Genomic DNA, 41,446 nt, shown 5'->3' with positions numbered 1-41,446 from the left:
GACCACCGGATTTTGTAGGCCGGGTAAGGCGAAGCCGCCACCCGGCAAGTCATTAGATAGCACTCCACCCCACAATAAACTCCGCAATCACATCCACATCATTTAAATCCAGCACCGGAACTTCAAGTGGCAATACAACATCACTGGCCACCGCAATCACATGCTCATCCAGCGTTAACTCGCTGAAATCATGCCCGGCATCGCTTCTGAACAGCAGGATCTTAGGTATGGCTTCGTGCTTAAACCCCTCGACCAGAACCATATCCAGCCTGGATACATCCATCCTGCTGACCAGGTATGCTAAATCCAGTTCAGGTTCTTCAGGCGTCTCAGTCATCAATGCCCAACGTTGCTGGCTGGCGACCAGGGTTTGCGCCGCCCCCGCTTTGCGGAGTTCGTAGCTGTCTTTACCTGGCTTATCCACATCCATATCATGATGTGTATGCTTGATAAGCCCCGGGCGGATCCCGGCGGCGCACAGCGCCGGGATGAGCTTCCTGAGCAGCGTCGTTTTTCCTGTTCCGCTCCACGCGGCGACAGCCAACAGAGGGATCATAGTTTTTCCTGCCATTTATCAAGCTCCTCAAGGGTATTCACATTCACAAACGCTTCCTTGCAGTCGCTGAAGTCAACGGCATGCCCACCTGCCTGACGCATAAAAACCATTACTCGCCGCTCTCCGGACTGCAAATACGCCTGTAAAAATGGCTGGACCGAGCGGTGAACCAGTGCAATTGTTGGATGATCGCGTTCACCGTCGTGCACCCAGACTACTGGAGCCTGATCGCGCTGAGCACGTAACCGTTCGGTAAGCGTGTACGGTATAAACGGCGTATCGCAGGGGCAAAAAAGGAACCAGTCACCGCGCTCTTGTTGGAAAACAGAAAGCATACCCGCCAACGGACCGGGAAAATCCGCCATCACATCTGAAATGACTTTCAGGCCGCCTGAGCGATAAATCTCCTGATGGCGATTGGCATTCACAATCACCGTCTCCAGTTGCGATAACAGCGTATCGGCGACATGTTTCCACAGGGGTTTTCCTTTTAGCTCAAGCAGGCCTTTATCAATGCCGCCCATCCGCCTGGCCTTTCCGCCCGCCAGTACAACCCCTGTTATTGCACTATCCTGATTCACTGATATCGCCTCTTTTATTGTGGGATTGACCCTGCTAACGTGTCTGTCTCAAGAGTAAGGAGCACGACCATGAAATGTAAACGCCTGAATGAAGTTATTGAACTCCTCCAGCCAGCCTGGCAAAAAGAGCCCGACCTGAACCTGATGCAATTTTTGCAGAAACTGGCGAAAGAGTCAGGTTTTGACGGTGAACTGGCGGATTTAACCGACGACATTCTGATCTATCACCTGAAAATGCGCGACTCGGCAAAAGACGCGGTTATTCCCGGTATTCAGAAAGATTACGAGGAAGACTTCAAAACGGCGCTGTTGCGCGCCCGTGGCGTAATTAAAGAGTAAAAGCTTGTAAGCGGGGCCACCGAAGCTGTTATGAAATGATATCCTGAATCATTCGACGTATTTTCCGGATGATGGGATGAACAACAACGCTTTCAATTTCCAGACATTACACCCGGATACCATCATGGATGCGCTGTTTGAGCAGGGGATCCGGGTGGATTCTGGTCTTACCCCGCTTAACAGCTATGAAAACCGCGTCTATCAGTTTCAGGATGAAGACCGTCAGCGTTTTGTCGTTAAATTTTATCGCCCTGAGCGCTGGTCGGTTGATCAGATTTTGGAAGAGCATCAGTTTGCGGTTGAGCTTCTCGAGGATGAAGTCCCGGTTGCTGCGCCGCTGGCATTTAATGGTCAGACGCTATTATCGCATCAGGGGTTCCACTACGCGATTTTTCCAAGCGTAGGCGGTCGGCAGTTCGAAGCGGACAATATCGATCAAATGGAAGCGGTGGGCCGTTATCTGGGGCGTCTGCATCAGACCGGTCGTAAGCAGCCATTTACCTGTCGACCGACCATCGGGCTGGACGAATATCTCGTCGAGCCGCGTCAACTCTTCGAATATGCTCGACTCATTCCGTCCGCGCAAAAGGCCGCCTTCCTGAAGGCGACGGATACGCTGATTGCGGCCGTCACTGAGCGGTGGCCTACGAATTTTGACAGCCTTCGTCTACACGGCGACTGTCACGCCGGAAATATCCTCTGGCGCGAGGGGCCGCTGTTTGTCGATTTAGATGATTCCCGCAACGGTCCTGCCATTCAGGATCTGTGGATGCTTCTGAATGGTGATAAAGCTGAGCAACGTATGCAGCTTGAGACGATTATTGAAGCTTATGAAGAAGTTAGTGAGTTCGAAACATCTGAAATTGAACTGATTGAACCTTTACGTGCTATGCGTTTAGTTTATTATCTTGCCTGGCTGATGCGTCGTTGGGACGATCCTGCGTTTCCAAAAAACTTCCCATGGTTGACCGGGGAAGATTACTGGCAACGACAGACCGCGACATTTATCGAGCAGGCAAAAGTCCTGCAAGAACCCCCATTACAATTAACACCCATGTATTAATCGGAGACGTAATCATGAAAAAGATTTGGCTGGCGCTGGCTGGTATGGTTTTAGCTTTTAGCGCATCGGCAGCGCAATTCGAGGATGGTAAGCAGTATACCACCCTGGAAAAGCCCGTTGCCGGTGAACCGCAGGTGCTGGAGTTCTTCTCTTTCTATTGCCCACACTGCTACCAGTTTGAAGAAGTCCTTCATGTTTCTGATAACGTGAAGAAAAAACTTCCTGAAGGCGTCAAAATGACCAAATACCACGTTGAGTTCCTGGGCCCGCTGGGTAAGGATCTGACGCAAGCGTGGGCCGTCGCGATGGCACTGGGTGTAGAAGATAAAGTGACTGTGCCGATGTTTGAAGGGGTGCAGAAAACCCAGACCGTGCAAAGCGTTGCAGATATCCGTAAAGTGTTCGTGGATGCTGGCATTAAAGGCGAAGATTACGATGCAGCGTGGAACAGCTTTGTCGTGAAATCACTGGTTGCGCAACAGGAAAAAGCCGCTGCCGATCTGCAACTGCAGGGCGTTCCGGCGATGTTTGTTAACGGCAAATATCAGGTGAATCCGCAGGGCATGGATACCAGCAGTATGGATATCTTTGTTCAGCAATATGCTGACACGGTGAAATACCTGGTCGGTAAGAAATAAAAGCAGCGCCGGTCAGTGACCGGCGTTTTTGTTTGTAACTTTAATCTCTTCTATTAGCGCGTCTTTTTCGCTCCACAGCGTATTCAGCCACAGCTGGAAGCGTCGCTTAAATCCTTTATCGTTTACGTAGTCGCCGTGCAGTTCTTCCTGAATGGGCTGCATATCCACGCAAACCACAATGCGTGTCAGTTTCCCGCTCAGCATATCGAAGAAGGGGGTACTGTCGTTTTCTGGGTAACACAGCGTAACGTTAAGTAATTTATCGAACTGCGAACCTAACACGTTCAGCGCCATTGCGATGCCTGCGGCTTTTGGCGGTAACAGATGTTTATAGGGGGAGCGAGTCTGCAGATGTTTGTCTTCGGTAAAGCGAGAGCCTTCAACAAAATTGACGATTGTGGTGGGATGCGCACGAAATTTCTCACAGGACCGGCGGGTAGTCTCAACATCCTGACCACGACGTTCCGGATGGCGCAGGAGATAAGCACGTGAATAGCGCTTCATAAATGGCATATCCAGCGCCCAGCAGGCGAGGCCGATAAAAGGCACCCAGGCCAACTGCTGCTTAAGGAAATACTTGTTCATGGGAATGTGTTTACGAAAAAGCACGCACAGCACCACAATGTCTGCCCAGCTGTGATGATTACACACCAGCAAGTACCAGTTTTTCTTACTCAACCCTTCCAGACCTTTCACATCCCATTTCAGCCGCGGGTTGAGATGCAGCAGCAGGGCGAGCCCTTCACACCAGCAGTACATCATGAAATTACAAAACAGGGATACCTTGCGCCAGACGAACGGAACGGGCAGCAGGAGCTTTACCACTCCGGCAAGAATGATCGGCACAGAGCACAAAACCGTGACCACGATGGTCAGGGTGATGCTCAGCAACAGGGTGACTGCAGAAAGCAATCCTGGCATGATTAAATTATTCAAAGGAGTAGCCATAACAGTACGCTAAAGTCGCGCAAGGGGGCTGATTTTATCAGAAAATGATCCAAATGGAGGTTCTTCGCGTCAGAGAAAAACACGCCATATCTATCCACATTCCGTAATTCAATGAAAACACAGAGGGTTTATTTTATTGTTTTTGTAAGCTACTGAAATTAAAGCATATAATAAATGATGCTTAACGTATTGATTTGAAATTAATGCGATGAAAATTAATTATACACAAAGTTATCCACAGGTGGCTTTGCGAGCGATCCAGAAGATCTGCAAAAGAATTACGACAAATGTGGTGAAAAACTCATGTTTTCATCCTGTCTGTGGCATCCTTTATCCATAATCTGATAAACAGGCACGGACATTATGGTTCAGATCCCACAAAACCCACTTATCCTTGTAGATGGCTCCTCTTATCTCTATCGCGCATACCATGCGTTTCCGCCGCTGACGAATAGTGCGGGCGAACCGACAGGCGCGATGTACGGTGTCCTCAATATGTTGCGCAGCCTGATCCTGCAGTATCAGCCAACGCATGCCGCAGTGGTATTTGATGCCAAGGGTAAAACCTTCCGTGACGAATTATTCGAGCATTACAAATCGCATCGCCCTCCAATGCCGGACGATCTGCGGGCGCAGATCGAACCGTTGCATGCCATGGTTAAAGCAATGGGGCTACCGCTGCTGGCTGTATCCGGTGTGGAAGCGGACGACGTCATCGGTACCCTGGCGCGTGAAGCAGAAAAAGTGGGGCGCCCGGTGCTGATCAGTACCGGTGATAAAGATATGGCCCAACTGGTCACGCCAAATATCACCCTCATCAATACCATGACCAACACCATTCTTGGTCCGGATGAGGTGGTGACGAAATATGGCGTGCCGCCGGAGCTGATCATCGATTTCCTGGCGCTGATGGGCGATTCCTCCGATAACATTCCGGGGGTGCCGGGCGTGGGAGAAAAAACGGCTCAGGCGCTGTTACAGGGGCTGGGCGGTCTGGATACCCTTTATGCTGAGTCTGATAAAATTGCCGGGTTGACGTTCCGTGGTGCGAAGACCATGGCCGGTAAACTTGAGCAGAATAAAGAGGTGGCCTACCTCTCCTATAAACTGGCAACGATTAAAACCGACGTTGAGCTGGAACTGACTTGCGAACAGCTGGAAGTCCAGCAGCCACAGGCTGACGAACTGGTTGGGCTGTTTAAAAAGTACGAGTTCAAACGCTGGACTGCCGATGTCGAAGCGGGCAAGTGGTTACAAGCAAAAGGGGCAAAACCGGCGGCAAAACCGCAGGAAACGATTGTCATTGATGAAGCCCCGGCAGAAGCCGCTGCCGTACTCTCTTATGATAACTACGTGACCATTCTCGATGAAGCGACGCTGGAAACGTGGATTGCGAAGCTGAAAAAAGCGCCAGTGTTTGCCTTCGATACCGAAACCGATAGTCTGGATAACATCTCTGCCAACCTGGTAGGGCTCTCATTCGCTATTGAGCCGGGGGTGGCGGCTTATGTGCCTGTGGCGCATGACTATCTGGATGCGCCGGATCAAATCTCCCGCGACCGTGCGCTGGCGATGCTCAAGCCGCTACTGGAAGATGAAAACGCGCGTAAGGTCGGACAAAACCTGAAGTACGATCGCGGCATTCTGGCGAATTATGGTATCGAACTGCGCGGCATCGCGTTTGATACCATGCTCGAGTCATACATTCTGAACAGCGTTGCCGGCCGTCACGATATGGACAGCCTGTCCGATCGCTGGCTGAAGCATAAAACCATCACTTTTGAAGAGATTGCGGGTAAAGGGAAGAACCAACTGACCTTTAATCAGATCGCGCTGGAAGAAGCCGGGCGTTACGCGGCAGAAGATGCCGATGTCACTTTACAGCTGCATCTGAAAATGTGGCCAGAGCTGCAGCAGCACAAAGGGCCGCTGAACGTCTTTGAAAACATCGAAATGCCACTGGTACCGGTGTTATCTCGTGTAGAGCGTAACGGTGTGAAGATTGACCCAGCGGTGCTGCACAAGCACTCCGAGGAGATCACTCTGCGTCTGGCGGAGCTGGAACAAAAAGCCCATGACATTGCTGGCGAAGCATTTAACCTGTCATCGACGAAACAGCTCCAGACCATCCTGTTCGAAAAACAGGGCATTAAGCCGCTGAAGAAGACGCCTGGCGGCGCGCCATCAACGTCAGAAGAGGTACTGGAAGAACTGGCGTTGGATTACCCGTTACCGAAAGTCATTCTTGAGTATCGTGGCCTGGCGAAACTGAAATCCACGTATACCGACAAACTGCCGCTAATGATCAACCCGAAAACCGGGCGTGTGCACACCTCGTATCATCAGGCAGTGACCGCGACTGGCCGCTTGTCTTCGACCGATCCGAACCTGCAAAACATTCCGGTACGTAACGAGGAAGGGCGTCGTATCCGCCAGGCATTTATCCCGCCGAAGGATTACCTGATTGTTTCTGCGGACTATTCACAGATTGAGTTGCGTATTATGGCGCATCTGTCACGCGATAAAGGTTTGCTGACGGCGTTTGCCGAAGGGAAGGATATTCACCGCGCGACCGCCGCAGAAGTATTTGGTCTGCCGCTGGAGACCGTAACCAGCGAGCAGCGTCGCAGCGCGAAGGCGATCAACTTTGGTCTGATCTACGGTATGAGCGCGTTCGGTCTGGCACGTCAGTTGAACATTCCGCGTAAAGAAGCGCAGAAGTATATGGATCTCTATTTCGAACGTTACCCTGGCGTGCTGGAGTATATGGAACGCACCCGCGCTCAGGCGAAAGAGCAAGGCTACGTTGAAACGCTGGAAGGCCGTCGCCTTTATCTGCCGGATATCAAATCCAGCAACGGCGCGCGTCGCGCTGGCGCTGAACGTGCGGCGATTAACGCCCCAATGCAGGGAACCGCTGCCGATATCATCAAACGGGCAATGATTGCCGTCGACGGCTGGCTGGAAACGGAGAAACCGCGCGTGCGGATGATCATGCAGGTACATGATGAACTGGTGTTTGAAGTACACAAAGACGACCTGGACGCGGTAGCGAAAAAGATCCATCAACTGATGGAAAACTGTACGCGTATTGATGTGCCGTTACTGGTGGAAGTCGGGAGCGGTGAAAACTGGGATCAGGCGCACTAAGTGGTCGCAGAATAACGCGCTTTTTTCGTAAGTAAGCAACATAAGTGTGCGATTTTTGTGATGAGTATTGGAATTCCCTATGTAAAGAATGAAAAAAAATTACAAAAAGTGCTTTCTGAGCTGCTCAAAAAAGAGTAAAGTTATTCGCGTAGGGTACAGAGGTAAGATGTTCTATCTTTCAGACCTTTTACTTCACGTAATCGGATTTGGCTGAATATTTTAGCCGCCCCAGTCAGTTTCTGACTGGGGCGTTTTTTATGGGCGAAGGAAAGATATTGCAGGCGCGTCAGACCGGATAAGACGCAGCGCGTCGTTATCCGGCGTCATGAATGATTTACTCCCCGCCCTGACCCTCTTCAACCGGCGCCAGTTCGCTAAACCAACTGTCCAGTTTCTGGCGTAATTTGTCCACGCCCTGCTTTTTCAGCGATGAGAAGGTCTCAACCTGCACATCGCCGTTAAAAGCCAACACCGCTTCACGGACCATATTCAGTTGGGCCTTACGCGCCCCACTCGCCAGTTTGTCCGCTTTCGTCAGCAGTACCAGCACCTGGATGTTGCTCTCGACGGCCCACTGGACCATCTGCTGGTCGAGATCTTTTAGCGGATGGCGAATATCCATCAGCACCACCAGTCCCTGCAGGCTCTGGCGTTTTTCCAGATACTCACCCAGCGCGCGTTGCCACTTGCGCTTCATCTCTTCCGGCACTTCGGCGTAACCGTAGCCGGGCAGGTCAACAAGGCGTTTGCCGTCGACCACTTCAAACAGGTTGATGAGCTGAGTACGGCCAGGCGTTTTTGAAGTACGCGCCAGGCTCTTCTGATTGGTCAGCGTGTTTAGCGCGCTGGATTTGCCTGCGTTAGAACGGCCAGCAAAAGCCACTTCAATTCCGGTATCGGAAGGTAAATGGCGAATATCAGGCGCGCTCATCACAAAGTGCGTCTGTTGATAATTCAGGTTAATCAAAGCGGTCGTCTCCGTCAGTCAAAGCTTTGCCGCGATTATACCTGAACAGGAGCAAAAGACTGATTTTTCGACACAGGGCTGTTGTGAGTAAAAACCTTGCTTATTGTGAGACATTGTCGATTGTTCTTATACGAAATGTCAGAGTAATTGCAGAGAAAATAATTAAATAAATCAACTAAATCATAATATTAAAAGTTATGTAATATTCTGAAAATGGCTGAACTGTGCGGCCAACGACTTGTTACTTTACGCCAAAAGAGTAGAGTGACTTCCATAGCGAGGATAGCTGTACAGGAAGACGACTCAGGATGAGGGTCAGGAGCGCCAGGAGGCGAAGACACAGGATTGTCAGGACGACAGGCGTTCGGAGACGTTGGAATACGGAAACGGAAAAGACACGGAGCGTTCCAGGCTGAAGGAAAAACAGGGTGTGTTGATAGCCGACAGGGAATGTAGGACCCGTTCAGGGTTGTGAGTAAGGTGAAAAGGCGACAGAGCAATCTGTCGCCTTTTTTCTTTATTTCTGCTAGATTCCGGCGCAATTATATACTGAATAAAACAGCCAAAGACGAATCACTATGAAACCCACTTCTACACCACGCGGCAAAAGCCCTGCAAAGGCACGCCGTAAAACCCGTGAAGAGCTGAATCAGGAAGCTCGTGACCGCAAGCGTCAGAAAAAACACCGTGGACACGCGGCGGGTAGCCGTGCGACCGGTGGTGACGCGTCGTCAGGCGGTAAAAACAAGAGCCAACAGAAAGATCCACGCATCGGCAGTAAAACCCCTATTCCATTAGGCGTGACCGAAAAAGTCACCAAACAGCACAAACCGAAGAGCGAGAAACCTATGCTTTCACCGCAGGCTGAGTTGGATTTACTGGAAACGGATGAGCGCCTGGATGCGCTGTTAGAACGTCTGGAAGCAGGCGAAACCCTGAGCGCGGAAGATCAGTCCTGGGTGGATGCCAAACTGGATCGCATCGATGAACTGATGCAGAAGCTGGGCCTCTCCTACGATGATGACGAAGAAGAAGAGGAAGATGACGAGAAGCAGGAAGACATGATGCGCCTGCTGCGTGGCGGTAACTAACGGTTTACACCGTGGGCCTGCCCATCCTGCTTATAACCCTTCCGGTTATATGTTATCTGGTGTGGTTATTCGTTAAACTACAGCGGTTGTCGCGGCGACAGAAGTGGCTGCGCAGCCGGCTTAGTACTCGAAATGGAGTGCGGCCGGTACGCCGTACCCGCCAGAGACGCCATCGGAAGGAGTGAGCATGTCAGAACAACAAATAGACTGGGATCTGGCCCTGATCCAGAAATATAACTATTCCGGGCCGCGCTATACTTCGTACCCGACCGCGCTGGAGTTTTCTGACGCGTTTGGCGAACCGGCGTTTTTGCAGGCCGTTGCGCGCTATCCTGAGCGTCCACTCTCGCTCTACGTCCATATCCCGTTTTGCCATAAACTGTGCTATTTCTGCGGCTGCAATAAGATTGTCACTCGCCAGCAGCATAAGGCCGATCAGTATCTGGATGCGCTGGAACAGGAAATTTTGCACCGTGCGCCGCTGTTTGCAGGGCGTCACGTCAGCCAGCTTCACTGGGGTGGTGGTACACCAACCTATCTGAATAAAGCGCAAATCAGCCGTCTGATGACGCTCCTGCGTGATAATTTCCACTTCAACGCGGAGGCGGAAATCTCGATCGAAGTCGATCCCCGTGAGATTGAGCTGGATGTGCTCGATCATTTACGCGCTGAAGGTTTTAACCGTCTTAGCATGGGCGTGCAGGACTTCAACAAAGAGGTCCAGCGACTGGTTAACCGTGAGCAGGATGAGGCGTTTATCTTTGCGCTGCTTAATCATGCGCGTGACATCGGCTTTACCTCGACCAATATCGATCTGATCTACGGTTTGCCCAAACAGACGCCGGAGAGTTTTGCGTTTACCCTCAAGCGGGTGGCGGAACTCAGTCCGGACCGTTTGAGCGTCTTTAACTATGCGCATTTGCCGACGCTATTTGCCGCACAGCGCAAAATTAAAGATGCCGATCTGCCCAGCGCGCAGCAGAAGCTGGATATTTTGCAGGAAACCATCTCCTCGCTGACTGAGACCGGCTATCAGTTTATTGGCATGGATCATTTTGCCCGCCCGGATGACGAGCTGGCGATTGCCCAGCGCGAAGGTGTTCTCCATCGTAATTTCCAGGGCTACACCACTCAGGGCGATACCGATCTGCTGGGAATGGGCGTTTCGGCCATCAGCATGATTGGCGATTGTTACGCGCAGAACCAGAAAGAGCTGAAACTCTACTATCAGCAGGTGGATGAGCAGGGGAATGCTCTGTGGCGCGGCATCGCGCTGACGCGCGATGACTGTATCCGCCGTGACGTCATTAAATCGCTGATCTGCAATTTCCGTCTCGATTATGCTGCTGTTGAGCAGCAGTGGGATCTGAACTTCGCGGATTACTTTGCCGAAGACCTGAAATTGTTGGCGCCGCTGGCGAAAGATGGGCTGGTGGAAGTGACAGAGAAGGGAATTCAGGTTACGGCAAAAGGCCGTCTGCTGATTCGCAACATTTGCATGTGTTTTGATGCGTATCTGCGTCAAAAAGCGCGGATGCAGCAGTTCTCACGGGTGATATAAAAAACGTTGCCCGGTGGCGCTAACGCTTACCGGGCCGACGATTGATGTTGCCTGTAGGCCAGATAAGCGTAGCGCCATCCGGCACAGCGTTAGCTGAACAGCCCAACCAGCGCGGCGCACAGCACTGCGGCGACCGCAGTCTGTGGCGTGTGGCTGTCGACCGCTCCGCTTGATAGCAGATTTATAATCGATTCCAGCATAATGAGTCCCCCGTTTGCCGGGCACGATCATACTGAACTCATCGGAACAGTAAAGCGCAAAATAACGGCAATTTGCGCTCAATTATTAATCTTTACACAAGCGTGTGACGTTACTCCATTCCCAGTTCTTTTAACTTACGCGTCAGCGTATTACGCCCCCATCCGAGCAAGCGTGCCGCTTCCTGTTTATGGCCCTGTGTATGGCGTAGCGCTGTGGTCAGCAACGTGCGCTCCATTTCAGGCTGCGCTTCCGAGAGCAGATTTTGATGACCGGAACGCAGCGCCCGATCCGCCCACTGTGCCAGGAGCGTAGCCCAACTGTCCGGCTGCAGATGCGACGGGCTTTCCGGTGCGGTGGCTTCGAACAGTTCAGCGGGGAGATCCTGAATCAATAGCTCTTGTCCGGACGCCATCACGGTTAACCAGCGACAGGTGTTTTCCAGTTGGCGAACGTTGCCAGGCCACGCCAGTCGCGTCAACGCAGCTTCGGTTTCCGGGTGTAATAATTTGGCTTCAACACCCAGTTCACGTGCCGCGACCTGCAGGAAATGGCGTGCCAGCCGCGGAATATCTTCGCGACGCTCGCGCAGCGGTGGCAGGTGTACGCGAATGACGTTCAGACGGTGGAACAAATCTTCACGAAACTTGCCTTCCTGGACGCGTAACTCCAGATTCTGGTGCGTCGCGGCGATAATTCGCACGTCCACTTTTACTGGCGCATAGCCGCCCACGCGGTAAAACTGACCGTCGGCTAACACGCGCAACAGGCGTGTTTGCACATCCAGCGGCATATCGCCGATCTCATCAAGAAACAGCGTGCCGCCATCGGCCTGTTCGAAGCGTCCCTGACGAATCGTATTCGCCCCGGTAAATGCCCCTTTTTCATGACCAAATAACTCGGATTCGATCAAATCTTTCGGTATTGCTGCCATGTTCAGCGCGATGAACGGCGCTTTCGCGCGTGGACTATGGCGGTGCAGGGCATGTGCGACCAGCTCTTTACCCGTCCCGGATTCGCCGTTAATCAGCACGCTAATGGAAGAGCGAGAGAGTCGCCCGATGATGCGAAACACATCCTGCATGGCTGGCGCTTCGCCGATAATGTCCGTTGTCGGTCCATTGAGCTGAATATTGCGTGGCTGCTGCTGTTCCTGATAATGGCTGATAGCGCGTTCAACCAGCGCCACCGCCTCGTCGATATCAAAGGGTTTCGGCAGATAATCAAACGCCCCTTGTTGATAGGCGCTAACGGCGGCATCCAGATCGGAATGCGCGGTCATTATGATGACCGGTAGCATCGGATGGCGCTGTTTAATCTGTTTTAACAGCGCCAGCCCGTCCATCCCCGGCATGCGAATATCAGATAACAGCACGTCCGGCGTTTTGCTTGCCAGCGCGCCCAGCACGTCGTTACCGTTTTCAAAGGTGGTACAACTCAGACCCGCACCGGCGAGAGCACGTTCAAGCACCCAACGGATGGAACTATCGTCATCGACTACCCAGACTATCCCTCGTTGCATAAGCACCTCTATTTCCGAATCGGCAGGTAAACCGAAAACTCGGTATGACCTGGCCAACTGGTAAATTCAATTTTGCCGGAATGCTGATCGATCAAATTACGGGCGATGGATAAGCCCAGCCCGGTGCCGCCTTCGCGGCCGCTGACCATCGGGTAAAACAGCGTATCCTGTAAGTGGGAGGGAATACCCGGTCCGTTATCTTCGACGTCGATACGCGCCGCCAGGCGATAGCGCTCGCCATGGAGCGTGAGCTGGAAAGCGGTGCGGGTACGCAACACGATCTCTCCGCCTTCTGCTCCCAGCGCCTGCAGCGCATTACGGACAATATTCAACAACACCTGTTCGATCTGTTCCGGGTCATGCGGTAGTTCCGGCAGGCTCGGATCATAATCACGAACCAGCGTGACGTTTTCCGGTAACTCCATAGAGACCAGTGCGACCACACGCTCAGCGACCTTATGAATGCTTTCCGTGACATGCGTTCCCGGCATCTGTGGGCCCAGCAGCCTGTCGACCAGATTACGCAGACGATCAGCTTGTTCAATAATGACTTTGGTGTATTCCAGCAGTCCCGGATCGGGCAATGCTTTGCTCAATAGCTGTGCTGCGCCACGTAAGCCACCGAGCGGGTTTTTAATCTCGTGGGCCAGTCCACGTACCAGATCGCGTGCCGCGACCTGCTGAGCGTGCTGTAGCTGCTCCTGGCTCAGGCGACGCTGATTATCCATCGGCGCCATTTCAAGTAGAATCTGACCGTCAGGCAAACGCTGGGCGGTGAGCGACAAAATATGCGAACGCCCGTCAATCACCAGCGTAACCTCATTGTCGGTGAACCCCTGTCCCGCCTCTAAGCTCTCGCGCATCAGCTCGATATTTAAGGAAAAATAGCTCAGGAGTTCAGGAAGCGGCGTACCAAACAGTTTTCGGGAGCTCTGGGCGAGTAACTGCTGTGCTGCCGGGTTGGCGTAATGCACCGCCAGCTCATCGTCGACCAGTAAGATGCTGTTGATTAAAGAATTGAGGATCTGCCCAGCATCGGGCAGCGTGCCTGTTGCCATACAGCAGTCTCCTGAATAGTATGCACCAATGTAGTGCATTATAGCTTTTTACATCGAAAAAGCGCGAAGGATCAGTTTGTTGGCGGTGAAAAAAGCCCATCGTATGATGGGCTACAGATTGCTGACAAACGTCGTGCCGGATGGCGACTTCGCCTTATCCTGCCTACAAGGGGTTGCCCTGTAGGCCCGAAAAGCGTGCGCCATCGGGCATCTTAATGTTTGCCATCAACCTCAAACCTGTCAGAAACAGGCTAAAAGTTTCCACGGCAACTTAAAACAATTAAACGCTGTAGTACAACTCAAACTCTACCGGGTGCGGCGTCATGCGCACGCGGTCATTTTCTTCAATGCGCAGCGCGATGTAAGCGTCAATGGCCTCATCAGTGAACACGCCGCCCGCTTTCAGGAACTCGCGATCCAGGTTCAGCTCGTTCAGTGCTTCTTCCAGAGAACCAGCAACCTGTGGGATCTCTTTCGCTTCTTCCGGCGGCAGGTCGTACAGGTTTTTGTCCATGGCTTCGCCCGGGTGGATCTTATTCTTAATGCCGTCAAGACCGGCCATCAGCAGGGCGGCAAAGCACAGGTACGGGTTCGCCGCTGGATCCGGGAAGCGGACTTCGATACGACGTGCTTTCGGAGAGGCCACAACCGGAATACGGATAGAGGCGGAACGGTTACGGGCAGAGTAGGCCAGCATTACCGGCGCTTCGTAACCCGGGACCAGACGCTTGTAAGAGTTAGTGGTTGGGTTTGCCAGGGCGTTGATGGCTTTCGCGTGTTTGATCACGCCGCCAATGTAGTACAGCGCCTGCTCAGACAGACCCGCATATTTGTCGCCAGAGAACAGGTTGGTACCGTTCTTGGACAGGGACATGTGGCAGTGCATACCGGAACCGTTATCGCCGAACATCGGTTTTGGCATAAAGGTCGCCGTTTTGCCGAAGCGGTGAGCGACGTTGTGTACCACATATTTGTAGATCTGAATTTCGTCCGCTTTTTTGGTCATGGTGTTGAAGCGGGTTGCCACTTCGTTCTGACCTGCGGTTGCCACTTCGTGGTGATGTGCTTCAACCACCAGACCCATCTGTTCCATCACCAGACACATTTCAGAACGGATGTCCTGAGCGGAGTCTACCGGTGGAACCGGGAAGTAGCCGCCTTTCACGGCAGGACGGTGGCCTTTGTTTCCACCTTCGTACTGGGTGGAGGAGTTCCATGCGCCTTCGATGTCATCGATAGCTACGTGAGATCCGGAGATTGACGTGCCGAAACGGATGTCGTCAAACAGGAAAAATTCAGGTTCTGGCCCAAACAGCACGGTATCGGCGATACCGGTGGAGCGCAGGTATTCTTCAGCACGCTTGGCGATAGAGCGCGGGTCGCGGTCATAGCCTTGCAGGGTACCAGGTTCCAGGATGTCACAACGGATAATCAGGGTGGAATCCGCGAAGAACGGGTCGATAACCGCAGTAGAGGCATCCGGCATCAGCACCATGTCGGATTCGTTGATGCCTTTCCAGCCACCAATCGAAGAGCCGTCAAACATTTTGCCTTCTTCGAAGAATTCGGCATTTACCTGATGAGCAGGAATCGTGACGTGCTGTTCTTTACCTTTGGTATCAGTGAAGCGCAAATCAACAAACTTCACTTCGTGCTCATTCAGCATCGTCAAAACGTGTTCAGCGGACATACTTAACTCTCCAGATTGGTCATAGTCGTCGTGGTAACGAGGTGTTCAATTCTTTAATCATTGGCCGTGTCGCCGTAAAAAAGATAAAGCGAAATCTGTGCCAACTTTTAAATTGCCCCTAAAAGGCGTTATCATGCGCACCATCGTGCAAAAGGGTTGCACCATGTTGTGTATGTTGCACCAGTATAGTGCTTTAATGTGAACATTAAGCACCATATTGGTGCAATGGACTGTGCATAACCCTTTTAACGCTCCGTGAAAGCGATCACAAAGAAACTCTGCAATACTTGTTTGCGGAGGATGTTTGTGATCCTGTTTTGTAGTGCGATTAATCCGTGTACAATAACGCGCTATTTCTAATGCCTGAGGCAAAGTTGTGATCGAAAATTTGCGTAATATCGCCATCATCGCGCACGTTGACCATGGTAAAACTACCCTGGTTGATAAGCTGCTGCAGCAATCCGGTACGTTCGACTCTCGTGCCGAAACTCAAGAGCGTGTGATGGACTCCAACGATTTGGAGAAAGAGCGTGGGATTACCATCCTCGCAAAAAACACCGCTATCAAATGGAATGATTACCGTATCAACATCGTTGATACCCCTGGGCACGCAGACTTCGGTGGTGAAGTTGAGCGTGTCATGTCCATGGTTGACTCTGTGCTGCTGGTGGTTGACGCATTTGACGGCCCGATGCCGCAGACGCGCTTCGTGACCAAAAAAGCCTTTGCACATGGCCTGAAGCCTATTGTGGTCATCAACAAAGTTGACCGTCCTGGCGCGCGTCCGGACTGGGTTGTCGATCAGGTATTCGACCTGTTCGTAAACCTCGACGCGACTGACGAACAGCTGGACTTCCCGATCATCTACGCTTCTGCGCTGAACGGTATTGCCGGTCTGGATCACGAAGATATGGCGGAAGACATGACCCCGCTGTATCAGGCGATTGTCGACCACGTTCCTGCGCCGGACGTTGACCTTGATGGTCCGTTCCAGATGCAGATCTCTCAGCTGGACTACAACAACTACGTTGGCGTCATCGGTATCGGCCGCATCAAACGCGGTAAAGTGAAGCCGAACCAGCAGATCACTATTGTGGACAGCGAAGGCAAAACCCGTAACGGAAAAGTTGGTAAAGTGCTGACTCACCTGGGCCTGGAGCGTATCGATAGCGATCTGGCTGAAGCGGGCGACATCATCGCGATCACCGGTCTGGGCGAGCTGAACATCTCTGACACCATCTGCGATCCGCAGAATGTGGAAGCGCTGCCGGCACTGTCTGTTGATGAACCGACGGTAACGATGTTCTTCAACGTCAACACCTCTCCGTTCTGTGGCAAAGAAGGTAAATACGTTACCTCTCGTCAGATCCTTGACCGCCTGAACAAAGAGCTGGTGCACAACGTTGCGCTGCGCGTTGAAGAAACTGAAGATGCGGACGCGTTCCGCGTTTCTGGTCGTGGTGAGCTGCACCTGTCAGTTCTGATCGAAAACATGCGTCGTGAAGGTTTCGAGATGGCGGTTTCCCGTCCGAAAGTTATCTTCCGCGAAATCGATGGCCGTAAACAAGAGCCGTTCGAGAACGTGACGCTGGACGTCGAAGAGCAGCACCAGGGTTCTGTGATGCAGGCACTGGGCGAGCGTAAAGGCGACCTGAAAAACATGAATCCAGATGGCAAAGGCCGCGTACGTCTCGACTACGTGATCCCAAGCCGTGGGCTTATCGGTTTCCGTTCAGAATTCATGACCATGACCTCTGGTACCGGTCTGCTGTACTCCACCTTCAGCCACTACGACGACGTACGTCCGGGTGAAGTGGGTCAGCGCCAGAACGGCGTACTGATCTCTAACGGTCAGGGTAAAGCGGTTGCGTTTGCACTGTTCAGCCTGCAGGACCGCGGTAAGCTGTTCCTCGGTCACGGTGCGGAAGTGTACGAAGGCCAGATCATCGGTATTCACAGCCGTTCTAACGACCTGACCGTAAACTGCCTGACCGGTAAAAAACTGACCAACATGCGTGCTTCCGGTACCGACGAAGCCACGGTTCTGGTTCCGCCGGTTAAGATGACTCTGGAACAAGCACTGGAGTTCATCGATGACGACGAACTGGTAGAAGTGACGCCGCAGTCTATCCGTATTCGTAAACGTCACCTGACGGAAAACGATCGCCGCCGCGCGAACCGTGGTCCGAAAGAAGATTAATTCATCATCTTGTGACGAAAAAGCCGCTGATTTCAGCGGCTTTTCTTTTTCTACACGGTTAAAAGAAATATTTTACCCCAACGCGAATCTGGTTTTGCTCGCGGTGATAGGGTTCAACGTTACGATCCAGCCAGCGCAGTTCAAAGTAGGGCAGCCAGTTCTGGTTGATCCGATAACGGAAGGTATTCGTAATTTCCCAGTGATGATCCTTGCCATTGCTGCTATTAAAATCATTCACCCGCATAAAATAGTGGGGTTCAAAGGTATACGAGAATTTATCGGTAATAATAAAGTTCCAGTAGTTGCCGATCTCATAGGTATCGTTATTATCCCGATCGCCGTTTAAATCGACAGAGCTGTAATTATTATGGTTGTAGCGGTTACGCACTGTCAGGTTAAACCACGGTGTAAACTTGTAATTCACGTCCAGATACACCGCGCCGCTGGAGCCAATACTCTTGTCGGTAATCAACCCGCCAGGTTGGATCGTTAATTTATCCGTGGGTTTGAAGAGCGGATACCAGCCCTCGATCTCGTTATAGCCGTGTTTTAACTCGTCTTCACGCTGGAGCGTATAGGTGTTGGTGAGCATGATGCCCGCACCCATATCGAAGTTATAGCCAACGCGCAGCATGATCTCTTGTTGATCGGATGCCAGATTATAGGCCTCCCGATTTTCGACATAAGCGCCAGCAAACACAGAGGTGGATATCACTGAAGATAACAGAATGAGAGTGTGTAATGTTTTCATCATAAATCCATTTTTTAAGCGTAGGGAAGCCGCCATCCATCAGGATGGAAATAGCGGCAAGATTTGTTTAAAGATTTACAGTAGCGATGTTTTTATTGTTATTGTTTACGTCAGAACGAATGGTGCTCTTTTTTCGTTGATTTATTTCCTCGATAATAAAAGCGAAACGCGCTTCGTTGAGCTTATAAAAGAAACCCATGGTCAGTGCAGCAATAATCGCCAGACCACAGGGCCAAAGAAAAATTAACTGGCGTAATCCCAGTAAGGTTGCGTCGCTTTGCTCGATGTTTGGGATATAACCAATCTGGGTCAACATCATTCCGGGCAGGAATCCCGCCAGCGCAGCGGAAATCTTGCGGGAAAAGGTATATCCGGTATAGACGGAACCTTCTGCGCGAATCCCCGTTTTCCATTCGCCGTAATCCACGGTATCCGGCACCAGCGCCCAGTTCAGGCTGTTCACGAAAGCTGTACCGAAAAAGGCTACACAGGAGAAGGTGACGAATAAAAAGGAGGTTCCGCCCCAAAAGAAATTCAGGATATCCCCGACTGCCCAGAGCGTTAGCCCTCCGAGATAAACCTGTTTTTTACCGAAACGCTTTACGGTCATGGGAACTAGCAGTACACCTACCAGAATGCACCCCATGCTGAAAAAACCCATCCATGAGAGTAAATGGATATCGTTCAGAACGTACTGTGTGTAATAGACCTGGATCGCCAGTTTGATGTTGAACGCTGCCAGCGTACATAGATTGGCAATACACAGCACTAACAGAGGAGGGTTGCGGAAAATCGCGCAGAACGACTTTAGAATGCTGGGCTTATGGTGATCTGGCACGATTTCGATGTAACGTTCCTTAACGCCACGGAAACACCACCACATACTGAATAGCCCGCACACGGAGAAAATCAGCGCGGCAATCAAATAGCCCAGCGACGGCGAACGGGTAAACAACGCCTGAATCGGCATAAAGCCTACGGTACACAGCAGCAGTCCAATGGTTGCGCCGCCCTGACGCCAGGCGGCAAGCTGGGCGCGTTCGTGCGGGTTTTTGGTGATAGCAGGCACCATGGCGCCATAAGAGCAGTTCATAAGGCTATAAAACAAACCAAACAGCATAAACAGGAGGGTGGCCAGCGTCGTCTTCACCGTTAAGGTAAAGTCCGTGGCAAAGAACTGCGCGCTGGCAACCAGCGCAACGGGAAAAGAGGCATAAAGTATGAAGGGGCGGAATTTACCTATTACACCAATATTACGGCGTGAATCCAGCAATACACCGGTTAATATATCGGTAAAGGCAGTAAAGAACTTCGCCACCAGGAAGATTATACCGCCGTAATACGCAGGCATCCCCAGTACATCGGTATAAAACTTAAGCAGATACAGCGTCCCGATACACAGCATCAGGTTTGAGCCAAAATCACCTATGCCGTAGGCGCACTTCTCACGCAGGCTCAGTTTCAGCGTTAGCGGATCATGGTCAGACATAATCGCCTCCCATAACGCCCCGTAGGGCGTTGGATATTATTGTTTTAAGTCGTTTGCTTACGGGCTTCGATTTCGCCAACGATACGGATATACATTTTTTCGTTGAGATTGTAGAAACAGCCCATTGCAATGATGGTGACGACCGCCAGCGCACAGGGATAGATAAAGATCAGCTGCCGCAACCCCTCGACCGTTCCCGCCGATTGCACCACGTTAGGCACATAGCCGATTTGGGTCAGCATCCATCCCGGGAAGAAGCCGGCCAGCGCTTGTGAAACCTTACGGAAGAACGTAAAACCGGTGTAGACCGTCCCTTCAGAACGCACGCCGGTTCGCCATTCGCCATATTCCACCGTGTCGGAAACCAGCGCCCAGTTCAGGCTGTTTACAAACGCGGAACCGAAGAATGCCAGACAGGAGAATGCGACAAAACTGACCGAACCTCCGCCGAAGAGGTAGTTGAGCAGATCGCCTGCAACCCAGATCAGCAGGCCACCGATATAGACCTTTTTCTTGCCAAATCGACGCACCATCCCCGGCATTAAAAAGACGCCGATGAAGATGCAGCCCATGCTGAAAAAGCCCATCCATGACAGCAAAATCGGATCGTTCAGCACGTACTGGGTGTAATAAACCTGGATCGCCAGCTTGACGTTAAATGCGCCGAGCGTGCAGAGATTGGCTATACACAGAATGAATAGCGGACGGTTACCAGCGATGGCGCGAAAGGACTGCAATAATCCCGGCTTTTGCGCCGCGTCGACAGGTTTCACTTCGACATAGCGCTCTTTTACCCCGGCATAGCAGCACCACATAAAGAACAGCCCAAACAGCGAGAATAGCGTCGCGGCGAAGATATACCCCAGTTGCGAATTGCCTTCGATCAGGTTCATGACCGGCACAAAACCGACAGTGCACAGCAGCAGGCCAAGCGTCGCGCCGCCCTGTCGCCAGGCGGCGAGCGAGGCGCGTTCGTCCGGGTTTTTGGTGATGGCGGGCACCATTGCGCCATAGGAACAGTTCATCATGCTGAAGAACAATCCGTAAAGCATGAACAGGACGGTCGCCATGACCGTTTTTCCGGTGATTTCAAAGGGCGTACCAACAAAGTTAGCGATAGCCAGCAGAGTTACCGGAAACGCCGCGTACATCACAAAAGGCCGAAATTTACCTTTTGGACCAATTTTACGCCGCGAATCGAGCATAATACCGGTTCCCATATCGGTAAACGCGGTAAAAAACTTGGCAATAAGGAAAATGATACCGCCATAGGTGCCCGGTAAACCGAGAACATCGGTATAAAACTTCAATAAATAGAGCGTACCGATATCCAGAAGAATATTGGAGCCTAAATCACCTATGCCGTAAGCGATTTTTTCCTTAAAAGGCAAGCGTAACGTTGCCGGGTTGGTTATGTTTTGACTCATGATTATCCCTCATTTGCCCATGAGTTTCCCCATGGGCGAGCCTTATTAGATGTGGCGTAAAGACGCAAACAGCGACGCCCATTCACTTTTCGCACGATAAAAGACCGGCGGTTTGCCCAGCGGCGCATCCAGGGTGATTTCGCCGCCGTTGTGCGTTTCACCTGTCCAGAGGTTCACCCAATGATCCTCCGGCAGATACAGTGTCCAGTCGCTACGGCCTTGCTCATATACCGGGGCGACCAACAGGTCTTGCCCCAGCAGGTACTGGTACTTCAGGGTGTAAGTGCGCGCATCGTTTTCGTAATGCAGGAATAGCGGACGCATGACTGGCAAGCCGGTTGCGGCATTTTGCGCGACGGCTTGCTTGAGGTACGGCTTCAACGTCGTAAACACGGTCGTCATTCTGGCGAAATGGGCAATGGTTTCCGCATCGCTGTCAAACTGCCAGTTATCACCGGGACGGTTGCCTTCGTGGGTACGCATCATGGGCGTGAAGGCATTGAAATCACACCAGCGCAGCAGCAGCTCTTTGCTGCGCTTCATCTCAAACAGGGTGGTATAACCGCCAATATCACTGTGGTGCAGGCCGTGACCGCTCATGGCCAGCGACAGGGCAGCAGGAATAACCGAGGCGAGCCCATCGTCCAGACTCCAGTCTACGTTCTGATCGCCTGCCCACATCATGGTCGAGTATTTCTGACTGCCGGTATAACCCGCACGCATAAAGAACAGGATCTCGCCGAGTTTGCCGGTTTCCTGTAATGCCTCGTAGTTACATTTTGCCCACAGCGCAGGCCAGGCGTTATGCATGATCTCTGCGCTGACGCCGTTATGCAGAACCGTGTCGGTCGGCAGGTATTCGCCAAAGTCCGCCATCCAGCCGCCGCAGCCGAGTGCGATCATGTTTTTCTTGATGACGTCTTTGAACCAGTCGTAGGCCGCCGGGTTGGTCAAATCAACCACGCCGCCGTAAAACTCACCAAATTCAACCAGATAATCATTACCGGACGCATCTTTTGCCAGATAACCGTGCTTTGCTGCTTCGGCGCACAGGTCTTTATCGCTGGCGACATACGGGTTGATATAGGAAAGGAATTTCACGCCTTCGGCGTTCCACTGTTTGATACGGCTGTCCAGTTGGGGATAGTTGTCGCTGTTCCACTTCCAGTTCCACATCACGCGCTTACCGAATGACGTCATGCGGATCCCGGACCAGTCCTGCGCCCAGATGCCGTTTACCTTCACGCCAGCACGGCGCATCGTATCCAGTTTCTTCTGGCACACCTCGGTGCCGCCCTGGATACCCAGCGTGACGCCATCATAAATCCAGTCAGGTAATTCTGGCTGGCGGCCCAGCAGCGCGGTCAGTTTTTCCAGCAAAGTGATATAGGTGTCGGCGCATTCAAAACGCAGGGTGGTTTTTTCCTCCCACAGTGCCAGCTCATGATAATCCGGTGCGCTGAAGTCAAAATTCATGTAGCAACTGTTATCAACATGGCAGTAATACTTCTGCGTACTGACAAAGGTGGGTTGTGGGAAGAAAGTCCAGTAATAGTCGCCTCCCGCGTTTTCTTTGCAGTCGGCCTGCCAGGTGACGTAGCTGCTCTTATTGCGGCCCACACCCTGTTCGCTGGTCCACAGTGGAAACGGTTTGCCGCGTAAGTCGAAGTAGGAGAACTGCTCGCCGCAACCGTAGATATGGTCATCCGGGTTAGCCGCCAGCCGCAGCCAGATACGGTTATGGTCGGGATCATCATTGTGCAGATCCAGTTGCAAACGACCCGCTTCATCGGTGGAGATGCGTAGCGTCGCATTGACGGCATCACCACGACTAAAGCGAATACGCCAGCCGTCGGCTGACTCACTGACCGTGGCATCGGTCAGGGCAATTTTCTCGTTAAGTTTGTCTTTAATGCTGAAGTTGCCACGAAACATGTCGATATCGGCGATGCCCGCACCAACCCACAGACAGGGAGCTTCTTCGCTGTGACGTAAAATTAATCGCTGGTGGTACGTTAGCGTAAATCCATTCTGTAACGTCGTCAGCTCTAATGGGGTTGTCCGTTGTTGTAACGAATTCATCATCGTCTCCGTAATAAATAGGGTAATTCGGTAATTTGTCGGAAATCTTTTATTCGCTGCCGATGAGAAAATGCATCTGATGTGTTTCTCCAGGTGCGAGATAAATCAGGCCTGTTCCGGAGTTAAAGGCATCGGGTGGGCAGGTCATCGGTTCTACTGCAAGACCGCGCCTTGCTAATTTCTCGCCGGTATATACCTGCAGCCAGGGTTGATGGCTGCGTAAAAACGTCGTGATGTTTTGCGATGTACAGGTCAACCTGACTTCCCACTCAGCCTCAGGTGTCAAGGCCCTGAATGTATGATCGATAGAGGTTCCTGCAATGCGTCGCGACGTTGTGAAATCCCGTTCACTACATGTTTCTTCACTCGCAGGAAGCGTCAATTCACAACCATCAATGGGGTGCAGATTGCAGGTCAAATAAGGATGGGCTCCGGCACCATACGGTGCGATTTCGTCACTCAGATTCTGCGTACGAATAAAGACATGCAGCCCGTGTGTTTCCTCCAGTCGATAAATCACCTCTGAAACCAGCGCAAAGGGATAACCATAAGAAGGCGGCAGAAAAATCGTCAGTGACACTTCCGTTTTAGACTGCTGATTAATCTGCCAGTCCCGCCAGGCCAGTAATCCATGAATAGCGCTATGCGTAACCGGGTCGTTAATGGCAAGCTGGAAGCGCTTGCCGTTATGTTGATAGCAGCCTTTTGCCACGCGATTTGGCCAGGGTATTAGCACTTTTCCCAAATGCGCCAACGGTATCTCTTCCGGCTTATGGGGAATAACAATGTGACGCCCACGGTGCGTCAGTTCTGCTAATCCGGCGCCAACTGTGACAATTTTCGCGCAGTAGTGCCCGGCCTGAAGATGAAGCGTTTTTCCACCGCTATGCATGGCTGCTATCCTCGTTGCTTATCTGGCGTTGATATCCAGAAGACCGGCAGCAACCGCAGGAGCAAGGCCCGGTGCCAGCGGTAAACGTGGGATAACCAGGCAGTGCAGCAGATGGTAAATATCCTGCTTACCGTCCCAGACTTTGGTGGTCACCTTGTTTTCGGTGTCCAGCTCCTGCCACCATGAACCATTTTCGTAATCCATCAGGTACTTAATGCAGTATTCCCACCAGGTCTGATACCAGGTTTCGTACTGGCGATCGCCCGTGACCGTATACAGCGCATAGGCGGTACCCATCGCTTCCACAATCGGCCAGCGTACCCGTTCCCGAACAATGGGTTTGCCATCCCAGTCAACGGTGTACACGATGCCGTCAGCGCCATCGGGCGCCCAGGCATCACGAATGGTGGCGTGGAAAAGTCCTTTTGCGTCTTCCAGTAGCCAGTCGGGTGGCTGTTCACATCTCGCTTCTAACGCGGCGTGGATATGCAGCATCAGGCGGCCCCACTCAATCCAGTGGCCAGGCGTGCCGCCATAGGCGCGGAAACGGTGGGCGGGGTTGTCTTTGTTGTAGTCGCGCACCGGGTTCCAGTGCACGTCGAAGTGCTCATTGACCCGGTATTCCCCTTTACGGGCGACATCGTGAATGATGACCGAAGCGATACGGATCGCGCGATCGAGCCATTTTTTGTCATGGGTGACGTCGTAAACAATCAGGAAGGCTTCAACGGCGTGCATATTGGCATTGCCGCCGCGATAGTCTTCGGTTTGGCTAAACGCTTCATCCCAGGATTCCAGACACATTTGCTCTTCTTCACTCCAGAAGTATTTCTCAATGACTTCAATGGTGTAATCGAGCAGTTTCCTGGCCTCAGGGTGTCCGGTGGTGACCGCGCTGGCAGCGCCCAACAGCGCAAAAAAGTGTTGGTATCCCTGTTTGGAGGCATCCACCACGCCTTCGTCATTCACGCAGGCGTACCAGCCACCGTATTTTTTATCCCGCAGCGCGCCGTTCATGGCCTTAATACCGTGATCGACCAGGCTGTAAGCGCCCGGTCTGCCCATCGCTGCGGCGACGGAATAGACGTGCAGCATGCGGGCGGTGATCCACAGGTGCGTGCCCATCTCTTCTTTGATCTGTCCTTTATTACCCAGCCAGCCGAATCCGGTCGGCACCACCGCGTTCTTACCAAAATTGAAGATGCGATCGGTTTCTTGTTCCAGCCAGCGGTTGTGGCTCAACGTGTTAAACCATTTCATGCTTTGATCCTCGTATTAACGGCGGCGAGCCATCATTTCGTCGACAATTTCACCTAAGCGTTGCAATTTCGGTGCAGACACATCACGCAGCATCATCTCGCTGTCCGGCAGGCCAATCACCGACGACCAGACGGCACGACCGGCCAGGAAGCCGGAAGCGCCTGCGCTCATTGCGACGCTAACCGCGCGTGGAAACAGCTTTTCGTCAACGCCGGAAGAGAGAATGACCCACGGCATATTGATGTGTTCGTTCAGGTGTTGAGAGGCGCTGAGCAGGGCTTGCTGCGTGCCTTTACCATGCAGCGGCATTTCGACCTTGTAGAGATCGGCGCCGCTGTCGCCCAGCTCTTTGGCGGCGTCGATAATCGCCTGCTCGCGATCGAATTGATCGCCGCGCCGCGGCGGACGGACCACCGGTTCGATGATGCTCAACAGACCATGGCTATGGCACAACGCATTGAACTCTTTCACCATTTCAAGGCGTTGCTGCGCGTCTTCATCACTGCGCCAGAGCACCAGTAGCTTTAAGGCTTTCGCGCCATCCTGCTTTACGGCCTGCGGATTGATGCTTTTATCAATCACCACGCTGTCGACGGGGATGCCATTACCCGGGATGAAGGCGTCGGCGGCGACAATCATGGCGCAGCTTTTGGCAATTGCGTTCTGCTCTACCGCCTGGCGGTAGCAAAACTGCTGGTCAAGCAGGATCGCGGAGGCATACGGCGAGAGGATCTTTGCAGCATTGACTTTAAAATCCGTAAGATGCTGATCGGTGACCGGTGTTGGCGTGCCTGCGGCGGCAAACATCAGGCGCATTGCTTCACGCTGGTCAACGGCCAGCATGGCGAAACCGCCGGAAGGTCGGGTGATATCTTTCAGGGTGTACGTGGTCATTCTTCAGTCCTTTTTACCTGTCAATGGTGGTTTTTCAGTCCGGCAATCGTGCGAAGCTGTTCGAGAATGGCGGTCCAGTCCTCCCGCCCACGGCCAGCGGCTCGCGCCTGGTTATAAACTTCCCTGGACGCCGCGCCGAGCGGCAGAGGAACGTGTAGTTGGTTGGCGACATCCAGCGCGATGCCAAGATCTTTGTGGGCCAGGTCGATCATGAAGGCCGGGGAAAGATCGCCTTTCAGCACTTTGTTCGGCCACGAGGTGGTGAAGTGACCTTTTCCCGCAGGCGTCCCGCTCATAACCTGTAATGCGACATCGAAAGAAAGGCCCAGCGCTTCACACAGCACGGCGGCTTCGGCCGACAGGGCGTTTAGCGCGATGCTCATGTAGTTGTTAATTAACTTCACGCGGATCCCCATACCCGGACCGCCGGCATTAATCAGCTCATTGCCCATCGCCATCAGCACCGGTGTGGCGCGCTCGACCTGGTCTGGCGTGCCGCCCGCCAGCAGCAGCAATGTACCGGCAACGGCGTGATCGGAGGTCCGCCCGACCGGGACATCCATCATGGCGAAGCCTTTAGCGCGCATATCCGCGATCAGCTTGTCAGTCTGTAAGGGATGAATGGTCGACATATCGATCACCAGCGCCTGTGGGGAGAGGCTTTCGCAAACGCCGTTTTCGCCCAATAACACGCTGCGCACCAGATCGCCGTTGGGCAGCATAGTGATGACAAACTCAGCGCCTTCTGCGGCCTGTGCCGGAGAGCGGGCGGGGTGTGCCCCTTTATCAACCAGCCGTTGTACGGCATCGGGGTTAACGTCAAAAACGCTGAGTTGGTGACCCTGCCTGAGTAAATTGCTCGCCATTGGGGCGCCCATCTGTCCTAATCCGATAAATGCGATTACTGCCATATCGTTCTCCTGAGACGGTGGTGTCATTTTTTGTCATTTACGACCGGTTGTTCTGTCTGTTTTTGATCGTATTTGTAATTTATGGTCAAAAAATTGACAGTCGTCACTTTTTAAACATTTTGTGAAATTAAAATAATCCCATCCCAAAATGCTTAAGGAACGACCATGATTCGTATTGCTTGTGTAGGTATTATCGTGCTGGATCGCATCTATTACGTAGAAACGTTACCGACTGTAGGCGGTAAATATGTGGCGAGTCGTTATACCGAAGTGGGGGGCGGGCCTGCTGCGACAGCCGCAGTGGCGGCGGCGAGGTTGGGCGCTCAGGTGGACTTTATTGGCCGCGTGGGTGATGACGACACTGGTAAACACCTGCTGGCGGAGCTGGAATCCATGGGGGTCAATACCCGTTACACCCGGCGCTACGCGGGGGCACAGTCGTCACAGTCGGCTATTATGGTTGACGAACACGGGGAGCGGATTATCGTCAATTACCCAAGTCCCGACCTGCTGGCGGAGGCTGACTGGCTCAGTGGCATCGACTTTTCCCAGTGGGACATTGTGCTGGCGGATGTTCGCTGGCATGAAGGCGCAAAGCTGGCGTTCACGCTGGCGCGCCAGGCGGGCGTGAAGACGCTGCTGGATGGCGATGTGACGCCTCAGGACATCAGCGAGCTGGTGGCCTTAAGCGATCATGCCGCGTTTTCGGCTCCGGGTCTGGCGCGCCTGACCGGTATCAGTGACGCCGCCAGCGCGTTAAAACAATCACAAACGCTCACAAATGGACATGTCTACGTCACGCAGGGTAGCGAAGGGTGCTATTGGATAGAAAATGGCATGCTGCAACACCAGGCCGGTTTTGCGGTGGATGTGGTGGATACGACCGGGGCTGGCGATGTTTTTCACGGTGCGCTGGCATTCAGCCTCGCGTCAGGAAACAAACTGAAAGACGCGGTCAGGTTCGCCAGTGGGGTGGCGGCGCTGAAATGTACCCGACCAGGTGGACGTGCTGGAATTCCTGACTGTGATCAAACCCGATCTTTTCTGTCACTTTTTGTATAAAATGCAGAGCAATGGTTTTTCGAGGAATTTTCATGAGTTTTACCGAACTGACCGGTAACCCGCGGCACGATCAGTTGCTGTCGCTCGTTGGCGAGCGTGGGTATATGAACATAGATGAACTGGCGGGCTTACTGGATGTTTCTACACAGACGGTGCGTCGTGATATCCGTAAATTAAGCGAACAGGGGCTGATCACCCGTCATCATGGTGGCGCAGGTCGTGCGTCCAGCGTCGTGAATACCGCCTTTGAGCAACGTGAAGTCTCGTGGACGCAAGAGAAGAAAGCCATCGCGGAAGCGGTGGCGGATTACATTCCGGATGGTTCAACGGTGTTCATCACCATTGGCACTACCGTAGAGCAGGTGGCGCGGGCCTTGCTGAACCACAATCATCTGCGCATTATCACTAACAGCCTTCGGGTTGCCCATATTCTCTATAACAATCCGCGATTCGAAGTGATGGTTCCCGGTGGAACGCTACGGCCACATAACAGCGGGATTATTGGTCCTTCTGCGACCGCGTTTGTCGCTGATTTCCGGGCGGACTATCTTGTGACCAGCGTAGGGGCGATTGAAAGTGATGGCGCGCTGCTGGAATTTGACGTCAATGAAGCCAGCGTAGTGAAAACCATGATGGCCCACTCCCGGCATATTCTGCTTGCTGCCGACCATACGAAATACCACGCCTCGGCGGCGGTAGAAATTGGCAATGTTTCTGCGGTAACCGCGTTGTTTACCGATGAACTCCCAGGACCGGCTCTCCATACGCTTCTTCAGTCTCATCAGGTCGAAATCGTTCAGGCGAGCCCGGATCAGGATGATATCGTTTCTGCATGATTTTCCTCACGCTCAAAGACCGTCACTAAAGGCGGTCTTGTTCACATTTTTTACTGTTCGAGATTCATCCTGGTCTGTATTGTAAAATTCCTAATATTCTTCCGTTATTTTTCACGACCTGCAAAAATTTCTTTGTTTTATCAGTGTTCACTTCTCTGGAAAACCATTCTTTAATTAATTCCGATTCATCCTATAAGAATTCTATCAATATAATAATTGTGTTCTTAATTTTGTCTTTTTAGCGCTGCAGGCTATTAGTTGACAGGCGATATAATTAAATGTATTCAGTCTATAAAAGGTGCTAATTCCCTCCATTTTATGTAATTCCGTTTATTTTGCTAATGGATGGCGGGGGAGGCTTATATTAATTTTTTTCTTCAACTACATATTACGGCGTTCTGATTCCTCAATGGTTAGCAGAGCAGTAGGAACCTTTAAGGAAGAGGTGAAAATGAAAATTACGAAGAAACATCAGGGCAATAGGATCTTATTTAAAAGAACGGCTTTAAGTACTGCCATCGTGCTTTTTGCAGTCAGCGGTTATGTACCTATGGGTAATGCTGAGTTAACACTCGACTATGATAATGTTCTTTATTATTACGTAGGCGCAACGCCGCTGAGTGATTATGATAAGATTACGGTAACCACTACAGCAGTGGGTGGGACATCGCCCTTAGGTGGGTTTGGTGCCTATATGCAAACCAATGGCATGAATACGACGAATTTAAAGGATATAACTATTAAAACGTCGGGTTCTGCTGCGGATGCGATACGAGGTAACAGCGAAGCTATCTTTTTTAGAGCTAAAAATTTAACTGTTGAAACCACGGGTTCTTCCGCCGACGGTATTAACGTTGCATCTGATTTTAATAACAACTACGACTCACTGGTCTATGTTAGCGAATCGGCTAACATCTCAGTGAAAGATGGTGTCGCTGTCCGTGCTAACAACTTCCAAAACGCAGGTGCCAACAGCATTATCGTTTTGGCCGGTAAAAACATCCTGAAAGTGACGGGGACTGCGGCTGCGGCGAATGCGTCTGATAGTAAAGGCTACGCAGTTTATGCCGGGAACCGGGATAGAGATACCAACGGTCTCGGTATAATGGATCTCCTCCAAGGAAAAAACCATAACACTAAGGGTAACGCTTACGTCTTTGTCGGTGATGATTCTGAGATCTCGACCACCACGAAAGCAGGCCACGCCGTCTACGCCAACAAAGGCGGTATTGTCCAGCTAGGTGATGGTGCTGATATTTCGACGACGGGTGAAAACGCGTTTGCGATTTATGCAGCAACTGAGCAGCAAGGGACTTACACCGATAACGTGCGTCCCGGTCATGTCTATCTGGCTGGTGGAGCTAAACTCCGGGCCGCTAACAGCGCGGATGTGATTCAGGCCAAAGGCGTGGATTCTATTATCTCCAGCCAGGCGCTGGCTGTTCCGACGATCGCCGATACTCACCTGAGAACCGACAGACTCAATATTGACAGCACGGCGCTGACGGATACTGAAGGCGTCTTTGATATTGAAGGCAATATCAACGCCATTGAGGGCGGTAAAATTGCGCTGAACATGGCGAATGGCTCCAGCTTTGTGGGTTCGTCCAGCCTCGACAATGTGTCAACGGTCAATCTGGACATCAAAGGGGAAAGCAGTCAGTGGATGATGACCAAATCCTCCGTGTTAACGAGTTTGGATCTTGATCAGGCGACGCTGCGTTACAGTCCTGACAGCGTATCTCGCGATGATGCGGGAACCTTCAAAACGTTGACTGTGGTAGGAAACTACATCGGGACCAATGCGTTGTTAGTGCTGAACACGGTACTGGAAGGGGATTTATCTCTGACCGATAAACTGATTGTTCAGGGCGATACCTCCGGTAATACCAAAGTGGGCATCAATAACATTGGCGGCGTCGGTGAGCAGACCGTCGATGGGATTAAAATCGTTGAAGTCGCCGGGAACTCTGACGGTACCTTTACGAAATCAGGGCGTATCGTCGCTGGCGCGTACGACTATGACGTGGTGAAAAAAGCGAATGACTGGTATCTGACCAGCGAACTGTCACCGGTGGATCCGCCTCCGCCACCACCGACTGAGCCGGAACCCGATCCCGCGCAGCCAGACCCGGTTGATCCTCCTGGACCGCCAGTATACCCGGGTCCCGTTGAGCACCAGTATCGCCCTGAATTCGGGAGCTATCTGGCGAACAACTATGCGGCTAATACGATGTTTATCACCCGTCTGCACGACCGTCTGGGTGAAACTCAGTATACCGACATGCTGACCGGCGAAGAAAAAGTCACCAGTATGTGGATGCGTAACGAAGGTGGCCACACTCGCTTTACCGACGGTAGCGGGCAGTTGAAAACCAACGCTAACCGTTATGTTCTGCAATTGGGCGGTGATCTGGCGCAATGGAGCAGCGACGGTCTCGACCGTTGGCATCTGGGTGCCATGGCGGGCTACGCTAACCAGAAAAGTAAAACCCGCAATAACAATACGGGCTATGCGTCTCGTGGCCAGGTAGACGGGTACAGCGTTGGTTTGTATGCCACCTGGTATGCAAACGAAGCGGATAAGGCCGGTACGTATCTGGACAGTTGGGTGCTGTACAACTGGTTCGATAACACCGTTCGCGGCGATGATCTGGCCAGCGAAAGCTACAAATCTGACGGTATCACCGCGTCTGTAGAGGGCGGTTATAGCTTCCTGGTCGGGGAAAGTGAGAATAAAACCTACTGGATCCAACCGAAAGCGCAGGTTATCTGGATGGACGTGCAGGCCGATTCTCACCGTGAGCACAACGGGACGGTGGTTAAAGACAAAACTGACGGCAACCTGATGACTCGCCTCGGCGTCCGTGCTTACCTGAAAGGTCACGCGGAGAAAGATGCCGATAAAGGCCGTGAATTCCAGCCGTTTATTGAAGCGAACTGGATCCACAATACTAACAACCAGACCGTACAGATGGGCTCCATCAAAGATGAAATCAGCGGGACACGTAATATTGGCGAGCTGAAAGTGGGTATTGAAGGGCAAATCAACCCGCGTCTGCAGGTGTGGGGTAACGTGGCGCAGCAAATGGGCGACAACAGCTACAGCGATACCTCTGCGATGCTCGGGGTGAAATACAGCTTCTAAGAAACCGATAAATATCACATCAGAACAAGGCGATGCTGTAAGGGCATCGCCTTTTTTTTCCTTCATCTTTCCCTGACGGGCACATAGTCAAAACGCCCCTTTCCCGCTACAGTTATTCATCCACGGCAAGTAAGGAGAGGGAGATGCTCTATATCTTTGATTTAGGTAATGTGATTGTCGATATCGACTTCAACCGCGTATTAGGTACCTGGAGCGATCTGAGCCGTGTGCCGCTGGCATCGCTAAAGCAGAGCTTTACGATGGGTGAAGCCTTCCATCAGCATGAACGGGGGGAGATTACCGACGAAGCGTTTGCCGAGGCCCTTTGCCATGAGATGGATCTGTCGCTGAGCTACGAACAGTTTTCTCACGGCTGGCAGGCGGTTTTTGTCGCGCTGCGGCCCGAGGTGATTGCCATCATGCATAAACTGCGTGCGCAGGGACACCGCGTGGTAGTGCTGTCGAATACCAACCGTCTGCACACAACGTTCTGGCCAGAGGAATATCCGGAGATTCGCGAAGCGGCAGACCATATCTATTTGTCGCAGGATTTGGGCATGCGGAAACCGGAAGCGCGGATTTACCAGCATGTCTTACAACAGGAAGGATTTTCGCCTTCCGATACCGTCTTTTTTGACGACAATGCCGATAATATAGAAGGGGCCAACCAGTTGGGGATTACCAGCATTCTGGTGACCGATAAAACCGTTATCCCTGATTATTTCGCGAAGTTGTTATGCTAAAAAACGTGCATCAAAAAGCCAGGCATCATACCCGGCCGCTTCGGGCCTGGCTTAAGCTCCTCTGGAAGCGCATTGATGAGGACAACATGACGACCCTGGCAGGGAATCTTGCCTACGTCTCGTTGCTCTCATTAGTGCCGCTGATCGCCGTTGTATTTGCGCTTTTCGCCGCTTTTCCGATGTTTTCTGACGTCAGCATCCAGTTACGGCACTTTATTTTTGCCAACTTCATGCCAGCGACAGGCGATGTGATCCAGCGATACATAGAACAGTTTGTCGCCAACTCCAACAAAATGACGGCGGTGGGGGCCTGCGGGCTCATTGTCACCGCGCTATTGCTGATGTATGCCATTGATAGTGCACTGAATACAATCTGGCGCAGTACGCGCACGCGGCCAAAAGTGTACTCCTTTGCCGTGTACTGGATGATTTTAACTCTGGGACCCTTGCTGGCCGGGGCCAGCCTCGCCATCAGTTCGTATCTTCTCTCTTTGCGCTGGGCCAGCGATCTCAACACGGTGATCGATAATGTATTGCGCCTCTTCCCGCTGATCCTCTCCTGGCTCTCATTTTGGCTCCTCTACAGCGTGGTGCCGACCACGCGCGTGCCAAACCGTGATGCGATTGTCGGCGCCTTTGTTGCCGCGGTCCTTTTCGAAGCCGGAAAGAAAGGTTTCGCGCTTTATATCACCATGTTCCCGTCCTATCAGCTTATTTACGGTGTATTAGCGGTTGTGCCTATTCTGTTTGTCTGGGTGTATTGGACGTGGTGTATCGTCTTGCTTGGCGCGGAAATAACTGTCACTCTCGGGGAATACCGCAAACTCAAACAAGCCGCAGAACAAGAAGAAGCAGACCAACCATGATTGCATTAATTCAGCGCGTAACCCGTGCCAGCGTCACCGTGGAGGGCGAAGTGACGGGTGAAATTGGCTCAGGACTTTTAGTGTTGTTGGGTGTCGAAAAGGATGACGACGAACAGAAAGCGAATCGCCTGTGCGAGCGCGTGCTCGGCTACCGTATTTTTAGCGATGCCGAAGGCAAAATGAACCTGAACGTGCAGCAGGCGGGCGGAAGCGTGCTGGTGGTGTCGCAATTTACGCTGGCGGCAGATACCGAACGTGGTATGCGTCCGGGATTCTCGAAAGGGGCGACGCCGGAGCGAGCTGAAGCCCTGTACGACTATTTCGTCGAACGTTGCCGCCAACAGGACATGAATACGCAGACCGGACGCTTCGCTGCCGATATGCAGGTGGCGCTGGTGAATGACGGCCCCGTGACGTTCTGGTTACAGGTATGAATCAGCTTCCGGCGTGGCCGCGGGTAACAAGAGAGAGTACTGCTATGTATCACCTCCGAGTACCACAAACAGAAGAAGAATTAGAGCGTTACTATCAGTTTCGCTGGGAGATGCTGCGCAAGCCGCTGCATCAGCCGAAGGGTTCCGAGCGAGATGGCTGGGACGCGATGGCGCACCACCAGATGGTGGTGGATGAAGAGGGAAATCTCGTTGCCGTCGGGCGGTTGTACATCAATGCCGATAACGAAGCATCTATCCGCTTTATGGCCGTCGATCCCACTGTGCAGGATAAAGGGCTGGGAACGCTGATGGCGATGACCCTGGAATCGGTAGCGCGTCAGGAAGGGGTCAAGCGAGTCACCTGTAGCGCCCGCGAAGACGCGGTTGAATTCTTCGCCAAACTGGGATTTATCAATCAGGGCGAAATCACCACGCCGCAAACTACGCCAGTTCGTCACTTTTTGATGATCAAACCGGTTGCCTCGCTCGATGACATTTTGCATCGCGGCGACTGGTGCGGACAACTTCAGCAGGCGTGGTATGAACACATTCCCCTGAGCGAGAAGATGGGCGTACGCATTCAGCAGTACACCGGGCAAAAATTTATTACCACCATGCCGGAGACGGGTAATCAAAATCCGCACCACACGTTGTTTGCCGGGAGTCTGTTTTCGTTGGCCACACTGACCGGCTGGGGGCTTATCTGGCTGATGTTGCGCGAGCGTCATCTGGGAGGAACGATTATTCTCGCCGACGCTCATATCCGCTATAGCAAGCCTATCAGCGGCAGACCTGCCGCGGTTGCCGATCTCGGCTCTTTGAGCGGCGATCTCGACCGTCTGGCGCGTGGGAAAAAGGCGCGTGTTCAGCTACAGGTAGAACTGCTGGGTGATGACACACCGGGTGCCATTTTTGAAGGTATCTACATTGTCCTGCCTGCCAAACCGTTTGGTCCCTATGAAGAAGGCGGAAACGAGGAAGAGTAGGGGAACTCCCTTCTCTATTCTTCGCTAACGGACGGGGTAGTCATGCGCCAGGCAATATCCTGCATTGCGCTGCGCGCCGCATAACTGATGCCGGCGAGCTGGAAAAAACCATGAATCACGCCGAGATAGCGCTGGCAGGTGCAAACGACACGTTGGGTCGTCAGTCGGTCATACAAAAGTTCGCCTTCGTCGCGCAGCGGATCAAATTCAGCAGTGATGATGTGCGTGGGCGGTAATCCACTGAGATCGTCACGCCAGAGCGGGCTGGCTTCAGGATGCTGGCGATCGGTATGGGGAAAATACATCTCATACCCTGTTAGCAACGTGTCGCGGGTAATGAGGTAGTCCAGACCATTGCGGGTATAGCTCTCACATTTTGCGGTCGCATCAAGCATCGGGTAAATCAGCACCAGTTGCGCGGGTAGCCATTGCTTTGCTGCCTTCAGGCGCAATGCCGTTACCAGTGCCAGGTGTCCGCCTGCACTGTCTCCGGCAAGCGTGATGCGCTGGCGTTCAACTCCAAGCTGCTCCGCATGTTGCCAGATAAGACTGGCCCCTTTTTCGGCATCGTCATGCGCCGCAGGAAACGTATGTTCAGGCGCGAGACGATATTGCACAGCAATCACCCGGCAGCCGCTGAAATATGCCAGTTGTCGTAACTGATTATCGTGTGTGGCAAATCCGCCGCTCACGAAACAGCCGCCGTGGTAGTAAATAACGCAGGGCAGAGCACCCGAAGCGTGGCGCGGCGATACGACGCGCAGCGTTATTCCCTCCAGCTCAACATCACGGACCTCTACGCGCGTTTCAGTCTCTCCGGCCAGCGCGGTACTGGCGACGTAGCCCGCCCTGCGATCATCAATACTCTGCCGACGAGCAGAAGGGCGCCCCGCCGCGATAAATTCCTCGACCTGTTGTGCGATACCGTTTTCAAGCCTCATTTTCTTCATCCCTTGAGTCTGTATGAATATACAGTGTTATAACCTGGTTTTTTATGAAAGAGAATGGTGGATTTGGGGCAGGGTGAAATTCTGGAAAGTGCCTCGCAAAAGGAAAAGTCACTACGGAGATCGCTTTTTTCCTGCTTGCTGACGGTGTATGTTGTTTGAAATTTACTCGCCGCTGATATACTGGAGGTATATGTGAGCATAATGGCTGGAATGGACATGGGCAGAATATTACTCGACTTATCCGATGAGGTGATCAAGCGCCTGGATGATCTCAAGCAACAGCGCAATCTTCCACGAGCCGAGTTGCTCCGCGAAGCCGTTGAACAGTACCTTGAAAGGCAAGCCGAAACCACGATTTCCAATGCGCTGGGGCTCTGGCAGGGCTGTGAGGAAGACGGCGTTGAGTATCAGAGGACGCTGCGCGAGGAATGGTAATGCAAAAGGGACCCGTGCTGTTCGATACCAATATCCTGATTGATTTATTCAGCGGGCACCAGGAAGCACAGCAAGTACTGGAAGCGTATCCGCCGCAGAATGCCATCAGCCTGATTACCTGGATGGAAGTGATGGTGGGGGCAAAAAAATACCATCAGGAATATCGTACACGTGTGGCGTTGAGTGCGTTCAACATCATCGGCGTTTCACAGGAAATTGCTGAGCGAAGCGTGAATCTCAGGCAGGAATATGGGATGAAACTTCCGGACGCGATCATTCTGGCTACCGCGAAGATTCATCGGTTTGCGCTTGTGACGCGCAACACCAGAGATTTCGCCGGGATCCCTGGCGTCATCACACCTTATCAGTTGCAGGCCGGACGATAAGCGCCGTCCGGCATTACCTGTTGAAGGCGTTTACTCCCCTTCTCCCGGAAACAGGAACGGGTTGATGGAACTGCGGGCGAAGCCTTCTTGCTCCATGCGCGCGTCCAGCACCAACGACGCGAGATCGTCGGCGACAGCTTCCACTTTAGGATCTTTTTCCTGATACAGAATTTTCAGGTAGGTCCCGCAGTCACCGCAGCTTTCGGCTTTGATCGCCGCCTGCTCATTATCCAGCGACCAGTAGTGCAGATCGCGGCTTTGCTCGCAGTTGCTGCATTTCACGCGCACTACGTGCCACTCGGTTTCGCAGAGGTTGCAGTGCAGATAGCGCAGTCCCTGGGTGGTGCCAATTTGCACCATGCTGGAAACCGGCATCGAGCCGCACACCGGGCAGAATTGACGTTGTTCGCCATATTCCGCGCGGGCTTTACCCGGGATAAGACTGGCCATTTGCGCCCAGTACAGCGACAACGCGGCCCAGATAAACGGGGCTTTATCACTGCTGACCGCGGCGAAATCTGAGGCAAACAGGGCGCTGGCCATCTGTTCCAGCTCCTGCTCGGAGGCTTTTTCCAGATTCTCGATCACCGCCAGCGCCGGGCCGCTCATCTCGGGTTTCAGTTCGGCGATCAGCGAGTGCAGCAGTTTCTGCCAGTGCTTATCGCGCGGCAGAACGTGGATATCCAGCGGCGGTTTGCCCTGATCGTTGGCTTCTCTGATGCGTGCGGTCAGATCCATCTGCAATGGATGGTCGTACAGCACCACTTCCTGGGCATGGGCGATCAGCGCAGCAAAGCGCAGGTAATCTCCCAGCGGGTTGTTCTCAGCCAGTTCGCGCAGACGCTCGGCGCGACGGTTATACAGGTTTTTGAGCCGAGGGAATAATAACGGGGGAATCATATCCGACGCACGTTTCTCGCTCTTTTCCAGCTCATCTTGCGGGATGATACGAATGCTCATTCAGTCACTTCCTGGTTGGGCAGATTTAGCCAGAGTAATCTGCTCGGTAATTTGGCGGGCATCTCGCGCCCGCTCTGGTGAATGTCATTAATGATAACCGCAATCGGCCTGCGGGATACACCTGCGACATCGCAATGTGTGCGCTACGATACCTGATATCGATACCCCAGACCATGCACCGTTCGGATTAGCTGCGGCTGATTGGCATCCTGTTCGATGACTTTGCGGAGCCGGGAAATATGCTGATCCAGCGTACGGCTATTGGGTAAATAGTCGTATCCCCACGCCGCATCGAACAACATATCGCGTGTAACCACCTGATTTTGATGACGCTCCAGGCAGCTTAAAATGCGAACTTCCCGCAGCGTCAGTTCCAGCTTTTGCTCGCCACGCCAGGCGCACAGTTCATTCGGGAACACCGTCAGGTCGCCAAAAACAAAGCTGAGGTTAGGCTGCGTGGCGCTATGGTTCAGGCAGCGGCGGGCGATAGTTTTTATCCGCGCCCGCAGTTCATGAATACCAAACGGTTTGCTGATGTAGTCATCTGCACCCAGTTCGAGTCCCACGACACGGTCGATCTCCTCATCTTTGGCGGAGAGAAACACAATGGGAATGTGTTCGTTCTGGCGGCGAATTTCCCGGCAGACCGTGTAGCCATCCATTTCGGGCATCATGATGTCTAACAGTACGAAATCCGGTTTGTCGCGGTGGTAACTCTCCAGCGCCGCGCGCCCGTCCGGTGCGGCAATGAGCGAATAACCCTCGCGCGACAGTGCATCCACCAGGCCCTGGCGGATGTTCGCATCATCTTCGGCAATCAGTATCTTCATATTCTCATCCCTGCGGCAGCGTAAGGGTAAAGCGGACGCCAGGCTCTTGCGCCGTTACCTGAATCTTGCCGTGCAGGCGTTGCGCCAGTTGGCAAGCGATGGTGAGTCCAATACCGGTACCTGAAACACCCTCGGTAATGGAAGATTTGACCCGATAAAACGGGCGGAAGATCAAGGACATCTCATTTTCCGCAATGCCGGGACCGTAGTCGCGAACGGCGATCTCCACGTTTTCCGCAACGTGTTCCACGATCAGATCCACGCGCTGACCCTGCGAAGCGTATTTTTCGGCATTACTGAGAAAATTGCTGACAATTTGTGTGATCACGTCACGATCGCTGTGCAATGTCAGATTCTCAGGGCAAGACATGTGAATCGTCATGCCTTTTGCCTGCAACGCAGGCGTAAAGATCTGCGTAATTTCTGTCATCAAACGGCGGAGATTGACTGGCTGAAGATGCAGTTTCGGTGCGCGTGTAAAGGTCAGGATATTCTGGATAAGCCGCGATAACCGCTGGCCTTCCTGAGTGATCACATCCACATAGCGTCGTTCCTGCGTTTGTTCATCATCCAGCCCTTCGCGCAACAGTTCGGCATAGAGCGTGATGTTGGTCAGCGGTGTTTTCAGTTCGTGTGACACCTGGCTGACAAAATCGACCTGTTGGCGTGCCTGACGCGCCGCGCGGGTATATTCCCGCCACAGCGAGACGCCCAACAGTGCGACGGCGAGAAGCAGCAGGACGATTAACGCGCCGCCCCACAGCCAGATATGCCAGAGCGGTGCGTTGACGCCGTAAGCGCTGACCTGCCACGTTGTGAGTGGATACTCCAGCGTGCGGGAGTCCAGTAAGGTGAGCCGTCGCAGATCCGCCTGCGCGTTCTGATAAAGCTGACGGCCGTTTTCTGTCACCCTGACAATCTGCTGCGGATCCTCCGGGTTAATCTGAATGCCGTTCGCCATATCCATCATCAGTTGTACCCAGGAGAGGCGAAAACCGATGATCGCCCCGTCTTTCTGGCGCCAGTAGATCAACAGCGGTTCCTGCGTCTCAAAACTAATAAACCAGCCGGCCTGCGGCGTGTCCTGCTCGCTTTGCGTCATATGACTGGCAAGTTGGCTGGGATCGTTGACCAGCGGGCTGAGCTGGCGCACCCACTCTTTATCCTCGTTGCTTAACGGCTGACGCTCATCGGGGTAGAGGAGATGATTTTTCCGCAGAATAAAGACGTCGGCAATGTCGCTGTCATTCTCTTTCAGTGCACTGAGGGTGGTGACCTCTGCGGGGTCGATAAAATCGCCAATCGCATGCAGGCGGGAGGCTTTTTGCTGCAAAATATTTTCGATCCCCCTGGCGACGCTGGCGGTTTGCGATTTCGCCAGGGTCTGAGTCTGGTACTGACGCAACAAGACTTCATGTTCCAGAGTGCGAACGCCCAGGTAAGCAAGCAGGATAAAAAACATCAGTGTAATGACGAGATAAATCGGCTTGCGTCTGAGCATCCAGCACTCCTTGTGGATCAGTTCGATTTCGAACTCTGGTTTTTGGTTTTATAGCTCTGTTCTTTCAGCGACTTGCGCGATGCTTCTTTGCTTTCGCTTTCCATCCTGTCCAGCAACTTAAGGTTTTCCTCTGCGCTCTCCTGTGCCTTCATTCTGGCAGCGGGTGCGCTAAGCGGTAACGCGCTGAGTGTACTAGAGTTTTCGCGCAGGATCGCTTTCGCCTCGTCCATTTTGCCTTCATCGATGAGCTGTAACGCCTGCTCATTCTGAATGGCGGATTTCTGAATGGCGGAATCGACGATCACATCCTCCACCTGCGCTTTCTGAACTTCGTTGGCAGAGGCGGTATAGCTGATGGCCATCTTGTCATCCCAGCGCTCTTTCTGCCCGGTGGCGAGGTTGTTATAGCTGACGTTGATCTCAGCGAGCGGCTTGCTTTGTGCGGCCTGGCCTTTCGCCGGCAGCACTTCCAGCATGACATATTTCTCCTGATTGGCATAAAGCTGGTTCAGTTTTACGGTCACCGTGTTGTCGCGGATTTCACCTTCACGCCCCAGCAGGCGTAGTGGCTTAACGTTGTCAGCGACATGAATTTGCACCACTACATCCTGAGCGACGACGGACATGACATCGCCAAATTCATGGGCAAATGCCTTCTCCAGTGCATCGGTATTTTGTACAAACACGTGGTTGCCATCGCTGTACTGGGCAATCGCCGCCATCAGATCTTCATTGTAGCCTTCGCCAATACCCATCGTCGTGATGGCAATCCCTTTGCGGGCGGCGATCTTACCCAGCTCCGCCAGTTCGCTGGTGGAGGAAGGACCGACGTTCGCCTGGCCATCAGACAGCAGGATGATGCGGTTAACATGGGCCTTATCAAGGAATTTACTGGTTTCTTTGATACCGCGGCTGACCCCGGCAAACAGTGCGGTACCGCCGCGTGCGGTCAGCTGTTCACGGATTTGGCTGATAAGTTTCGCTTTATTGCCGACTTTGGCCGCCGGTACGATGACATCCACGACGTCGTCGTAAATCACC

Annotated in this window: 37 protein-coding genes and 1 pseudogene (1 of these 38 cut by a window edge); 17 read left to right on the top strand and 21 right to left on the bottom strand. The window is 52.7% G+C overall.

Annotation, left to right across the window (positions count from 1 at the left end):
• Window positions 1–52 precede the first annotated feature (52 nt).
• The gene (gene mobB, locus QNN88_RS20050; RefSeq protein WP_414241757.1) at window positions 53–556 is read right to left on the bottom strand and encodes a molybdopterin-guanine dinucleotide biosynthesis protein MobB; all 504 of its coding nucleotides are present in this window, start codon (window positions 554–556) and stop codon (window positions 53–55) included.
• Complete coding sequence (gene mobA / locus QNN88_RS20045; RefSeq protein WP_414241754.1) at window positions 553–1,137, bottom strand: molybdenum cofactor guanylyltransferase MobA; 585 nt, start codon at window positions 1,135–1,137, stop codon at window positions 553–555. Before mobA ends, mobB begins: the two co-directional genes overlap by 4 nt.
• Window positions 1,138–1,206: 69 nt before the next feature.
• Between mobA and QNN88_RS20040 the strand changes: the two genes are divergently transcribed.
• The 3 genes from QNN88_RS20040 to dsbA all read left to right on the top strand — a co-directional run bounded on the left by QNN88_RS20040 (window position 1,207) and on the right by dsbA (window position 3,177).
• The gene (locus QNN88_RS20040; RefSeq protein WP_042325406.1) at window positions 1,207–1,476 is read left to right on the top strand and encodes a YihD family protein; all 270 of its coding nucleotides are present in this window, start codon (window positions 1,207–1,209) and stop codon (window positions 1,474–1,476) included.
• 76 nt (window positions 1,477–1,552) lie between these two features.
• Window positions 1,553–2,539 carry a serine/threonine protein kinase gene (locus QNN88_RS20035; RefSeq protein ID WP_414241753.1) on the top strand — a complete coding sequence of 329 codons (987 nt, stop codon included), beginning with the start codon at window positions 1,553–1,555 and terminating at the stop codon, window positions 2,537–2,539.
• A 14-nt stretch (window positions 2,540–2,553) separates the two neighbouring features.
• Window positions 2,554–3,177 (top strand): thiol:disulfide interchange protein DsbA, encoded by a 624-nt coding sequence (gene dsbA, locus QNN88_RS20030; RefSeq protein WP_414241752.1) that lies wholly within the window; start codon window positions 2,554–2,556, stop codon window positions 3,175–3,177.
• Between the two features lie 12 nt (window positions 3,178–3,189).
• Here the strand turns inward: dsbA and QNN88_RS20025 are convergent, their stop codons facing one another.
• The gene (locus tag QNN88_RS20025; protein ID WP_414241751.1) at window positions 3,190–4,125 is read right to left on the bottom strand and encodes an acyltransferase; all 936 of its coding nucleotides are present in this window, start codon (window positions 4,123–4,125) and stop codon (window positions 3,190–3,192) included.
• A gap of 363 nt (window positions 4,126–4,488) precedes the next feature.
• Here QNN88_RS20025 and polA point away from each other — a divergent pair, with 363 nt between their 5' ends.
• Window positions 4,489–7,275 (top strand): DNA polymerase I, encoded by a 2,787-nt coding sequence (gene polA, locus QNN88_RS20020; RefSeq protein WP_414241750.1) that lies wholly within the window; start codon window positions 4,489–4,491, stop codon window positions 7,273–7,275.
• A 334-nt stretch (window positions 7,276–7,609) separates the two neighbouring features.
• Here polA and yihA read toward each other — a convergent pair whose 3' ends face one another.
• Window positions 7,610–8,242 carry a ribosome biogenesis GTP-binding protein YihA/YsxC gene (yihA, locus tag QNN88_RS20015; protein WP_414241749.1) on the bottom strand — a complete coding sequence of 211 codons (633 nt, stop codon included), beginning with the start codon at window positions 8,240–8,242 and terminating at the stop codon, window positions 7,610–7,612.
• 213 nt (window positions 8,243–8,455) lie between these two features.
• Here yihA and QNN88_RS20010 point away from each other — a divergent pair.
• The 3 genes and pseudogenes from QNN88_RS20010 to hemN all read left to right on the top strand — a co-directional run bounded on the left by QNN88_RS20010 (window position 8,456) and on the right by hemN (window position 10,894).
• Window positions 8,456–8,717: pseudogene (locus QNN88_RS20010) on the top strand (hypothetical protein).
• Between the two features lie 103 nt (window positions 8,718–8,820).
• Window positions 8,821–9,333 (top strand): Der GTPase-activating protein YihI, encoded by a 513-nt coding sequence (gene yihI, locus QNN88_RS20005; RefSeq protein ID WP_414241748.1) that lies wholly within the window; start codon window positions 8,821–8,823, stop codon window positions 9,331–9,333.
• Between the two features lie 187 nt (window positions 9,334–9,520).
• Window positions 9,521–10,894: an oxygen-independent coproporphyrinogen III oxidase gene (hemN, locus tag QNN88_RS20000; protein WP_414241747.1), complete on the top strand. Its 1,374-nt coding sequence runs from the start codon at window positions 9,521–9,523 to the stop codon at window positions 10,892–10,894.
• An 89-nt stretch (window positions 10,895–10,983) separates the two neighbouring features.
• Here the strand turns inward: hemN and QNN88_RS19995 are convergent, their stop codons facing one another.
• The 4 genes from QNN88_RS19995 to glnA form a co-directional block, all read right to left on the bottom strand.
• The gene (locus QNN88_RS19995; RefSeq protein ID WP_090050632.1) at window positions 10,984–11,094 is read right to left on the bottom strand and encodes a YshB family small membrane protein; all 111 of its coding nucleotides are present in this window, start codon (window positions 11,092–11,094) and stop codon (window positions 10,984–10,986) included.
• A gap of 110 nt (window positions 11,095–11,204) precedes the next feature.
• The gene (gene glnG, locus QNN88_RS19990; RefSeq protein ID WP_414241746.1) at window positions 11,205–12,614 is read right to left on the bottom strand and encodes a nitrogen regulation protein NR(I); all 1,410 of its coding nucleotides are present in this window, start codon (window positions 12,612–12,614) and stop codon (window positions 11,205–11,207) included.
• Between the two features lie 8 nt (window positions 12,615–12,622).
• Window positions 12,623–13,672, bottom strand: coding sequence for a nitrogen regulation protein NR(II) (gene glnL / locus QNN88_RS19985; protein ID WP_414241745.1), 1,050 nt, complete (start codon window positions 13,670–13,672; stop codon window positions 12,623–12,625).
• Window positions 13,673–13,952: 280 nt separating this feature from the next.
• Complete coding sequence (glnA, locus tag QNN88_RS19980) at window positions 13,953–15,362, bottom strand: glutamate--ammonia ligase (protein ID WP_414241744.1); 1,410 nt, start codon at window positions 15,360–15,362, stop codon at window positions 13,953–13,955.
• Window positions 15,363–15,738: 376 nt separating this feature from the next.
• Here glnA and typA point away from each other — a divergent pair, with 376 nt between their 5' ends.
• Window positions 15,739–17,562 carry a ribosome-dependent GTPase TypA gene (gene typA, locus QNN88_RS19975; RefSeq protein ID WP_042325427.1) on the top strand — a complete coding sequence of 608 codons (1,824 nt, stop codon included), beginning with the start codon at window positions 15,739–15,741 and terminating at the stop codon, window positions 17,560–17,562.
• Window positions 17,563–17,620: 58 nt separating this feature from the next.
• On the opposite strand, the gene ompL is transcribed toward typA, so the two are convergent.
• The 8 genes from ompL to yihU form a co-directional block, all read right to left on the bottom strand.
• Window positions 17,621–18,313, bottom strand: a complete 693-nt coding sequence (ompL, locus tag QNN88_RS19970) for a porin OmpL (RefSeq protein WP_414241743.1) — start codon at window positions 18,311–18,313, stop codon at window positions 17,621–17,623.
• A gap of 67 nt (window positions 18,314–18,380) precedes the next feature.
• The gene (locus tag QNN88_RS19965) at window positions 18,381–19,802 is read right to left on the bottom strand and encodes an MFS transporter (protein WP_414241742.1); all 1,422 of its coding nucleotides are present in this window, start codon (window positions 19,800–19,802) and stop codon (window positions 18,381–18,383) included.
• A 44-nt stretch (window positions 19,803–19,846) separates the two neighbouring features.
• Complete coding sequence (locus QNN88_RS19960) at window positions 19,847–21,229, bottom strand: MFS transporter (protein ID WP_414241741.1); 1,383 nt, start codon at window positions 21,227–21,229, stop codon at window positions 19,847–19,849.
• Window positions 21,230–21,274: 45 nt separating this feature from the next.
• Complete coding sequence (locus QNN88_RS19955; protein WP_414241756.1) at window positions 21,275–23,311, bottom strand: alpha-glucosidase; 2,037 nt, start codon at window positions 23,309–23,311, stop codon at window positions 21,275–21,277.
• A 49-nt stretch (window positions 23,312–23,360) separates the two neighbouring features.
• Entirely contained in the window at window positions 23,361–24,203 is an 843-nt protein-coding gene (locus tag QNN88_RS19950; protein WP_414241740.1) for an aldose-1-epimerase, read from the bottom strand.
• Window positions 24,204–24,221: 18 nt separating this feature from the next.
• Window positions 24,222–25,463: a sulfoquinovose isomerase gene (gene yihS / locus QNN88_RS19945; protein ID WP_414241739.1), complete on the bottom strand. Its 1,242-nt coding sequence runs from the start codon at window positions 25,461–25,463 to the stop codon at window positions 24,222–24,224.
• 15 nt (window positions 25,464–25,478) lie between these two features.
• Entirely contained in the window at window positions 25,479–26,357 is an 879-nt protein-coding gene (gene yihT / locus QNN88_RS19940; protein WP_414241738.1) for a sulfofructosephosphate aldolase, read from the bottom strand.
• 20 nt (window positions 26,358–26,377) lie between these two features.
• Complete coding sequence (gene yihU / locus QNN88_RS19935; protein WP_414241737.1) at window positions 26,378–27,268, bottom strand: sulfolactaldehyde 3-reductase; 891 nt, start codon at window positions 27,266–27,268, stop codon at window positions 26,378–26,380.
• A gap of 165 nt (window positions 27,269–27,433) precedes the next feature.
• Here yihU and QNN88_RS19930 point away from each other — a divergent pair, with 165 nt between their 5' ends.
• From QNN88_RS19930 to fabY, 7 genes are all read left to right on the top strand, one after another.
• The gene (locus QNN88_RS19930; RefSeq protein WP_414241736.1) at window positions 27,434–28,330 is read left to right on the top strand and encodes a sugar kinase; all 897 of its coding nucleotides are present in this window, start codon (window positions 27,434–27,436) and stop codon (window positions 28,328–28,330) included.
• Between the two features lie 32 nt (window positions 28,331–28,362).
• Entirely contained in the window at window positions 28,363–29,166 is an 804-nt protein-coding gene (locus tag QNN88_RS19925; RefSeq protein ID WP_414241735.1) for a DeoR/GlpR family DNA-binding transcription regulator, read from the top strand.
• Between the two features lie 1,105 nt (window positions 29,167–30,271).
• The gene (locus QNN88_RS19920; protein WP_414241734.1) at window positions 30,272–32,314 is read left to right on the top strand and encodes an autotransporter outer membrane beta-barrel domain-containing protein; all 2,043 of its coding nucleotides are present in this window, start codon (window positions 30,272–30,274) and stop codon (window positions 32,312–32,314) included.
• A gap of 143 nt (window positions 32,315–32,457) precedes the next feature.
• A complete protein-coding gene (gene yihX, locus QNN88_RS19915) occupies window positions 32,458–33,057 on the top strand; it encodes a glucose-1-phosphatase (RefSeq protein ID WP_414241733.1) in 600 nt (199 codons plus the stop codon).
• Window positions 33,051–33,923, top strand: a complete 873-nt coding sequence (locus QNN88_RS19910) for a virulence factor BrkB family protein (RefSeq protein ID WP_414241732.1) — start codon at window positions 33,051–33,053, stop codon at window positions 33,921–33,923. The genes yihX and QNN88_RS19910 overlap by 7 nt, the downstream gene beginning before the upstream one ends.
• Window positions 33,920–34,357 (top strand): D-aminoacyl-tRNA deacylase, encoded by a 438-nt coding sequence (dtd, locus tag QNN88_RS19905; RefSeq protein WP_414241731.1) that lies wholly within the window; start codon window positions 33,920–33,922, stop codon window positions 34,355–34,357. Before QNN88_RS19910 ends, dtd begins: the two co-directional genes overlap by 4 nt.
• Before the next feature lie 44 nt (window positions 34,358–34,401).
• A complete protein-coding gene (gene fabY, locus QNN88_RS19900) occupies window positions 34,402–35,343 on the top strand; it encodes a fatty acid biosynthesis protein FabY (RefSeq protein ID WP_414241730.1) in 942 nt (313 codons plus the stop codon).
• A 14-nt stretch (window positions 35,344–35,357) separates the two neighbouring features.
• Here fabY and QNN88_RS19895 read toward each other — a convergent pair whose 3' ends face one another.
• A complete protein-coding gene (locus QNN88_RS19895) occupies window positions 35,358–36,284 on the bottom strand; it encodes an alpha/beta hydrolase (protein ID WP_414241729.1) in 927 nt (308 codons plus the stop codon).
• Window positions 36,285–36,491: 207 nt separating this feature from the next.
• Between QNN88_RS19895 and QNN88_RS19890 the strand changes: the two genes are divergently transcribed.
• Together QNN88_RS19890 and QNN88_RS19885 are read left to right on the top strand one after the other, a co-directional pair.
• Complete coding sequence (locus tag QNN88_RS19890) at window positions 36,492–36,728, top strand: CopG family transcriptional regulator (RefSeq protein ID WP_253320404.1); 237 nt, start codon at window positions 36,492–36,494, stop codon at window positions 36,726–36,728.
• On the top strand, window positions 36,728–37,114 hold the full coding sequence (locus QNN88_RS19885; RefSeq protein ID WP_414241728.1) for a type II toxin-antitoxin system VapC family toxin: 387 nt from the start codon (window positions 36,728–36,730) through the stop codon (window positions 37,112–37,114). The genes QNN88_RS19890 and QNN88_RS19885 overlap by 1 nt, the downstream gene beginning before the upstream one ends.
• Before the next feature lie 30 nt (window positions 37,115–37,144).
• Here the strand turns inward: QNN88_RS19885 and fdhE are convergent, their stop codons facing one another.
• From fdhE to QNN88_RS19865, 4 genes are all read right to left on the bottom strand, one after another.
• Window positions 37,145–38,074 carry a formate dehydrogenase accessory protein FdhE gene (gene fdhE, locus QNN88_RS19880; protein ID WP_414241727.1) on the bottom strand — a complete coding sequence of 310 codons (930 nt, stop codon included), beginning with the start codon at window positions 38,072–38,074 and terminating at the stop codon, window positions 37,145–37,147.
• A 143-nt stretch (window positions 38,075–38,217) separates the two neighbouring features.
• Entirely contained in the window at window positions 38,218–38,904 is a 687-nt protein-coding gene (locus QNN88_RS19875; RefSeq protein WP_414241726.1) for a response regulator transcription factor, read from the bottom strand.
• Between the two features lie 4 nt (window positions 38,905–38,908).
• Window positions 38,909–40,405 carry a sensor histidine kinase gene (locus QNN88_RS19870; RefSeq protein WP_414241725.1) on the bottom strand — a complete coding sequence of 499 codons (1,497 nt, stop codon included), beginning with the start codon at window positions 40,403–40,405 and terminating at the stop codon, window positions 38,909–38,911.
• A 17-nt stretch (window positions 40,406–40,422) separates the two neighbouring features.
• A protein-coding gene (locus QNN88_RS19865) for a vWA domain-containing protein (protein WP_414241724.1) crosses the window boundary here: on the bottom strand, window positions 40,423–41,446 show its 3' portion. It continues 314 nt past the right edge of the window; 1,024 of the gene's 1,338 nt are visible here — the last part of the coding sequence; its start codon lies off the right edge, out of view — the gene reads right to left on this strand; it ends in the stop codon at window positions 40,423–40,425.

Source organism: Citrobacter sp. ANG330 (assembly GCF_047467925.1).
GTDB classification, from domain to species: domain Bacteria; phylum Pseudomonadota; class Gammaproteobacteria; order Enterobacterales; family Enterobacteriaceae; genus Citrobacter_A; species Citrobacter_A amalonaticus_G.
This window is presented reverse-complemented; position numbering and strand designations above follow the sequence as displayed.

What these genes read in the sequence shown, in the direction of transcription:
- mobB (WP_414241757.1), bottom strand. Translation starts at nt 556, where the DNA reads ATGATCCCTCTGTTGGCTGTCGCCGCGTGGAGCGGAACAGGAAAAACG.
- QNN88_RS20040 (WP_042325406.1), top strand. Translation starts at nt 1,207, where the DNA reads ATGAAATGTAAACGCCTGAATGAAGTTATTGAACTCCTCCAGCCAGCC.
- QNN88_RS20035 (WP_414241753.1), top strand. Translation starts at nt 1,553, where the DNA reads ATGAACAACAACGCTTTCAATTTCCAGACATTACACCCGGATACCATC.
- dsbA (WP_414241752.1), top strand. Translation starts at nt 2,554, where the DNA reads ATGAAAAAGATTTGGCTGGCGCTGGCTGGTATGGTTTTAGCTTTTAGC.
- QNN88_RS20025 (WP_414241751.1), bottom strand. Translation starts at nt 4,125, where the DNA reads ATGGCTACTCCTTTGAATAATTTAATCATGCCAGGATTGCTTTCTGCA.
- polA (WP_414241750.1), top strand. Translation starts at nt 4,489, where the DNA reads ATGGTTCAGATCCCACAAAACCCACTTATCCTTGTAGATGGCTCCTCT.
- yihI (WP_414241748.1), top strand. Translation starts at nt 8,821, where the DNA reads ATGAAACCCACTTCTACACCACGCGGCAAAAGCCCTGCAAAGGCACGC.
- hemN (WP_414241747.1), top strand. Translation starts at nt 9,521, where the DNA reads ATGTCAGAACAACAAATAGACTGGGATCTGGCCCTGATCCAGAAATAT.
- QNN88_RS19995 (WP_090050632.1), bottom strand. Translation starts at nt 11,094, where the DNA reads ATGCTGGAATCGATTATAAATCTGCTATCAAGCGGAGCGGTCGACAGC.
- glnG (WP_414241746.1), bottom strand. Translation starts at nt 12,614, where the DNA reads ATGCAACGAGGGATAGTCTGGGTAGTCGATGACGATAGTTCCATCCGT.
- glnL (WP_414241745.1), bottom strand. Translation starts at nt 13,672, where the DNA reads ATGGCAACAGGCACGCTGCCCGATGCTGGGCAGATCCTCAATTCTTTA.
- glnA (WP_414241744.1), bottom strand. Translation starts at nt 15,362, where the DNA reads ATGTCCGCTGAACACGTTTTGACGATGCTGAATGAGCACGAAGTGAAG.
- ompL (WP_414241743.1), bottom strand. Translation starts at nt 18,313, where the DNA reads ATGAAAACATTACACACTCTCATTCTGTTATCTTCAGTGATATCCACC.
- QNN88_RS19965 (WP_414241742.1), bottom strand. Translation starts at nt 19,802, where the DNA reads ATGTCTGACCATGATCCGCTAACGCTGAAACTGAGCCTGCGTGAGAAG.
- QNN88_RS19960 (WP_414241741.1), bottom strand. Translation starts at nt 21,229, where the DNA reads ATGAGTCAAAACATAACCAACCCGGCAACGTTACGCTTGCCTTTTAAG.
- QNN88_RS19955 (WP_414241756.1), bottom strand. Translation starts at nt 23,311, where the DNA reads ATGAATTCGTTACAACAACGGACAACCCCATTAGAGCTGACGACGTTA.
- QNN88_RS19950 (WP_414241740.1), bottom strand. Translation starts at nt 24,203, where the DNA reads ATGCATAGCGGTGGAAAAACGCTTCATCTTCAGGCCGGGCACTACTGC.
- yihS (WP_414241739.1), bottom strand. Translation starts at nt 25,463, where the DNA reads ATGAAATGGTTTAACACGTTGAGCCACAACCGCTGGCTGGAACAAGAA.
- yihT (WP_414241738.1), bottom strand. Translation starts at nt 26,357, where the DNA reads ATGACCACGTACACCCTGAAAGATATCACCCGACCTTCCGGCGGTTTC.
- yihU (WP_414241737.1), bottom strand. Translation starts at nt 27,268, where the DNA reads ATGGCAGTAATCGCATTTATCGGATTAGGACAGATGGGCGCCCCAATG.
- QNN88_RS19930 (WP_414241736.1), top strand. Translation starts at nt 27,434, where the DNA reads ATGATTCGTATTGCTTGTGTAGGTATTATCGTGCTGGATCGCATCTAT.
- QNN88_RS19925 (WP_414241735.1), top strand. Translation starts at nt 28,363, where the DNA reads ATGAGTTTTACCGAACTGACCGGTAACCCGCGGCACGATCAGTTGCTG.
- QNN88_RS19920 (WP_414241734.1), top strand. Translation starts at nt 30,272, where the DNA reads ATGGATCTCCTCCAAGGAAAAAACCATAACACTAAGGGTAACGCTTAC.
- yihX (WP_414241733.1), top strand. Translation starts at nt 32,458, where the DNA reads ATGCTCTATATCTTTGATTTAGGTAATGTGATTGTCGATATCGACTTC.
- QNN88_RS19910 (WP_414241732.1), top strand. Translation starts at nt 33,051, where the DNA reads ATGCTAAAAAACGTGCATCAAAAAGCCAGGCATCATACCCGGCCGCTT.
- dtd (WP_414241731.1), top strand. Translation starts at nt 33,920, where the DNA reads ATGATTGCATTAATTCAGCGCGTAACCCGTGCCAGCGTCACCGTGGAG.
- fabY (WP_414241730.1), top strand. Translation starts at nt 34,402, where the DNA reads ATGTATCACCTCCGAGTACCACAAACAGAAGAAGAATTAGAGCGTTAC.
- QNN88_RS19895 (WP_414241729.1), bottom strand. Translation starts at nt 36,284, where the DNA reads ATGAGGCTTGAAAACGGTATCGCACAACAGGTCGAGGAATTTATCGCG.
- QNN88_RS19885 (WP_414241728.1), top strand. Translation starts at nt 36,728, where the DNA reads ATGCAAAAGGGACCCGTGCTGTTCGATACCAATATCCTGATTGATTTA.
- fdhE (WP_414241727.1), bottom strand. Translation starts at nt 38,074, where the DNA reads ATGAGCATTCGTATCATCCCGCAAGATGAGCTGGAAAAGAGCGAGAAA.
- QNN88_RS19875 (WP_414241726.1), bottom strand. Translation starts at nt 38,904, where the DNA reads ATGAAGATACTGATTGCCGAAGATGATGCGAACATCCGCCAGGGCCTG.
- QNN88_RS19870 (WP_414241725.1), bottom strand. Translation starts at nt 40,405, where the DNA reads ATGCTCAGACGCAAGCCGATTTATCTCGTCATTACACTGATGTTTTTT.